General features: G+C 71.4%; 50 protein-coding genes and 1 pseudogene (2 of these 51 cut by a window edge). 20 read left to right on the forward strand and 31 right to left on the reverse strand.

From position 1 onward, the window contains the following. Nucleotides 1–1,304 carry the 5' portion of a protoporphyrinogen oxidase gene (gene hemG / locus IF89_RS0116905; protein WP_051807139.1) on the reverse strand. The gene continues 181 nt to the left of window position 1, outside the view, so only the first 1,304 of its 1,485 coding nucleotides appear in the window; the start codon lies at nt 1,302–1,304; the stop codon falls past the left edge of the window. A gap of 154 nt (nt 1,305–1,458) precedes the next feature. On the opposite strand from hemG, the gene IF89_RS0116910 reads away from it, so the two are divergent. After that, nucleotides 1,459–2,478 (forward strand): DUF4349 domain-containing protein, encoded by a 1,020-nt coding sequence (locus IF89_RS0116910; RefSeq protein WP_043194044.1) that lies wholly within the window; start codon nt 1,459–1,461, stop codon nt 2,476–2,478. A gap of 59 nt (nt 2,479–2,537) precedes the next feature. Then, entirely contained in the window at nt 2,538–3,920 is a 1,383-nt protein-coding gene (locus IF89_RS0116915) for an FAD-dependent oxidoreductase (RefSeq protein ID WP_030767957.1), read from the forward strand. Between the two features lie 103 nt (nt 3,921–4,023). Here the strand turns inward: IF89_RS0116915 and hemE are convergent, their stop codons facing one another. Further along, nucleotides 4,024–5,088, reverse strand: coding sequence for a uroporphyrinogen decarboxylase (gene hemE, locus IF89_RS0116920; protein ID WP_030767959.1), 1,065 nt, complete (start codon nt 5,086–5,088; stop codon nt 4,024–4,026). Between the two features lie 91 nt (nt 5,089–5,179). Between hemE and IF89_RS0116925 the strand changes: the two genes are divergently transcribed. From IF89_RS0116925 to IF89_RS0116935, 3 genes are all read left to right on the forward strand, one after another. Continuing rightward, nucleotides 5,180–5,836, forward strand: a complete 657-nt coding sequence (locus IF89_RS0116925; protein ID WP_030767963.1) for a DUF3000 domain-containing protein — start codon at nt 5,180–5,182, stop codon at nt 5,834–5,836. A gap of 264 nt (nt 5,837–6,100) precedes the next feature. After that, nucleotides 6,101–6,763 (forward strand): helix-turn-helix transcriptional regulator, encoded by a 663-nt coding sequence (locus IF89_RS0116930; RefSeq protein WP_007267191.1) that lies wholly within the window; start codon nt 6,101–6,103, stop codon nt 6,761–6,763. Between the two features lie 124 nt (nt 6,764–6,887). Then, complete coding sequence (locus tag IF89_RS0116935; protein ID WP_030767966.1) at nt 6,888–8,171, forward strand: ribonuclease D; 1,284 nt, start codon at nt 6,888–6,890, stop codon at nt 8,169–8,171. 54 nt (nt 8,172–8,225) lie between these two features. Here IF89_RS0116935 and IF89_RS0116940 read toward each other — a convergent pair whose 3' ends face one another. Further along, entirely contained in the window at nt 8,226–9,398 is a 1,173-nt protein-coding gene (locus IF89_RS0116940) for an alpha/beta fold hydrolase (protein ID WP_030767969.1), read from the reverse strand. A 346-nt stretch (nt 9,399–9,744) separates the two neighbouring features. Between IF89_RS0116940 and IF89_RS0116945 the strand changes: the two genes are divergently transcribed. From IF89_RS0116945 to IF89_RS0116955, 3 genes are all read left to right on the forward strand, one after another. After that, nucleotides 9,745–10,971 (forward strand): thiolase family protein, encoded by a 1,227-nt coding sequence (locus IF89_RS0116945; RefSeq protein WP_030767972.1) that lies wholly within the window; start codon nt 9,745–9,747, stop codon nt 10,969–10,971. After that, the gene (locus IF89_RS0116950) at nt 10,968–13,097 is read left to right on the forward strand and encodes a 3-hydroxyacyl-CoA dehydrogenase NAD-binding domain-containing protein (RefSeq protein ID WP_030767974.1); all 2,130 of its coding nucleotides are present in this window, start codon (nt 10,968–10,970) and stop codon (nt 13,095–13,097) included. Before IF89_RS0116945 ends, IF89_RS0116950 begins: the two co-directional genes overlap by 4 nt. A 91-nt stretch (nt 13,098–13,188) precedes the next feature. Then, complete coding sequence (locus IF89_RS0116955; protein ID WP_030767977.1) at nt 13,189–14,229, forward strand: LCP family protein; 1,041 nt, start codon at nt 13,189–13,191, stop codon at nt 14,227–14,229. A 73-nt stretch (nt 14,230–14,302) separates the two neighbouring features. Here IF89_RS0116955 and IF89_RS0116960 read toward each other — a convergent pair whose 3' ends face one another. From IF89_RS0116960 to IF89_RS0116985, 6 genes are all read right to left on the reverse strand, one after another. Then, nucleotides 14,303–15,790 carry an amino acid permease gene (locus IF89_RS0116960; RefSeq protein ID WP_030767979.1) on the reverse strand — a complete coding sequence of 496 codons (1,488 nt, stop codon included), beginning with the start codon at nt 15,788–15,790 and terminating at the stop codon, nt 14,303–14,305. 117 nt (nt 15,791–15,907) lie between these two features. Next, nucleotides 15,908–17,824, reverse strand: a complete 1,917-nt coding sequence (gene dxs, locus IF89_RS0116965; RefSeq protein ID WP_030767989.1) for a 1-deoxy-D-xylulose-5-phosphate synthase — start codon at nt 17,822–17,824, stop codon at nt 15,908–15,910. Nucleotides 17,825–18,086: 262 nt separating this feature from the next. Then, a complete protein-coding gene (locus IF89_RS0116970) occupies nt 18,087–19,367 on the reverse strand; it encodes an ABC transporter permease subunit (protein WP_030767992.1) in 1,281 nt (426 codons plus the stop codon). Nucleotides 19,368–19,390: 23 nt separating this feature from the next. Then, nucleotides 19,391–20,179, reverse strand: coding sequence for an ATP-binding cassette domain-containing protein (locus IF89_RS0116975; RefSeq protein ID WP_030767995.1), 789 nt, complete (start codon nt 20,177–20,179; stop codon nt 19,391–19,393). A gap of 156 nt (nt 20,180–20,335) precedes the next feature. Continuing rightward, nucleotides 20,336–21,448: a sugar ABC transporter substrate-binding protein gene (locus IF89_RS0116980; protein WP_030767997.1), complete on the reverse strand. Its 1,113-nt coding sequence runs from the start codon at nt 21,446–21,448 to the stop codon at nt 20,336–20,338. Nucleotides 21,449–21,565: 117 nt separating this feature from the next. Continuing rightward, the gene (locus tag IF89_RS0116985) at nt 21,566–22,780 is read right to left on the reverse strand and encodes an ROK family transcriptional regulator (RefSeq protein ID WP_030768000.1); all 1,215 of its coding nucleotides are present in this window, start codon (nt 22,778–22,780) and stop codon (nt 21,566–21,568) included. 409 nt (nt 22,781–23,189) lie between these two features. Here IF89_RS0116985 and IF89_RS40815 point away from each other — a divergent pair, with 409 nt between their 5' ends. Continuing rightward, nucleotides 23,190–24,065: a hypothetical protein gene (locus IF89_RS40815; RefSeq protein ID WP_051807131.1), complete on the forward strand. Its 876-nt coding sequence runs from the start codon at nt 23,190–23,192 to the stop codon at nt 24,063–24,065. A 10-nt stretch (nt 24,066–24,075) separates the two neighbouring features. On the opposite strand, the gene IF89_RS0116995 is transcribed toward IF89_RS40815, so the two are convergent. The 4 genes from IF89_RS0116995 to acnA all read right to left on the reverse strand — a co-directional run bounded on the left by IF89_RS0116995 (nt 24,076) and on the right by acnA (nt 30,466). Continuing rightward, nucleotides 24,076–25,002, reverse strand: coding sequence for a carbohydrate ABC transporter permease (locus IF89_RS0116995; RefSeq protein ID WP_030768006.1), 927 nt, complete (start codon nt 25,000–25,002; stop codon nt 24,076–24,078). Nucleotides 25,003–25,015: 13 nt separating this feature from the next. Further along, on the reverse strand, nt 25,016–25,960 hold the full coding sequence (locus tag IF89_RS0117000) for a carbohydrate ABC transporter permease (RefSeq protein ID WP_030768008.1): 945 nt from the start codon (nt 25,958–25,960) through the stop codon (nt 25,016–25,018). Nucleotides 25,961–26,000: 40 nt separating this feature from the next. Further along, complete coding sequence (gene ngcE, locus IF89_RS0117005) at nt 26,001–27,425, reverse strand: N-acetylglucosamine/diacetylchitobiose ABC transporter substrate-binding protein (RefSeq protein WP_030768010.1); 1,425 nt, start codon at nt 27,423–27,425, stop codon at nt 26,001–26,003. 323 nt (nt 27,426–27,748) lie between these two features. Continuing rightward, nucleotides 27,749–30,466, reverse strand: coding sequence for an aconitate hydratase AcnA (acnA, locus tag IF89_RS0117010; protein WP_030768012.1), 2,718 nt, complete (start codon nt 30,464–30,466; stop codon nt 27,749–27,751). Nucleotides 30,467–30,938: 472 nt separating this feature from the next. On the opposite strand from acnA, the gene IF89_RS0117015 reads away from it, so the two are divergent. Next, nucleotides 30,939–31,775 (forward strand): transglutaminase domain-containing protein, encoded by an 837-nt coding sequence (locus IF89_RS0117015; protein ID WP_030768017.1) that lies wholly within the window; start codon nt 30,939–30,941, stop codon nt 31,773–31,775. Nucleotides 31,776–31,802: 27 nt separating this feature from the next. Here IF89_RS0117015 and IF89_RS49345 read toward each other — a convergent pair whose 3' ends face one another. Both IF89_RS49345 and IF89_RS49350 read right to left on the reverse strand, forming a co-directional pair. Further along, entirely contained in the window at nt 31,803–32,003 is a 201-nt protein-coding gene (locus IF89_RS49345) for a hypothetical protein (protein WP_051807132.1), read from the reverse strand. Further along, nucleotides 31,985–32,323 (reverse strand): alpha/beta fold hydrolase, encoded by a 339-nt coding sequence (locus IF89_RS49350; protein WP_051807133.1) that lies wholly within the window; start codon nt 32,321–32,323, stop codon nt 31,985–31,987. Before IF89_RS49350 ends, IF89_RS49345 begins: the two co-directional genes overlap by 19 nt. Before the next feature lie 40 nt (nt 32,324–32,363). On the opposite strand from IF89_RS49350, the gene IF89_RS47680 reads away from it, so the two are divergent. Together IF89_RS47680 and IF89_RS0117025 are read left to right on the forward strand one after the other, a co-directional pair. Beyond that, on the forward strand, nt 32,364–32,537 hold the full coding sequence (locus IF89_RS47680; protein ID WP_234327787.1) for a hypothetical protein: 174 nt from the start codon (nt 32,364–32,366) through the stop codon (nt 32,535–32,537). Between the two features lie 102 nt (nt 32,538–32,639). Further along, on the forward strand, nt 32,640–34,169 hold the full coding sequence (locus IF89_RS0117025) for a helix-turn-helix domain-containing protein (RefSeq protein WP_030768021.1): 1,530 nt from the start codon (nt 32,640–32,642) through the stop codon (nt 34,167–34,169). A gap of 377 nt (nt 34,170–34,546) precedes the next feature. On the opposite strand, the gene IF89_RS40830 is transcribed toward IF89_RS0117025, so the two are convergent. Then, complete coding sequence (locus IF89_RS40830; RefSeq protein ID WP_234327784.1) at nt 34,547–35,116, reverse strand: ferredoxin; 570 nt, start codon at nt 35,114–35,116, stop codon at nt 34,547–34,549. 306 nt (nt 35,117–35,422) lie between these two features. On the opposite strand from IF89_RS40830, the gene IF89_RS40835 reads away from it, so the two are divergent. The 7 genes and pseudogenes from IF89_RS40835 to IF89_RS0117060 all read left to right on the forward strand — a co-directional run bounded on the left by IF89_RS40835 (nt 35,423) and on the right by IF89_RS0117060 (nt 40,286). Continuing rightward, nucleotides 35,423–35,938 carry a hypothetical protein gene (locus IF89_RS40835; RefSeq protein ID WP_051807135.1) on the forward strand — a complete coding sequence of 172 codons (516 nt, stop codon included), beginning with the start codon at nt 35,423–35,425 and terminating at the stop codon, nt 35,936–35,938. 25 nt (nt 35,939–35,963) lie between these two features. Further along, on the forward strand, nt 35,964–36,125 hold the full coding sequence (locus IF89_RS45990; RefSeq protein ID WP_158717873.1) for a hypothetical protein: 162 nt from the start codon (nt 35,964–35,966) through the stop codon (nt 36,123–36,125). A gap of 108 nt (nt 36,126–36,233) precedes the next feature. Further along, on the forward strand, nt 36,234–37,103 hold the full coding sequence (locus IF89_RS0117045; RefSeq protein ID WP_030768034.1) for an AraC family transcriptional regulator: 870 nt from the start codon (nt 36,234–36,236) through the stop codon (nt 37,101–37,103). A gap of 64 nt (nt 37,104–37,167) precedes the next feature. Further along, on the forward strand, nt 37,168–37,689 hold the full coding sequence (locus tag IF89_RS0117050; protein ID WP_030768036.1) for a GNAT family N-acetyltransferase: 522 nt from the start codon (nt 37,168–37,170) through the stop codon (nt 37,687–37,689). Beyond that, nucleotides 37,649–38,032, forward strand: a pseudogene (locus IF89_RS47685) (Imm7 family immunity protein); the annotation flags it as partial. The gene IF89_RS0117050 and the pseudogene IF89_RS47685, both read left to right, overlap by 41 nt. Nucleotides 38,033–38,284: 252 nt before the next feature. Further along, nucleotides 38,285–39,691, forward strand: coding sequence for a cytochrome P450 (locus IF89_RS0117055; RefSeq protein ID WP_030768038.1), 1,407 nt, complete (start codon nt 38,285–38,287; stop codon nt 39,689–39,691). A gap of 82 nt (nt 39,692–39,773) precedes the next feature. Beyond that, nucleotides 39,774–40,286, forward strand: coding sequence for an FBP domain-containing protein (locus IF89_RS0117060; protein ID WP_030768042.1), 513 nt, complete (start codon nt 39,774–39,776; stop codon nt 40,284–40,286). Nucleotides 40,287–40,290: 4 nt separating this feature from the next. Here the strand turns inward: IF89_RS0117060 and IF89_RS0117065 are convergent, their stop codons facing one another. Beyond that, entirely contained in the window at nt 40,291–41,853 is a 1,563-nt protein-coding gene (locus IF89_RS0117065; protein ID WP_030768045.1) for an MFS transporter, read from the reverse strand. An 83-nt stretch (nt 41,854–41,936) separates the two neighbouring features. Here IF89_RS0117065 and IF89_RS0117070 point away from each other — a divergent pair, with 83 nt between their 5' ends. Then, nucleotides 41,937–43,997, forward strand: a complete 2,061-nt coding sequence (locus IF89_RS0117070; RefSeq protein ID WP_030768048.1) for a S9 family peptidase — start codon at nt 41,937–41,939, stop codon at nt 43,995–43,997. A gap of 37 nt (nt 43,998–44,034) precedes the next feature. Here IF89_RS0117070 and IF89_RS0117075 read toward each other — a convergent pair whose 3' ends face one another. The 14 genes from IF89_RS0117075 to IF89_RS0117140 all read right to left on the reverse strand — a co-directional run. After that, nucleotides 44,035–44,316, reverse strand: coding sequence for a hypothetical protein (locus IF89_RS0117075; RefSeq protein ID WP_030768049.1), 282 nt, complete (start codon nt 44,314–44,316; stop codon nt 44,035–44,037). A 31-nt stretch (nt 44,317–44,347) separates the two neighbouring features. Beyond that, nucleotides 44,348–45,730, reverse strand: a complete 1,383-nt coding sequence (locus IF89_RS0117080; RefSeq protein WP_030768052.1) for a hypothetical protein — start codon at nt 45,728–45,730, stop codon at nt 44,348–44,350. A gap of 4 nt (nt 45,731–45,734) precedes the next feature. Further along, on the reverse strand, nt 45,735–46,076 hold the full coding sequence (locus tag IF89_RS0117085; RefSeq protein WP_030768055.1) for a hypothetical protein: 342 nt from the start codon (nt 46,074–46,076) through the stop codon (nt 45,735–45,737). 122 nt (nt 46,077–46,198) lie between these two features. Beyond that, on the reverse strand, nt 46,199–47,215 hold the full coding sequence (locus tag IF89_RS0117090; RefSeq protein ID WP_030768058.1) for an ABC transporter ATP-binding protein: 1,017 nt from the start codon (nt 47,213–47,215) through the stop codon (nt 46,199–46,201). Further along, nucleotides 47,212–48,219 carry an ABC transporter ATP-binding protein gene (locus IF89_RS0117095; RefSeq protein ID WP_030768060.1) on the reverse strand — a complete coding sequence of 336 codons (1,008 nt, stop codon included), beginning with the start codon at nt 48,217–48,219 and terminating at the stop codon, nt 47,212–47,214. The genes IF89_RS0117090 and IF89_RS0117095 overlap by 4 nt, the downstream gene beginning before the upstream one ends. After that, nucleotides 48,219–49,205 (reverse strand): ABC transporter permease, encoded by a 987-nt coding sequence (locus IF89_RS0117100; RefSeq protein ID WP_030768062.1) that lies wholly within the window; start codon nt 49,203–49,205, stop codon nt 48,219–48,221. The genes IF89_RS0117095 and IF89_RS0117100 overlap by 1 nt, the downstream gene beginning before the upstream one ends. Further along, nucleotides 49,202–50,188, reverse strand: a complete 987-nt coding sequence (locus IF89_RS0117105) for an ABC transporter permease (protein WP_030768065.1) — start codon at nt 50,186–50,188, stop codon at nt 49,202–49,204. Before IF89_RS0117105 ends, IF89_RS0117100 begins: the two co-directional genes overlap by 4 nt. Nucleotides 50,189–50,208: 20 nt before the next feature. Further along, complete coding sequence (locus tag IF89_RS0117110) at nt 50,209–51,951, reverse strand: ABC transporter substrate-binding protein (RefSeq protein WP_030768068.1); 1,743 nt, start codon at nt 51,949–51,951, stop codon at nt 50,209–50,211. A 249-nt stretch (nt 51,952–52,200) separates the two neighbouring features. After that, the gene (locus IF89_RS0117115) at nt 52,201–52,911 is read right to left on the reverse strand and encodes a GntR family transcriptional regulator (RefSeq protein WP_030768071.1); all 711 of its coding nucleotides are present in this window, start codon (nt 52,909–52,911) and stop codon (nt 52,201–52,203) included. 68 nt (nt 52,912–52,979) lie between these two features. Next, nucleotides 52,980–53,888: an NAD(P)-dependent oxidoreductase gene (locus tag IF89_RS0117120; protein ID WP_030768073.1), complete on the reverse strand. Its 909-nt coding sequence runs from the start codon at nt 53,886–53,888 to the stop codon at nt 52,980–52,982. A gap of 29 nt (nt 53,889–53,917) precedes the next feature. After that, nucleotides 53,918–54,937: a proline racemase family protein gene (locus tag IF89_RS0117125; RefSeq protein ID WP_030768075.1), complete on the reverse strand. Its 1,020-nt coding sequence runs from the start codon at nt 54,935–54,937 to the stop codon at nt 53,918–53,920. Beyond that, nucleotides 54,934–55,938, reverse strand: a complete 1,005-nt coding sequence (locus IF89_RS0117130) for a proline racemase family protein (protein WP_030768077.1) — start codon at nt 55,936–55,938, stop codon at nt 54,934–54,936. The genes IF89_RS0117125 and IF89_RS0117130 overlap by 4 nt, the downstream gene beginning before the upstream one ends. 20 nt (nt 55,939–55,958) lie before the next feature. Then, nucleotides 55,959–56,873, reverse strand: coding sequence for a dihydrodipicolinate synthase family protein (locus tag IF89_RS0117135; protein ID WP_030768079.1), 915 nt, complete (start codon nt 56,871–56,873; stop codon nt 55,959–55,961). A gap of 74 nt (nt 56,874–56,947) precedes the next feature. Next, on the reverse strand, nt 56,948–56,962 hold the 3' end of the coding sequence (locus IF89_RS0117140) for an FAD-dependent oxidoreductase (protein WP_030768082.1). Its footprint extends 1,446 nt past the window's final position; 15 of the gene's 1,461 nt are visible here — the last part of the coding sequence; the start codon falls outside the window, past its right edge — the gene reads right to left on this strand; the stop codon is at nt 56,948–56,950.

The following is a 56,962-nucleotide window of genomic DNA, read 5'->3' on the forward strand; positions in this document are numbered from 1 at the left end:
GCGACCCGGTCGAGGTGGCCGACCGGGTACTGGGGCAGACCGCCGTCCCAGCGGGTGACGGTGGAGGCGACCGGCCGGGCCGTCAGGCCCACGGCCTCGCCGAGGTCGGCGAGGGACACCTCGACGAGTTCGCGGTCCTCGCGCTCCAGATCGCGCTCGTCGCCGTAGCGGCCCACGGAGGTCCGCAGCAGGAAGAGGTCGGGATCGGTGCCGGCCCAGGCCCACTTGTTGCTGGAGAAGGTGGAGGCCTTGATGGTGCGGCCGTCGACGGGCGGTACGAGGAAACCGCTGGCGCCGCCGCCGGCGACGGCCTCGGGCAGCTCGCTGCGGCGGAAGGCCAGGGTGACCAGCGCCATGGAGGCGTATTCGACCCGGTGGAGTTCGGCCGCTGCGGCCGGTGCGAGGGTGTCCAGCAGCCGGCCGGCAGGCCCGGCCGGGACGGCCAGGACGACGCCGTCCGCGTCGAGGGTCTCCTCGGCGGCGACGACGCGCCAGCCGTCAGCCGTACGGAGGACCTCGCGGACGGGGGCGCCGGTGACGATGCGCGCGCCGGCGGCGCGGCAGGCGTCGGCCACGGCGAGCGGGAGGCGGCCGATGCCTCCGTCGATGCCGGCGAAGACCGGACCGGCCTGCTCGGGCCGGGCCTGGGCCCGGCGCTGGATCTCGCGGACGCCGTCGCCGAGCAGCGCGTGGGTGCGGGCGGCCTCGTAGAGCTGGGGCACGGCGGCGCGCATGGAGATGCGGTAGGCGTCGCCCGCGTACACCCCGCCGAGCAGCGGCTCCACGAGCCGGTCGACCACCTCGCGGCCGAGGCGGGCGGCCACGTACGCTCCGACCGCGACGTCCTCGCCGATCTCGGTGGGCGCCAGCGTCGGCTCGGCCTGGATGCGGGCCAGTCCCTCGGCGGAGAGCACCCCGGAGGCGGCGAGCGGTCCGAGGTCGCCGGGGACGCCCATGACGTGGCCGCGCGGCATCGGCCTCAGCGCACCCCGGGTCCACAGGTGGGCGGTGGCGGTGGCGGGCGGCTGGACGGCGTCGGCCAGGCCCACGGCCTCGGCGAGCGCGACGGCCTCGGGGCGGCGGGCGAGCATGGACTCCGCGCCGAGGTCGACGCGGGCGCCGGCCAGCTCGCCGGAGTACAGCTTGCCGCCGAGCCTCGGCCCGGCCTCCAGCAGCGTGACGCGGGCGCCCTCGGCGAGGAGGCGGTGGGTCGCCGCCAGGCCCGCGATGCCGCCGCCGACGACGACCACGTGGCCCGGGGCGCCACCGGGCCGGGTGGGGGCCGCCGGCCGGTCCGTACGCATGTCCGCTTCGTGCATGGACACATCGTCTCAGACCGATCACCGAGGCCGGACCGTGACCGCATCGGGACCGGCTCGGAACCGCACGTGCGAAACCCGCGACGGGACCCTGGACGTCGAAACGGCAACACACAGCCGATCATCGGGGGTTCACACCATGCGTGCTCATGCGGCGGCGGCCCTGGCGGCCCTCTCCCTGGCCGGGGCTCTGACGCTCACCGGCTGCGGCGCGAGCGACCAGGGATCCGGCAGCGACAAGGCGGCGGTCGCACCGCCTGCGGCGGCGGACGGGAAGGCCGAGGCGGGGGCGGCGGGCGCCGCGGCGGCCCCGGCCCCGGCGGGGTCGGCGGGGTCGCCCTCCGGCCGGACCGACACGGCGCCGGTCGCGGTCCGCCCGAACGTCATCCGGACGGCGACCCTCGGCATCGAGACGGCGGACGTCCCGAAGACGCTCGCCGCGGCGCGCACCGCGGCCGACGGCGCGGGCGGCCATGTCGGCAACGAGTCGACCAAGCGCGGCGAGAACGGCCGGATGACCTCGACGGTGACCCTGCGGGTGCCCGGCGAGCGCTACGACGCCGTGCTCGGCTCCCTGGAGGGCAGCGGGAAGCTGCTGCACCGCAAGGTCGACGCGCAGGACGTCACCGAGAAGGTCGCCGACATCGGCAGCCGCGTCTCCTCGCAGCAGGCCAGTGTGGCGCGGGTGCGGGAGATGATGGGCAAGGCCACCGCGCTGAGCGAAGTGGTGATGCTGGAGGGCGAACTGAGCCGGCGCCAGTCGGACCTGGAGTCGCTGCTGGCGCAGCAGACGGCGCTGAAGGACCGGACCTCCATGGGCACGATCACGCTGGAGGTGTCGGAACCGGCGTCGCCGGCGGCGGAGGGGAAGGAGAAGGAACCCACCTTCCTCGGCGCGCTGGGCGCAGGCTGGGAGGTGTTCACGAAGGCGTTGCGCTACCTGCTGGTGGCGTTGGGGGCGCTGCTGCCGTTCCTGGTGACGGCCGCGGTACTGGTGCTGCTGGGCCGGGCGTACCGGCGGTGGCGGCCGACGCGGCCCCGGACGGGCCCGACCGGGGAGCCGCTGCCGGTCCCCCCGGCCCGCACGCCGGCAACGGCTCCGGCTCCGTCCTCGCCCTCCGCCGCGGCTGCGGACGCCGGGTCCGGCGTGCAGGACTGAACGCGCGTTCGCCCGTAGCGTGTTCCCCAGTCGACAGTGGTGAAGGGGCGGTGCGGGCGATGGCGACGGAACGACTGGTGGTGGTCGGGGGCGACGCGGCGGGGATGTCCGCCGCCTCGCAGGCCCGCAGGCTGAAGGGGCCGCGGGAGCTGGAGATCGTCGCCTTCGAACGCGGCCGGTTCACCTCGTACTCGGCCTGCGGCATCCCGTACTGGGTCGGGGGGCTGGTCCCCCGGGCCGAGGACCTGGTCGCGCGCACGCCCGAGGAGCACCGCGCCCGGGGCATCGACCTGCGCACCCGCACGGAGGTCGTCGAACTCGATCTGCCCGGGTCCCGGGTCCGCGCCCGGGATCTGGACAGCGGGTCCGAGTCGTGGACGCACTACGACAAGCTCGTCCTGGCCACCGGTGCCCGGCCGGTCCGTCCTCGGCTGCCGGGCATCGGCGCGCACGGGGTGCACGGCATCCAGACCCTGGACGACGGTCGGCGGCTGATGGACACGCTGGAGCGCACGCCCGGCCGGCGGGCGGTCGTCGTCGGAGCGGGTTACATCGGCGTGGAGATGGCCGAGGCCCTGGTCCTGAGGGGCTACGAGGTGACCGTCCTGCACCGGGGCGAACAGCCGATGGCCACGCTGGACCCCGACATGGGCGGCCTGGTGCACACCGCGATGAACCGCATGGGGATCCGCACGGTCGCGGGCGCGGAGGTGACCGGGGTGCTCGCCGACGACGAGGGCCGGGCCCGCGCGGTGGCCACGGCGGCCGGCGAGGAGTACCCGGCGGACGTGGTCGTGCTCGGCATCGGCGTGGAGCCGCGCACCGCACTCGCCCGCGCGGCCGGTCTGCCGCTGGGGCCTTCGGGCGGCATCCTCACCGATCTCTCGATGCGGGTCCGGGGCCGTGCCGACGTCTGGGCGGGCGGGGACTGCGTGGAGGTGCTCGACCTGGTCGCGGGACGCACCCGGCACGTCCCGCTGGGCACCCACGCCAACAAGCACGGCCAGGTCATCGGCTCGGGAGTCGGCGGCGGCTACGCGACCTTCCCCGGGGTCGTCGGTACGGCCGTCAGCAAGGTCTGCGACCTGGAGATCGCCCGTACGGGGCTGCGCGAGCGGGACGCCCTGGAGGCGGGCCTGCGCTTCGTGACGGCCACCATCACCTCCACCAACACGGCGGGCTACTACCCCGGCGCGGCGGAGATGACGGTGAAGATGCTGGCGGAGCGGCGTACGGGCCGCCTGCTCGGTGTACAGATCGTCGGCGGTGCCGGATCCGCGAAGCGGGTGGACGTCGCGGCGGTGGCCCTGACGGCGGGCATGACGGTGGAGCAGATCGTGGCGCTCGACCTCGGCTACGCCCCGCCGTTCTCCCCGGTGTGGGACCCGGTCCTGGTCGCGGCCCGCAAGGCGGTCTCCGCGGTCCGCGCGGCGGGCGTCTGACCGTCCTGCGCACGGCGCCGCACGGCCGCCGGACGGAAGCGGCGCCGGCCCGCGTCCCGTCGTACGGGGCGCGGGCCGGCGTTCCGGTCGTGCGGGAGGGGCCTCAGCGGGCCGTCCTGGTGTGGACGTAGTCCACGAGCCGGGTCAGGGCGTCCGGGTCGGTCGTCGGGAGAACGCCGTGGCCGAGGTTGAAGACGTGGCCCTCCAGGCCGGCGGCGGCCGCGAGGACCTCGTCCGTCCTGGCCCGGACCGCCTCCGTGGTGGAGAAGAGCACGGCCGGGTCCAGGTTGCCCTGGAGGGCCTTGCCCGGACCGACCCGGCGGGCGGCCTCGTCGAGCGCGACCCGGTAGTCGACGCCCACGACGTCCGCTCCGGCCTCGCCCATCAGGCCGAGGAGCTCGCCCGTGCCGACGCCGAAGTGGATGCGGGGGACCCCGTAGGAGGCGACGGACTGCAGGACCTTCGCCGAGGCGGGCATGACCGAGCGGCGGTAGTCCGCCGGGGCGAGGGCGCCGACCCAGGAGTCGAAGAGCTGCACCGCGGAGGCGCCGGCCTCGATCTGGACCTTGAGGAAGGCCGAGGTGATCTCCGCGAGGCGGTCCAGCAGGTCGGCCCAGAGCTGCGGGTCCCCGTACATGAGGGCCTTGGTGTGCTCGTGGTTCTTCGAGGGGCCGCCCTCGACGAGGTAGCTCGCGAGGGTGAAAGGCGCGCCCGCGAAACCGATCAACGGCGTGGAGCCCAGTTCACCCGTGAGCATGCCGATCGCCTCGGTGACGTAGTGGACGTCCTCCGGGGTGAGGTCGCGCAACTGTGCGAGGTCCTCGCGGCGGCGGATCGGCTGGGCGACGACCGGGCCGACGCCCGGCTTGATGTCCAGGTCGACGCCGATGGCCTTGAGCGGGACCACGATGTCGGAGAAGAAGATCGCCGCGTCGACGTTGTGGCGCCGCACCGGCTGCATGGTGATCTCGGTGACCAGGTCGGGCCGCATGCAGGACTCCAGCATCGCGGTGCCCTCGCGGACCTTGCGGTACTCGGGGAGGGAGCGCCCGGCCTGCCGCATGAACCACACCGGCGTGTGCGGTACCGGCTCCCGTCGGCACGCCTTGAGGAAGGCGGAATCGTACGTCTGGCTCGGCTGGCCCTTGGGGCTGTCGTTGGCGCTCACGACCCAAATCTTCGCACGTATGAAGAAGTGCCCGCCTCGGCGCGGGTGTCCCTGCGCCGTACGGGCTCACATACCGCCTAGTCTTCCCCGCATGGCTGCGGCTCAGGGACGATTTTCAGATGGCGCCGACGGTACGGACAGCGCGAAGGAGGGCTCCGTCCCACTCCCGTTCCGCCGGGCGGTCGAAGGTTTGAAGAGGGCCCGGCTGCGTCCGGGGGTCGAGATCGAGCCGACGAAGCCGCCCCAGCGGCTGGCGCCGTACGCCTACGCGCTGGAGGCCGCGGTGGTGGACGGGGAGGACGACCTGGCCGACGGCCGGCTCATCCTGCTCCACGACCCGGCCGGGCACGACGCCTGGCACGGCACCTTCCGGCTGGTGACGCTCGTGCGGGCCGAGCTGGAGCCGGAGATGGCCGCCGACCCGCTGCTGCCGGAGGTGTGCTGGTCCTGGCTGACCGGGGCACTGGAGGCGCGCGGGCTGGCGTACGGGGAGGCGAGCGGGACGGTGACCATGGCCGGCTCGCACTACTTCGGCGGGCTCGCGGAGCGGCGGCCCGCCACGCAGATCGAGATCAGGGCCTCCTGGACGCCGCGCGAGGGCGTGGGCGGGGTCCCGGACACCCCGGCGCACCTGTCGGCGTGGTGCGAGCTGATCTGCCAGATCGCCGGGTTGCCGCCGGTGGGGCCGACGGACACGGCGACGGGCGTGGTCTCCCTGCCACAGCGCCGCGGTCCGCACCACCCGTAGGTGCGGGGCCGTACGGCGGCGCCGCGGGGGGAACGGCCGGTCGAAGTCCGCGCGCGCGTGTCGCAACCGTGCCTGGATTGCGGGCTTCTGATCACCCGATGATCGATCGTGCGTCCGAATTGCCCGAATTGTTACTCACCAAATCGTGATCATTCCCTAAAGCCGGGCGGGTGACGTGCCGAAGGAGTCAGTGACCATCCGCACGGTTCGCACCGGCTTCCTTCCCCTGAGCCGGCCGTCCCGCCACTCCCCCAGGAGGCCTAGGTGTCCGTTCTTCTCGAGCAGCCCGCAAGCCTGGTCGCCTACCGCCCGAACAAGCCGACCGCCATGGTCGTCGTGGCCGACCCGCGCGTCCGCTCCACCGTGACCCGCCATCTGTGGGCCCTCGGCGTGCGCGACGTGATCGAGGCGTCGTCCATCGCGGAGGCCCGCCCCCGCGTCGGCAGCCCGCGCGACATCTGCGTGGCCGACGTGCACCTGCCCGACGGTAGCGGGCTCACCCTCCTCTCCGAGACCCGTGCCGCGGGCTGGCCCAACGGCCTGGCCCTGTCCGCCGCCGACGACATCGGCGCCGTGCGCAACGCCCTCGCGGGCGGGGTGAAGGGCTACGTCGTCACCGGTACGCGGACCAACATCGGGCTCCCCACCCGCCCCGGCGCCGCCCCCATCGGCGCCGCAGCCGCCCGTATGCACCGCCGCCCCCCGGGTGCCCCGAGCCACCCGGGCGGCTACCGCGAGCTCTCCGGCCGCGAGGTCGAGGTCCTGCGCCTCGTCGCGGAGGGCCAGTCCAACAAGGCCATCGGCGTCTCGATGGGCCTGTCCGCCCTGACCGTCAAGTCCCACCTGGCCCGCATCGCCCGCAAGCTGGGCACCGGTGACCGCGCCGGCATGGTGGCCGTGGCACTGCGCACCGGGATCATCCACTGAACGCGGGCCGCGACCCCCGGATAGACATCCGGGAGACCCCCGGAAAACTTCCCGCGTATTGACCGCGCCCGTCGACGGAACGTTCCGGCGACGGGCGCCTCGTATCCACGGATACCCTTGAGCGGTGACCGACGCCCAAGAGACCGCAGCAGACCTGCGCACCACCACCGGGGGCGGCCCCCCGGACGATGTCGTTGTTCCGCCCGGTGGGGTGCCGATCCCTTTGCTGGAGCCCCGTGAGGGGATCCCTCCGGTGGTCGCCGACCCCGACGCCCTCGCCGAGGTGGTCGCCGCCTTCGCCGCCGGCACCGGCCCCGTGGCCGTGGACGCCGAGCGCGCCTCCGGATACCGCTACGGCCAGCGCGCCTACCTGGTGCAGCTGCGCCGCGAGGGGGCCGGTTCCGCGCTGATCGACCCGGTGGGCTGCCCCGACCTGTCCGCACTGGGCGAGGCCCTCTCCGGCGCCGAGTGGATCCTGCACGCCGCCACCCAGGACCTGCCGTGCCTGCGGGAAATAGGCATGGTCCCCACGTCGCTGTTCGACACCGAGCTGGCGGGCCGGCTCGCCGGCTTCCCGCGGGTCGGGCTCGGCGCGATGGTCGAGAGCGTTCTCGGCTACGCCTTGGAGAAGGGCCACTCCGCCGTCGACTGGTCCACCCGCCCGCTGCCGGAGCCGTGGCTGCGCTACGCCGCCCTGGACGTGGAACTCCTGGTCGACCTGCGGGACGCGCTGGAGAAGGAGCTGGACCGGCAGGGCAAGCTGGAGTGGGCCCGCCAGGAGTTCGAGGCGATCGCCTCCGCGCCCCCCGCCCCGCCGCGCAAGGACCCGTGGCGCCGTACGTCCGGCATGCACAAGGTGCGCCGCCGCCGGCAGATGGCGGTCGTACGGGAGCTGTGGGAGTCCCGGGACCGGATCGCGCAGCGGCGCGACGTCTCGCCGGGCAAGGTGCTGGGCGACGCCGCGATCGTCGAGGCGGCGCTGGCCCTGCCGGCGAACGTGCACACCCTGTCGGCCCTGCCCGGCTACGGGCAGCGGATGGGCCGGCGCCAGCTGGACCAGTGGATGGCCGCCGTGGACCGGGCGAAGGCGCTGCCCGAAAGCGAGCTGCCGCAGCCGGGGGCCACCCCGGTCGGGCCGCCCCCGCCGCGCTCCTGGGCCGACAAGGACCCGGCCGCCGCGGCCCGGCTGGCCGCGGCCCGCACGGCCGTCTCGGCGCTGGCGGAGCAGCTGAACCTGCCCCAGGAGAACCTGATCACCCCGGACACGGTCCGCCGGCTGTGCTGGGAGCCACCGCAGCGGCTGGACGCGGACGCGGTGGCTCAGGCTCTGGCCCTGCACGGCGCCCGGCCGTGGCAGATCGAGCAGGTGACCCCCATCCTCCTCGCGGCCCTGTCGCCCACGGCCTAGCTCCCTCGCCCCACGTGCCCCGGTCCGCGCCGTACGGACCGGGGCACGGCCGGTTCAGAGCGGCCGGGCGGTGTAGTCGCCGTCCGTGTCCATGAAGAAGGTGCCCTTGGTGTGGCCGTCGATCTCGGTGTGCTTGAGCCACTTCCGGGACAGGTGGTGGACGTGCTTCACCACACGCTCCCACGGGATCTGGTGGCCGGCGCAGGCCACCTCGAAGTGCATCTTCCTCGGCCCCGGAATGGCGTTGTAGAGCTCGGTCACGGAGAGGAAGGGGTTGGTGCCGGGGGCGCTGTTCACCGTCTTGTCGTGCTCGCCGACGACGATGAGCACCGGAACTGTGTGGCCGAGGACGTTGTCCACCTTGGCACCGGCCTTGTTCCAGCCCCACCAGAAGGCGTTGCGGAAGCGCAGCACCCCCGAGGGCACGCCGGACAGCGGCGGTCCCCAGTTGCGCCCCACGACGTCGTTCTCCATGATCGCCGACCACACGGTCTCGACCATGCCCTCTTCACGCTGTTCGTCGCCGCAGCCGAGCTCCCTGTCCCAGGCGTCCTTGAAGCCCTCCCTGCCCGCGATGTTCATCGGGAAGGTCCACAGGGAGGGCGGAGGGGGAAGGGCGTCCGGCCGCCCCCATTTGGTCCCGGGCTTGCTCGCGGGTCCGTCCGGGCGGAAGACCGGGGCGAGCAGGAACAGGCTGGAGACGTTGTCCGGGTACTGGATGGCATACGGTCCCAGCGCCACCGCGGCGGCGGACCAGCCGAAGAGGGCGACTTTGTCCACCCCGCGCTCGGTCTTGATGTACTCGACGACGGAGTGGACCTCGGCCCAGTCGCCCGCGGAGTCGCCAAGGTGCTTGGCGTACGAGGGGCTGCAGGCGGCCGCCAGCGGGTGGCCGTCGAGCAGGAGCTTGGCCTGCTGGGTGGCGTTGGTGTTGCACGGCTCGTTCATGACCGACGGGCGCGGTGAGCGGCCGTGGCCCTGGAGGTCCATGGCGAAGACGTCGAAGCCGGCCTTGGCGAGGAACAGCATCCAGTTGTACTCGCCGGTGCCCAGGTCCGCGCCGGGGAGTACCGGGACGCTGCGGCCGTGGAGCATCAGAACGGCCTTGCGCCGGGTGGGGTTCTTCGTGCCGTCACGCTCCCGGACGAAGAGTTTCACCACCTCGCCCTCGTTGATCGGCAGTGTGGAGGTGTGCTTCACCTCGTGGTCGATGGGCGGGAAGAGCATGGTTCTCCCTTCGGTCTGCCCGGGCGCCCGGGCGCCGGGTCCGGGCGGGATGCCCGCGAGGGGGCCAGAATCGGGAAGTGGGCGGGGCCGTGCCATTGACGTGACCGGGGCGAGGTGGTGGCCGACCCGATCGGGTAGCGCGCGCGCTCCGATCGGGCGGGCGTGAGGAGGGGGCGCGCGTGAACCCGGGGGCGGGGGCGGAGTGTGACCTTCGCCGCTCCTCGGGGAGGGGGTGTGCACATTGGTTACCCGCAAGTAGCATGATGAGGTGAGCGGGCGCTCAGGCAACGTGTGCCGAGTGCGCCCCCGCGCAGCAGTGCCATCCCGCACCTGGAGGAGAGCCAACGTGCCTCGTACCGTCAGGGACGTCGTCTTCGTCGACGGCGTCCGCACCCCGTTCGGCAAGGCGGGCCCGAAGGGCATCTACCACGAGACCCGCGCCGACGACCTCGTCGTGAAGGCGATCCGGGAGCTGCTGCGCCGCAACCCGGACCTGGACCCCAAGAAGATCGACGAGGTCGCCATCGCCGCGACCACGCAGATCGGCGACCAGGGCCTGACGCTGGGCCGTACGGCCGGCATCCTCGCGGGCCTCCCGCAGTCCGTCCCGGGCTACTCCATCGACCGCATGTGCGCCGGCGCCCTGACCGCCGTGACCGCCGTCGCGGGCGGTGTCGCCTTCGGTGCGTACGACGTCGCCCTCGCCGGCGGTGTCGAGCACATGGGCCGCCACCCCATGGGCGAGGGCGTGGACCCGAACCCGCGCTTCGTCTCCGAGAAGCTGGTCGACGAGTCCGCCCTGTTCATGGGCATGACCGCCGAGAACCTGCACGACCGGTACCCGACGATCACCAAGCTCCGCGCCGACGAGTACGCCGTGCGCTCGCAGGAGAAGGCCGCCAAGGCGTACGCCGACGGCAAGATCCAGCAGGACCTGGTCCCGATCTCGGTGCGCAACACCAACGCGGAGGTCGGTGAGACGGGCTGGGGCCTGGTCACCACCGACGAGCCGATGCGCCCGGGCACCACCCTGGAGAACCTGGCCGGCCTGAAGACCCCGTTCCGTACGCACGGCCGGGTCACCGCGGGCAACGCCGCCGGTCTCAACGACGGCGCCACCGCCGCGATCATCGCGTCCGAGGACTTCGCCCGGGAGAACAACCTCCCGGTCAAGATGCGCCTCGTCTCCTACGCCTTCGCCGGCGTCGAGCCGGAGGTCATGGGCTACGGCCCGATCCCGGCCACCGAGAAGGCACTGGCGCAGGCCGGACTGTCCATCGAGGACATCGGGCTGTTCGAGATCAACGAGGCCTTCGCCGTGCAGGTGCTGGCCTTCCTGGAGCACTACGGCATCGCCGACGACGACGCCCGCGTCAACCAGTACGGCGGCGCCATCGCCTTCGGCCACCCGCTGGCCTCCTCCGGCGTGCGCCTGATGACGCAGCTGGCCCGCCAGTTCGAGGAGCAGCCGCACGTCCGCTACGGCCTGACCACCATGTGCGTCGGCTTCGGCATGGGCGCCACGGTCATCTGGGAGAACCCGAACTTCAACGCCGAGGGAGACTCCAAGTGAGCACCACCGCTGAGCTCCTGAAGGGCGCGGCCGAGCTGTTCCCCGACGAGGTCGTCACGTCCGCGCACGTCCGCCACCTGGACCTGCCGTTCGGCGCCGGGCGCTTCGCGCTCATCACGCTGGACAACGGCTTCGACCACACCAAGCCGACCACCTTCGGCCCGCAGTCCCTCGCCAACCTGAACGCGGCGATCGACCAGGTCGAGCAGGAGGCCGCCGCCGGCACCATCGTCGGCGCAGGGCTGACCGGCAAGCCGTTCATCTTCGCGGTCGGCGCCGACCTCAAGGGCGTCGAGCTGCTGAAGAAGCACGACGAGGCGCTCGCCATCGGCAAGGGCGGCCACGACGTCTTCAAGCGCCTCTCCGCGCTGGCCGTCCCCACCTTCGCCTACTACAACGGCGCGGCGATGGGCGGCGGCGTCGAGGTCGGTCTGCACTGCACCTACCGCACCGTCTCGAAGGCCATCCCGGCCTTCTCGCTGCCCGAGGTCTTCCTCGGCCTGGTTCCGGGCTGGGGCGGCTGCGCCATCCTGCCGAACCTGATCGGCGCCGAGCGCGCGGTCTCGGTCATCATCGAGAACTCGCTGAACCAGAACCGCCAGCTCAAGGGCAAGCAGGTCTTCGAGCTCGGCATCGCCGACGCGATCTTCGAGGGCGCCGACTTCCTGGAGCAGTCGCTCCTGTGGACCGCGAACGTCCTGAACGGCACCACCGAGGTCGTCCGCGCCGAGGTCGACCGCGGCGAGGCCTGGGACGCGGCCGTCGCCAAGGGCCGCTTCATCGCGGACTCCAAGGTGCACGGCGCCGCTCCGGCCGCCTACCGGGCGCTGGACATCATCGCCGCGGCCAAGGACGGCGACCTCCAGGCGGGCTTCGACGCCGAGGACCAGGCCCTGGCCGACCTCATCATGGGCGGCGAACTGCGCTCCGGCATCTACGCCTTCAACCTGGTCCAGAAGCGCGCCAAGCGCCCGGCCGGCGCCCCGGACAAGTCCCTGGCCCGTCCGGTCACCAAGGTCGGCGTCGTCGGCGCGGGCCTGATGGCCTCGCAGCTGGCGCTGCTGTTCCTGCGCCGCCTGGAGGTGCCGGTGGTCCTCACCGACATCGACCAGGAGCGCGTGGACAAGGGCGTGGGCTACGTCCACGCCGAGATCCAGAAGCTGCTCGGCAAGGGCCGCATCAACCAGGACAAGGCCAACCGCCTGACGGCCCTGGTGAGCGGTGTCCTGGACAAGGCCGAGGGCTTCGCGGACGCGGACTTCATCATCGAGGCCGTGTTCGAGGAGATGTCCGTCAAGCAGAAGGTGTTCGCGGAGGTCGAGGCGGTCGCCCCGGCGCACGCGATCCTCGCCACCAACACCTCCTCGCTGTCGGTGTCGGAGATGGCCTCCAAGCTCCAGCACCCCGAGCGCGTGGTCGGCTTCCACTTCTTCAACCCGGTCGCGATCCTCCCGCTGTTGGAGATCGTCCGCGGTGAGCAGACCGACGACGCCTCGCTGGCCACGGCCTTCGGTGTCGCCAAGAAGCTGAAGAAGACCGCGGTCCTCACCAAGGACGCCCCGGCGTTCGTCGTGAACCGCATCCTCACCCGCTTCATGGGCGAGATCCAGAACGTCATCGACGAGGGCACCCCGGTCGCCACGGCGGAGAAGGCCATCGAGCCGCTCGGCCTGCCGATGTCCCCGCTGGTGCTGCTGGAGCTCGTGGGTCCGGCGATCGGCCTGCACGTCTCCGAGACCCTGAACCGCTCCTTCCCGGAGCGCTTCACCGTCTCCCCGAACCTCAAGCGGGTCGTCGAGGCCGGCAAGCGCGGCTTCTACGTCTACGACTCCGGCGCGCCGGAGCTGGACCCCGAGGTCGCCGCCCTCCTGGTACAGGGCGACTCCGTCCTGACGGAGGAGCAGGTCCGCGACCGCGTCCTCGACGCGGTGGCGCAGGAGATCGGCCTGATGCTGGAGGAGGGTGTCGTGGCCGAGGCCCAGGACATCGACCTCTGCCTCATCACCGGTGCCGGCTGGCCCTTCCACCTGGGCGGCATCACGCCGTACCTGGACCGTGAGGGCGTCTCGGAGCGCGTGAACGGCAAGAAGTTCCTCGCCCCCGGTATCGCGAGCGTCCCGGCCTAGTCCGGGTCGCGGACCGCTGTTCGACGCCGAGGCCCGTCTCCCCCGGGGGGCGGGCCTCGGCCGTTCGAATACCTGTCTAAGATTCACCCCCATGACGGAAACGCACGCGCGGCCCAGGCGCCGCCGACGCCGCATTCTGCGGATCACCCTGCTGCTGGTCGCCGTGCTGATCCTGGGCGCGGCGGGGGCGGGCTGGTGGACGTACAGCCACCTCAACGACAACATCGACAGCGTCGACCTGGACCAGGCCATCGGGGACAACCGGCCCGCCAAGGTCGCCGCGAACGCGCAGAACATCCTGGTGCTCGGCTCCGACTCGCGGGCCGGCGCCAACGGGGACCTCGACCACGGTGCCGTCAGCGGGGCCCGTTCGGACACCGCGATGCTGGTGCACATACCCGAGGGCCGGGCGAAGGCCACCGCGGTGAGCATCCCCCGCGACACCCTGATCACCCGGCCCGAGTGCAAGGACCGCAGCGGCAAGTCCGTGCCGTCCGCGAAGCGGGTGATGTTCAACTCCGTCTACTCGCTGGCCGGTCCGGCCTGTGTGGTCAACACCGTCGAGCAGATGTCCGGTGTCCGCGTGGACCACTTCGTCGAGGTGGACTTCGCCGGCTTCAAGGGGCTGGTGGACGCGCTCGGCGGGGTCACCGTGACCCTGGACAAGCCGATGAGCGGCGCCAAGGGCGGCCTGAAGCTCGACGCGGGCACGCACCGGCTGAACGGCGCCGACTCGCTCAAGTTCGTCCGTACCCGGTACGGCTACGGCGACGGCAGCGACCTCGGACGCATAGGCCTGCAGCAGCAGTTCATGCTGGCGATGCTGGCGGAAATCAAGAAGCAGGACGCGTTCGGCAACCCGGCCCGGCTGTACAAGCTCGCGGACGCCGGCACCAAGTCGCTGACCACGGACTCCGATCTCGCCTCGCTGACGGCGCTGTCCGACTTCGCGCAGAGCATGAAGGGCGTGAACCCGGAGACGATGGAGACCATCATGCTCCCGGTCGCCTACGACAAGGTCGACCCCAACCGCGTGGTCGCCGCCGAGCCGCAGGCCACCCAGTTGTGGGACGCCCTGCGCAAGGACGAGAAGGTCCCCGCCTCGGCCAAGGTGTCCCCGGCCAAGGGCTGAGGCGCCCGCGTACACGGAGCCGGCCGTACGGGTGACCGTACGGCCGGCTCCGGCGTTCGTGCGCGGCGCGCTCTCAGTACTTTGCGTCCGCGCCGACCTTGCCGAGTCGGCTGTTGCGGCGGCCGTAGACGAAGTAGACGACGATGCCGACGGCCATCCAGATGCCGAAGCGCAGCCAGGTCTCGGCGGGCAGGTTGAGCATCAGCCAGAGCGAGGCGAGGATCGACAGGATCGGGACGAACGGCACCCACGGGGTGCGGAAGGCCCGGTGCAGGTCGGGGCGGGTCCGGCGCAGGATGATCACGCCGAGCGCGACGACCACGAAGGCGAACAGGGTGCCGATGTTCACCAGTTCCGCCAGCTTCTCCAGGCTGGTGAAGCCGGCGACGATCGCGATGGCCACACCGAGCAGGACGGTCGCCCGGTACGGGGTGCGGTACTTGGGGTGGGTGACGGAGAAGGTGCGCGGCAGGAGTCCGTCACGGCTCATCGCGAAGAACACGCGCGTCTGGCCGAGCAGCAGGATCATGCACACGGTGATCAGGCCGACCGACGCACCCAGGCTGATCGCACCCGAGAAGAAGGGTTGGTCCACCGATTTGAAGGCCTCGGCGAGTGGCGCGGACGGCGACATCTCCGAGTACTTCTGCATGCCGGTCACGACCAGCGTGACGGCGACGTAGAGGACCGTGCAGATCAGCAGCGAGCCGAGGATGCCGCGCGGCATGTCCCGTTGCGGGTTCCTCGTCTCCTCCGCCGCGGTGGCCACGACGTCGAAGCCGATGAAGGCGAAGAAGATGAGCGAGGCCGCCGTGAAGATGCCCATGACGCCGAAGTTGGTGGGTTCGTAGCCGAAGAGCAGCTGCACCAGCGGCGAGTGCCAGCCGCTGGTGCCCTCGGCCTGGGGCTGGGCCGGCGGGATGAACGGCGAGTAGTTGTCGGCCTTGATGAAGAACAGGCCCGCGATGATGACCAGCAGGACGACGGTCACCTTGATGGCGACGACGACGGCGGTGATACGGGCCGACAGCTTCGTCCCGACGACCAGGATCCACGTCAGTACGAGGACCAGCAGGAAGGCCAGCAGGTCGAAATGACCGCCGGCGTCGGGTCCGGACAGGGAGGTCGGCAGGGTCCAGCCCAGGTTGGTGTCCATGAGGTGGCGCACGTAGCCGGACCAGCCGACCGCGACCACCGCGGTGCCCAGTGCGAACTCCAGCACCAGGTCCCAGCCGATGATCCAGGCGGGCAGCTCTCCGATGGAGGCGTAGCTGAAGGTGTACGCCGACCCGGCCACCGGGACGGTGGACGCGAACTCGGCGTAGCAGAGCGCCGCGAGAGCGCAGACGATGCCCGCTGCCACGAAGGCGAGGGCCGTTGCGGGTCCGGCGTTGTTCCGGGCCGCGATGCCCGTGAGGACGAAGATGCCGGTGCCGATGATGACACCCACACCGAACACCGTCAGGTCCCAGGCGGAGAGCGACTTGCGGAGCGCGTGTTCCGGCTCCTCCGTGTCGCGGATGGACTGCTCCACCGTCTTGGTGCGGAAGGGGCTGTTCATATCCCTACTCACCGACGCACCTCCGAACAGGTGTCGACGCACGCGAACGGGCCGGGAGGCCCACTCCTCAAGAGTGATCTCCCGGCCCGTGACGTGCAACCGCGCGGCGACCCGGCGTCAGTCGACGGTGGCGGCCGGCTCGCTGTCGTAGCGGCCGTCCAGCTTGGCCACCAGGCCGGTGACCTGCCGGGCGATGTCCGGGGCGGTCAGGCCGATCTCGGCCAGGATCTCCTTGCGCAGGGCGTGGTCGAGGAAGCGCTGGGGGATGCCGAAGTCCCGCAGGGGCACGTCGACGCCCGCGTCCCGCAGGGCCTGCGAGACGGCGGAGCCGACACCGCCGGCGCGGCCGTTGTCCTCGACGGTGACGACCACGCGGTGCCGGTCCGCGAGCGGGGCCAGGGCCTCGTCCACGGGCTTGACCCAGCGCGGGTCCACGACGGTCGTGGAGATGCCCTGCTTGTCGAGCAGGTCCGCGATCTCCAGGCACATCGGGGCCAGTGCGCCGACCGAGACGAGCAGTACGTCCGGCCGGGTGACCTCGGAGCGCGGGGCGCGGAGCACGTCCATGCCGCCGATCCGGCCGACGGCCGGGACGGCCGGGCCGACGACGCCCTTGGAGAAGCGCACCACGGTCGGGGCGTCCTTCACCTCGACGGCCTCGCGGAGCTGGGCGCGCAGCTGCTCGGCGTCGCGCGGTGCGGCCAGGCGCAGGCCGGGGACGACCTGGAGGATGGACATGTCCCACATGCCGTTGTGGGAGGCGCCGTCGTCGCCCGTGACACCGGCACGGTCCAGGACGAAGGTGACGCCGCACTTGTGGAGGGCGACGTCCATCAGGACCTGGTCGAAGGCGCGGTTGAGGAAGGTCGCGTACACCGCGAAGACGGGGTGGACGCCACCGGTGGCGAGGCCGGCAGCGGAGGTCGCGCCGTGCTGCTCGGCGATGCCGACGTCGTAGATGCGGTCGGGGAAGGCCTCGGCGAACTTGTTGAGGCCGACCGGGTGGAGCATCGCCGCGGTGATGCCGACGATGTCCGGGCGCTCGTGCCCGATCTTGACCATCTCGTCGGCGAAGACGGAGGTCCAGCTGGCGGCGGCGGTCTTGACGGGCAGACCGGTGTCGGGGTGGATGACGCCGACGGCGTGGAAACGGTCCGCCTCGTGCTCCAGGGCCGGGGTGTAGCCGCGGCCCTTCTGGGTGAGGCAGTGCACGATGACCGGGCCGCTGAAGCGCTTGGCGCGCTGGAGCGCGGACTCCAGGGCCTCGATGTCGTGGCCGTCGATGGGGCCGATGTACTTCAGGCCCAGGTCCTCGAACATGCCCTGCGGGGCGATGAAGTCCTTGAGGCCCTTCTTGGCGCCGTGCAGGGTCTCGAAGAGCGGCTTGCCCACGACCGGGGTGCGCTCCAGGAGTTCCTTGCCGCGGGCGAGGAAGCGCTCGTAGCCGTCGGTGGTGCGCAGGGTGGCCAGGTGGTTGGCGAGGCCGCCGATGGTGGGCCCGTAGGAGCGCTCGTTGTCGTTGACGACGATGACGAGCGGGCGGTCCTTGGCGGCGGCGATGTTGTTCAGCGCCTCCCAGGCCATACCGCCGGTCAGGGCGCCGTCGCCGATGACGGCGGCGACGTGGTGGTCCTGGCGGCCCAGCACCTCGTTGGCCTTGGCCAGGCCGTCGGCCCAGCCGAGGACGGTGGAGGCGTGCGAGTTCTCGATCACGTCGTGCTCGGACTCGGCGCGCGAAGGGTAGCCGGACAGGCCGTTCTTGGTGCGCAGGCCGGCGAAGTCCTGGCGGCCCGTGAGCAGCTTGTGGACATAGGCCTGGTGGCCCGTGTCGAAGAGGACCTTGTCCTTGGGCGATTCGAAGACCCGGTGCAGGGCGATCGTCAGTTCGACCACGCCGAGGTTGGGGCCGAGGTGCCCGCCGGTCTTGGAGACGGCGTCGACGAGGAAGGACCTGATCTCGGCCGCGAGCTGGGTCAGCTCCTCCTGGCTGAGCCGGTCCAGATCGCGCGGTCCCTTGATGCGGGTCAGCAGCACCCGTGCCTCCTTGCAGTTGCTTGCTGGTCTGTCGAGTCTAATGTTCCGTTCGCGGGCGCGGTCATCGGGCCGTCCCGGCGGGGTAACACCTTTGTCATACATGTACGGACAACCGGACGGCCACACCGCGCATACGGGCGTATACCCGCACAGGAGTGCCCGTGTTCGCACGCACGGATGCCCGGCGCCACACGAGGTGGCGCCGGGCACTGTGACCGTTCTTACCGCCGCGGACGGCTTCCGCGGGCGGTCGGGCGCGCGGTCAGGCGCGTCCGGCCGTCTTCTGGGTCTTGCGGGTGACCGAGTCGATCACCACGGTGGCCAGCAGGACCGCGCCGGTGATCATGTACTGGATCGGCGTCGCGATGCCCTCCAGTGCCAGACCGTACTGGATCGAGACGATGACCATGACGCCGAGGAGGGCGTTCCAGGTCCGGCCCCGGCCGCCGAAGAGGCTGGTGCCGCCGATGACGGCCGCCGCGATCACGTTCATCAGCAGGTCGCCGGCGCCGGCGCTCTGGTTGGCCGCCGCGATCTTGGAGGCCCAGAAGAGACCGCCGATGGCGGCGAAGGTGCTGGAGATCGCGAAGACGGTGATCCGGATCCGGGTGACGTCGATGCCCGCGCGGCGGGAGGCCTCGACGCTGCCACCCAGTGCGAAAACGTTTCGCCCGAAGGTCGTGCGGCGCAGCACGAAGTCCGTGACGATCAGGGCGAGCAGGAAGACCACCACTGCGAGCGGCAGGCCCTTGTACTGGTTGAACAGTACGGCGGGGCCGAAGGCGAACACCGCGAGCAGGCCGGTGCGCAGCAGGATCTCGGCGAGCGGGCGGCTGGGCATGCCCGCGGCGCCGCGGCGCCGTGCGTCGAGGAAGCCGGCGAGGAAGTAGCCCACCACCGCGAGTGCGGCCAGCCCGTAGGCGACGGCCACGTCCGAGAAGAAGTACGTGGTCAGCTGGCCGACCACGCCGTCGGAGTCGAGGTTGATCGTGCCGTTGCTGCCGAGGATCTGCAGCATGGCGCCCAGCCAGAAGAGCAGGCCGGAGAGGGTGACGGCGAAGGCCGGGGCGCCGATCTTGGCGAAGAAGAAGCCGTGGATGCAGCCGATCAGGGCGCCGCCGGCGACGGCCGCCAGGATCGCGAGCCATTCGTTCATGCCGTGGGTGACGGCGAGGACGGCGACGATGGCGCCCGAGACGCCGCTGACGGAGCCGACCGAGAGGTCGATCTCACCGAGCAGCAGCACGAAGATGATGCCGATGGCGATCATGCCCGTGCCGGTCATCGTGATCGCGATGTTGGTGAGGTTCTCGGGGGAGAGGAAGTTCTCGTTCAGTCCCTGGAAGATGGACCAGATGACGATCAGACCGATCACGACCGGCACGGAGCCGAGGTCGCCGGCCTTCATCTTGCGCTTGAACTCGCCCCAGTAGCCGGCGAGCCCCTCCTCCCTGACCAGCAGGCGGGGGTCCACGGCCGGGATCGCGTCGTGAGCGGCCGCCGGGTTGACCGGGTCGATGTGGCCGGCCGAGTCCTTGTTCAGCGGATCCGTGGGGTTCTGGGTGCTCACTTGCCGGCCTCCCCGGTGCGGGCCGCCCGGCGGGTCACGGCGTTGTCCGTGGCACCGGTGATGGCGGAGATGATCTCTTCCTGCGAGGTGTCGGCGACGTTGAAGACACCGTTGTTGCGGCCCAGCCGCAGGACCGCCACCTTGTCGGCGACGGCCTTCACATCGGCCATGTTGTGGCTGATGAGGATGACGGCGTGGCCGCGCTCGCGCAGCCGCTCCACCAGGTCGAGCACCTGAGCGGTCTGCTCGACGCCGAGGGCGGCGGTGGGCTCGTCGAGGATGACGAGCTTGGGGTCGCCCAGCATGGAACGGGCGATCGCCACGGTCTGGCGCTGACCGCCGGACAGCGAAGCGATGGGGATGCGGACACTGGGGATCCGGATGGACAGGGTGGTCAGGAGCTCGCGGGCGCGGCGCTCCATCTCCACCTCGTCGAGGACGCCGAAGCTCTTGAGCTCCCGGCCGAGGAAGAGGTTGCCGACGACATCGATGTTGTCGCACAGCGCCAGGTCCTGGTAGACCGTGGCGATGCCCAGGTTCTGGGCGTCGTGGGGCTTGCCGATGGAGACCGGGCGCCCCTCCCACTCGATGACGCCGTCATCGATGGGGTGCACGCCGGCGATCGTCTTGACCAGCGTGGACTTGCCGGCACCGTTGTCGCCCACCAGGGCGACCACTTCACCGGAGTGGATCTCGAGTTCTACGTCGGTCAGGGCCTGGACGGCGCCGAACCGCTTCGAGACCCCTCGCAACGCCAGCACGGGCGCAGCGGACACATGAACCATCTCCTTCGCCGCCTGACCGGCGGGGATGTCGTGCAGAAGAGCAGGAGCGGGGCGAATGGGGGAACGTTTCTGCCCGGCGCCCCGCCGGGTGGCGGGGTAAGGAGGGGCGGGGCGCCGGTCAGGCACGGGGGGCGCCTCGTGGGAGGCGCGGGGGCCTTACTTCAGGCCGATGGCGGCGCAGGCGGCCGCGTACTTGTCGGTGCAGATCTCGTCGACCGTGTAGACGCCGTCCTTGACGACGGTGTCCTTGATGTTGTTCTTGGTCAGCGAGATCACCGGGATCAGCACGGAGGGAACGCCCTTGGTGGTGGGGCTGTCGACCGTGGAGGTGGTGCCTTCGGGCTTCTCGCCCTTGGCGAGGGAGACGGCCATCTTCGCGGCGGCCTCGGCCTCGGGGGCGTACGGCTTGTAGACGCTCATGAACTGCTCGCCCGCGACGATGCGCTGCACACCGGCGAGTTCGGCGTCCTGGCCGGTGACGGGGGGCAGCGGGGAGACTCCGGCGGCCTTGAGGGCGGTGATGATGCCGCCGGCCATGCCGTCGTTGGCGGAGTAGACGCCGATGACCTTGTCCTTGCCGAGCGCGGAGAGCGCGGCCGCCATGTTGGTGTTGGCGTTCTCCGGCTTCCACTCGACGGTGTCGTACTCCTTGCCGACGTTGACCTTGCCGTCGAGCTCGGAGTGGGCACCGGACTTGAAGAGCTTGGCGTTGGGGTCGGTGACCGAGCCGTTCATCATGACGATCTGGCCGTCCTTGGCCTTGTCGCCCAGCGCCTCCAGCAGGGCCTTGCCCTGGACCTTGCCGACCTCTTCGTTGTCGAAGGAGGTGTAGGCGTCGATCGGGCCCTCGGCCAGGCGGTCGTAGGAGACCACCGGGATGCCGGCGTCCTTGGCCTTCTTGACCGAGCCGGCGATGGCCTTGGAGTCCACCGCGTCGAGGATCAGGACGTCCACCTTGTTGGTGATCATCGTGTCGACCTGGGAGTTCTGCGTGGTCGCGTCCTGCTTGGCGTTGGCGTAGACGACCTCGCCCTTGCCGCCGGTGAGCTCGGCGACCTTCTTCTCGATGAGCGGCTTGTCGAACTTCTCGTAACGCGCGGTCTGGTTCTCGGGCAGGAGCAGGCCGACCTTGATCGCGTCGCCCTTGGCGGCGCCGGAGGACTCCTTCTTGGTGTCTCCGGCCTCCTTGGCGCTGCCACAGGCGGCGAGGGAAACGGCCATGGCGCCGGCGGCAACGGCTACGGCGGCTCTGCGCATACGCGTGTTCATTACTTGAACCTCCCTGACGAGGCCGCTACGCCGCGGCCGAGGTGGATGTGAGTCAACCCCGGCCGCGTTTTGCCGTCAAGGAGTGAATTCTTAACGAGATGACAACGGTGCCATTCGTTATCTACCTGAAGGCAAGACGACTGGAGCACGCACTCCACTTCCATGGTCTGACAAAAGTGTCGAATCGCCCATCTCGCTCAGCACGAGCGCCAGTGCTCCCAGCACCTCGGCCCGCCCGCCCAAAGAGCCCGTGAGCACCGACAATTGCCGGGCCGCACTGGGGATCGCGTACCTCCCCACTGATTCACGTATGGGGGCCAGAACCAGTTCACCCGCCTCCGCCAGGGAGCCGCCCAGGACCACCCGGCTGGGGTTCAGGAGGTTGCACAGGCTGGCCACTCCGCTGCCGATGTGCCGGCCGACGTCCGTGATCACCCGACGGCAGCCGGGATCCCCGTCGCGGGCCAGTTCGACGACGCGCTCCATCGTCAACTCGGGGCCGTGCGTGCCCTGGAGCAGGGGCAGGACGTACCGGGCCGCGGCGAAGGTCTCCAGGCAGCCGCGGTTGCCGCAGCGGCAGACCGGGCCCGATTCGTCGAGCGTGATGTGGCCGATCTCGCCGGCCGTGCCGCCGGGTCCGCGGTAGATCTGGCCGCTGATGACCAGGCCGGCGCCGACGCCGCTCGCCACCTTGATGTAGGCCAGGTCCTTCACTCCGCGGCCGCTCCCCCAAACGAGTTCACCGAGGGCTCCGAGGTTCGCGTCGTTGTCCACGTAGACGGGCACACCGAGGCGCTGCGAGAGCTCCTGGCGGGGGTTGATCCCCGCCCAGCCCGGCAGGATCGCGGTCGAGCCCAGGGTCCCGGACTCCACGTCGATGGGGCCGGGGACGCCGAGGCCGACGCCGATGACCTTGTCCAGCCCGACCCCTATGCCCTCGATCAGCCTCCCGACCAGGGCTTCCGCCCGGTCGAAGCCGTCGGCCCAGGAGGCGTCGACGTCCAGCGGCTCGGACTCCTCCGCCAGCACCTGGTGGGCGAGGTTGCCGACGGCCACCCGCAGGTGGGTGTGACCGAAGTCGACGCCGATCACGATGCCCGCGTCACCGCTCAGCGACACGCTCCGCGCCCGCCGGCCCCCGGCCGAGGTGTCGGTGACCTCGACGGTGCCGCCGTCCTTCAGCTCCCGGACGATGTTGGAGACCGTGGCCGCCGACAGTCCGGTGGTACGGGCGATCTCCGCCTGGGTCAGCGACCCCGCGAGCCGCACCGCCCGTACGACCCGTTCGAGATTCGCGCGGTGCAGCGACGACTGCGATCCGGGAGTCTGCACGACTCATCCACTCCTGCCCATTAGCGACGGCCTGCCGTCGCCCCCCGGCCGGGACACGACGCGGCATCGCGCTCCGAGACCCCGGCGTCTCTCCAACTTGTGAACCTTAAGTCGAGCCTTTACGCATCCGCACGTCAAGAGGCTGACGCGATACGAATCGGGCTTACCGGCTGAAAGGGGGAGCGAGCGACTCTCCTGATCGTGTCACGGTCGCTGAGGTGCCGGCTCCCTCTGCGGCCCTTCCGGCCGGACCGCGCAGCGCCCGGGGCGGCGCACCGCCACCCCGGGCGCTGCGCGGCGGCCGCCGCCTCCGATGAATTGAACACGTTCAGCACGGCTGGCATCATGGGTGCGTGACATCGGCGGCCGGGCGGATGTTTCTCCTCGCCCCGCCACGAGGGGGGTTCGCATGGGCCGGAAGCGGTCGTTCACCCGGGTGCTGGCGGTCTCGACGCTGGTGGGCTGTCTGGAGGTGGCGCTCGCCGCCGTGGTGGTCCTGCTGTACGTACGGACGCAGCCGCCGCCGGACACACCCCCCGATGGGGCCGCCACCGCGGCGGCCCTCGTCTCCCTCGTGCCGCTCGTCGGCTTCGCCTCGTTCCTGCTGTCGCTGGTCTTCGTCCTGCCGGCGGTCGCGCTGACCGACCTCATCGCCCGCGGGCCCGGCAGGGGTGCGGCCTGGTGGTGGGCGCCGCCGGCGGTGGCGGCCCTGCTGTCGGTGCCCGTCGTGATCGTCGCGACGTACAACGACGCCGACACCGGGAACACGCTGCTCTTCTGGGCGGCGGCCACGGTGTCGCTGTCCCTGGGGGCGGTCGCCGCCCTCCCCCGCCGCGACGGCCTGCTGCGGCGGATCGCGCTGTGGGGAACGGCGGTGGTGGCGGGGACGGGCCTCTTCGGCGCCCTCGGGCTCGCCGTCGGCCTGCTGCCCGCCTACGAACCGCCGAGGATCGGGGCGGGGACCATGACGGGAAGCTGGGTGGACCGCACGGGCAACTCCCTGGTCTTCACCCCGGACGGCCGCGTCACCGCCTCCGGCGTGGGCGGGCGCAGCCCCGTCGACCACCCGCTGGACCCGGCGCCGAGCTGCTCGGGTTCGGGGACCTGGGTCTACGAGGGCGGCAGGGACGTCCGGGCACAGAAGGTCCGCATCGCCGTGCCGGGGTGCGCATGGCCCGCCTGGAGCGTCGGCGGCACCGCCCGGGAGCCCCGGATCCGGCAGGAGATCGGCGGTCCCGGCTCCGGGCGGCACTACGAGCTGCGCAAGGTCCCGGACCGCACGTGAGTGGGGGCCGCTACTTCAGCGTCGTCGAGGTCAGGCCCGCCTGGATCTGGCGCTGGAAGGAGAGGTAGACCACCAGCATCGGGATCATCGCGATGGTGACGCCGGCGAAGAGCACGGGCAGGTCGGTCTCGTAGCCCTGCTGCTGCTGGAGCTGGATCAGCCCCTGCGTGAGCAGGTAGCGCTCCGGGTCCGATCCGGTCTGGGGCTGCATGAGCACCGACGGCAGGATGTACTGGTTCCACTGGCCCAGGACGTTGAAGATCCCGACGCTGATCAGGCCGGGCTTGGCCATCGGCACCATCACCTGGAAGAAGATCCGGGTGTCGGAGGCGCCGTCGATCACCGCCGCCTCGTGCACGGCCGTCGGCAGGGTGCGGAAGAACGAGTGCATGAAGAAGACGGTGAACGGCATCGAGTACGCCACGTACACGAGGATCAGACCCTGGTACGTGTTCAGCATGTCGAACCGCTTGACCATGAAGAACAGCGGGACGAGCGCGAGGAAGACGGGGAACATGGCCCCGCTGACGAAGAAGAAGTAGAGGAACCGGTTGCCCGGGAAGGGGTAGCGGGCCAGGACGTACGCCGCCATCGAGCCGAGCAGCATCGTCAGCGGGACGGAGAAGACCATCACGATGAGGGTGTTCGCGAAGTAGGCGCCGATTCCCTTGTCCCAGGCCCGGCCGAACGCGTCGAAGTTCCAGTTGGCCGGCCAGCTGAGGGCGGAGCCGCCGATCTGTGCGTCGGTCTTGAAGGAGCCGAGGGCGAGCCAGATCAGCGGCAGCACGATGAGGACGGCCCAGAGGACGAGGAAGCCGTGGGAGAAGACGTTGAGGACCATCCCCTCGGACCGTCCCCCGCTGCGCTCCCCGCCCGGGCCCGCTCCGCCGGACCGCTCCGCCGCGGATTCGCCCGGAGCCTTGATCACTGTGGTCATGACGGTCTCCCGCTCAGAACTCGATGCGCTCGCGGCGGGTGGCGCGCAGCGTGATGACGGAAAGGATCATGGTGAGGAGGAGCATGACCACGCCCATGGCGCAGGCGTACCCGCTCTTGCCGAAGTAGAGGAAGTTCCTCATCAGCACCGTGGCCATGACCTCGCTGTGGTGGTCGGGGCCGCCGCCGAACTGGCCGGAGGTCATGGTCGACACCAGGACGAACATGTCCATCGCGGCGATGCCGAGGTAGACCGCGGAGGTCTGCACCGCGTCCCACAGCAGCGGGAGGGTGACCCGGAAGAAGGTCTGGGCACGGCCCGCCCCGTCGAGGAGCGCCGCCTCGTAGATGTCCTTGGGCACGGACTGCATGGCGGCGGAGAACAGGACGAGGTAGAAGCCCACGCCGTGCCAGACCACCACGAGGAGCAGGCACCACAGGACGAGGCGGGGCTCGTTGAGCCATTCGACGGGATGGAGCGGGTCGACGAGGCCGACGCGGATGAGGAGGCCGTTGAGCAGGCCGCCCTCGTCGGTGCGGTACACGGCGCCGAAGAGCACCGCGAGGATGGCGAGGGAGAGGACCTGGGGGAAGAAGTAGACGACCTTGTAGAGGCGCGAGCCGGCCACGCCCTGTACGCCGCCGGCCCCGCCCCTCCCGCCCGCGTTCACCATGAAGGCGAAGAAGAGGGCGAGGAGGATGGTGACGACGGGGACGAACACCAGGAGCAGCAGGTTGTTCCAGAGGGCGCCGCGGAAGACCTCGTCCTTCATCAGGGCGGAGTAGTTCTCGACGCCGACGAACTCGAAGGTCGGCGACTGGCCCGTCCAGTTGGTGAAGGAGTAGCCGAACGTCTGTACGTACGGCCAGATGACGAAGGTCAGGTACAGCGCGAGGGGTGCGAGGAGGAAGCCGGCGATGAAGCCGGCCCGTCCCCTGCCCTGGACTACTTGGCTCATGGTGTCCGTCCCTGGTGTGCCGGTGACCGGTGGGCTGCTGTCAGCTGCGACGGTTGTTCTTGGCGCCCGGATCCTGCGCCGCCTTGTTCACCGCCGCCTGGGCCCGCTTGATCCACTCCTTCGGCTGAATGCGCTTGGCCATCAGCTCGTTGGACGCGTCCTGGATCGCCGTGTCCATCTCGCTGTACCAGTCGGGGTAAAGGTAATTGAAGGTGTTCGTTCCCGCCGCCTTGAGCGCGGTCACCGCCGACTGGGTGCCGGGCCGCAGCTTCACCCCCGGGTCCACGCCGTCCTTGACCACCGTGAGCGAGTTGGCCTGCTGCGCGAAGATGGTCGACCACTCGCGCGACAGCATCGAACGGATGAACTCCAGGCCGCCGGCCTTGTTGGCGGCCTTCTCCGGGACGATGAAGGGCTCACCGGCGCCCGCCCGGATGGCCTCGAAGGGCAGTTTGCTGTCGGCGAGCAGCGGGACCGGCAGGAACTGCATGTCGAAGTCGTCGGGCGTCTGCTTGAGCTGCTCGTTCTCCAGCCAGGAGCCGGAGGGGATGAAGGCGGCCTTGTACTGGTTCCAGGCGGTCTGGGACTCGGTGTGGGTGAGGCCGTTCGTGCCCGGCAGGAGCAGGTCCTTCTCGACCACCTCGTAGACCGCCTCGACGGCGGCGAGGGCTGCCGGGTTGCCTTCGAAGGCGTTCGGCTCCAGGTTGTCGATGGCCTTCATGGCCTCCAGACCGCCCTTCTTGGCGATCAGGTCCATGATGACGACGTTGATGTAGTACGGGTACTTCCCCTGGTGGGCGAGGCCGCCGAGGCCGGCCTCCTTCGCCCGGGCGCAGACCGCGAGGAATTCGTCCCAGGTCTTGGGCGGCGTCCAGCCCTTCTCCTTGAAGAGCTTCCCGGAGTACCAGAAGCCGTAGACCGTGTAGACGTAGTTCAGCGAGACGAACTTGCCGCCCTGCGTGCCCTGTTCGACGGTGCCCGCGATGAGCGTGTCGCGGACCTTCTTCGTCGGGTCGTCGAGGGAGGGGGCGTCCAGTACGGGGGTGAGGTCGGCGAGCTGGTTGCTCTTGAAGAGCACGTCGAGCTTGATCCTCTGGGCGCCGGAGTTGTCGACGACGTCCGGCGGGTTGCCGCCGTTGAAACGGGTCTGGAGCTTCCCGGTGATCTCCTGGGTACCGAGGTGGGAGCTGGTGGTGCCCCACTTCTTGTCGAAGGCGGCCTCCCAGGCCTTCGCGTAGTCGTCACCGAAGCCGCCTTTGAAGACGACGACGTCCATCTTGCTGCCCTTCGGGACGCCGAAGGGGTTCTCCTTGGACACGGCCCCCTTGTCGGGGCCCTTCGTGGTGTCCCCCCCGCCGGAGGCGCAGGCGGACAGGAAGCTCATCGTCGGCACGCTGATCAGGCCGAGCGCTGCGGAACGCTTGATCAGATCACGGCGGCCGAGGCCCTCACCAGTGGATCCCATGCTCATGTCCTCGCCTTCGTCAGGAGTGTGAAGGAGGCCGGAAATCGCGGCAGTTGCCGTGCGTGCGGGCATCGCCGCAGGTCCCTCGGCATCCCCCGGCCCGGGCCCGCTCCTCGCGCAGCAGCCCCGGACGCGCACAGGTATAGTCCACTCCCGCTCGACTGAGCAAGATCGTGCACAAGGATCGTTCCCGGCTTTTCCGAGTTGAGACCTGTCCGTCACCTGGGACCGCCGCCGCGAAGAACGACAAGGGCCGCACCCCCTCGTCGGGGGTACGGCCCTATGGTGCCGACAGTCGGCGGATCGCTCCGCCTGGCGCGCCCTTAGCCGCGGATGAGGTTCCGCAGGACGTACTGCATGATGCCGCCGTTGCGGTAGTAGTCGGCCTCACCCGGCGTGTCGATGCGGACGACCGCGTCGAACTCCACACCGGTGTCGGTGGTCACCTTGACGGTGCGCGGGGTGGTGCCGTTGTTCAGCTCCTCCACACCGGTGAAGGAGAAGGTCTCCTCGCCGGTGAGGCCGAGGGAGGCCGCGCTCGCACCCTCGGGGAACTGCAGGGGCAGGACGCCCATGCCGATCAGGTTGGAGCGGTGGATGCGCTCGTAGGACTCGGCGATGACGGCCTTGACGCCGAGCAGCGCGGTGCCCTTGGCCGCCCAGTCGCGGGACGATCCGGAGCCGTACTCCTTGCCGGCCAGGATGACCAGCGGGATGCCGGCGGCCTGGTAGTTCTGCGAGGCGTCGTAGATGAAGGAGACCGGGCCGCCCTCGACGGTGAAGTCGCGGGTGAAGCCGCCCTCGGTGCCCGGCGCGATCTGGTTGCGCAGGCGGATGTTGGCGAAGGTACCGCGGATCATGACCTCGTGGTTGCCGCGGCGGGAACCGTACGAGTTGAAGTCGCGGCGCTCGACGCCGTGCTCGGTGAGGTACTTGCCGGCCGGGGTGTCGGCCTTGATCGCACCGGCCGGGGAGATGTGGTCGGTGGTGACCGAGTCGCCCAGCTTCGCCAGCACGCGGGCGCCGGCGATGTCGGAGACCGGGGTGGTCTCCATCGTCATGCCCTCGAAGTAGGGGGGCTTGCGGACGTAGGTGGACTGCGGGTCCCACTCGAAGGTGTTGCCGGTCGGGATCGACAGCGCCTGCCACTGGGCGTCGCCCGCGAAGACGTCGCTGTAGGACTTGCTGAACATGTCCTCGCCGATGGCGTTCGCCACGACGTCGTTCACCTCGGCCTCGGAGGGCCAGATGTCCTTGAGGTAGACCGGGTTGCCCTCGGTGTCGATGCCGATGGCCTCGGTGGTGATGTCCACCTTCATGGAGCCCGCGATGGCGTACGCGACGACCAGCGGCGGGGAGGCCAGGTAGTTCATCTTGACGTCGGGGTTGATCCGGCCCTCGAAGTTGCGGTTGCCGGAGAGCACCGAGGTGACCGCGAGGTCGTGCTCGTTGATCGCCTTCGAGATCTCCTCGTCCAGCGGACCGGAGTTGCCGATGCAGGTGGTGCAGCCGTACCCGACGAGGTTGAAGCCCATCTTGTCGAGGTACGGGGTCAGGCCGGCCTTGTCGAAGTAGTCGGTGACGACCTTCGAGCCCGGGGCCAGGGTGGTCTTGACCCACGGCTTGCGGGTCAGGCCCTTCTCGACCGCCTTCTTCGCCACGAGCGCCGCGGCGACCATGACGTAGGGGTTCGAGGTGTTGGTGCAGGAGGTGATCGCGGCGACGGTGACGGCGCCGTGGTCGATCTCGAAGGAGGAGCCGTCGGCCAGGGTGACGAGGGTGGGCTTCGAGGGGCTGCCGTTCGGGTGGTTCGCCGGGGCGTCGGAGGCCGGGAAGGACTCCTTGCCCGCCTCGTCCACGTCGTCGACGTAGTTGCGCACGTCCACGGCGAACTGCTGGGCGGCGTTCGCGAGGACGATGCGGTCCTGCGGGCGCTTCGGGCCGGCGATGGAGGGGACGACCGTGGAGAGGTCGAGCTCCAGCTTCTCGGAGAAGTCCGGCTCGGCGGCCGGGTCCAGCCACAGGCCCTGCTCCTTGGCGTACGCCTCGACGAGCGCGACCTGCTGCTCGGAGCGGCCGGTGAGCTTGAGGTACTTCAGGGTCTCGCCGTCGATCGGGAAGATCGCGGCGGTGGAGCCGAACTCCGGCGACATGTTGCCGATGGTGGCGCGGTTGGCCAGCGAGGTGGCGGCGACGCCCTCGCCGTAGAACTCGACGAACTTGCCGACGACGCCGTGCTTGCGCAGCATCTCGGTGATGGTGAGCACCAGGTCGGTGGCGGTGGTGCCGGTGGGCAGCTCGCCGGTCAGCTTGAAGCCGACGACGCGCGGGATCAGCATGGAGACCGGCTGGCCGAGCATCGCGGCCTCGGCCTCGATGCCGCCGACGCCCCAGCCCAGCACGCCGAGGCCGTTGACCATGGTGGTGTGCGAGTCGGTGCCGACGAGGGTGTCGGGGTAGGCCTGGCCGTTTCGGACCATGACCGTGCGGGCCAGGTGCTCGATGTTGACCTGGTGGACGATGCCGGTGCCCGGGGGGACGACCTTGAAGTCGTCGAAGGCGGTCTGGCCCCAGCGCAGGAACTGGTAGCGCTCCTTGTTGCGGCCGTACTCCAGCTCGACGTTCTGCGCGAAGGCGTCCTTCGTGCCGAACTTGTCGGCGATGACCGAGTGGTCGATGACCATCTCGGCGGGCGAGAGCGGGTTGATCTTCGCCGGGTCGCCGCCGAGGGCCTTCACGGCCTCACGCATGGTGGCGAGGTCCACGACGCAGGGGACGCCGGTGAAGTCCTGCATGATCACGCGGGCCGGCGTGAACTGGATCTCCTGGCTGGGCTGGGCCTGGGAGTCCCAGCCGCCGAGCGCCCGGATGTGGTCGGCGGTGATGTTCGCGCCGTCCTCGGTGCGGAGCAGGTTCTCCAGCAGCACCTTCAGGCTGTAGGGCAGGCGGGCGGAGCCCTCGACCTTGTCCAGCCGGAAGATCTCGTACGACTCGTCGCCCACCTGCAGCGTGCTGCGGGCGTCGAAGCTGTTCGCCGACACGACAGTCTCCTTCATGCATGAATTCGCGCGTTTACCGCATCCTGCCGCCACGCCCCTTGGCCAATCCGCTAAGGTCAGGCTAAGTTAGGTAGCCCTTACCAGCGGGGGCGGCTGCGGTACGCCTTCGGCAGATATCTCGATGTCGAGATAACTCTAGTACATGTCCGCGCGCGACGACGAGGCGCGCACCCGCACCCGGCGGCACGGAGGGCCGGGAGGGTGCTCCGCCACGCCCCCTGCGGGCCTTCCCGTGCACCGTCCGGACCCCCTCACCGGGCCTTCTCGCATGCCCCGACGCGCCCCCGCGGAGACGTGGGGCGACACACCACCCCCTCCCCCACTGAACGCGTTCAGCGTGCGGCATTGAACACGTTCAGAATTTCTGTCACGATGCGTCCAGCCCGACGGGAGCCCCCCCTGGGGGCGGCGCCGGGAGCGCCCGGAGGAACGCCTGACGAAAGGACGTCGTCCCGTGACGAGCTCACTGCTCAGGCCGAAGGGCCGGGCCCGTACGGCGGCACGCGCCGGGGAGGCGTCCCGCGCAGGGGTGGCCGAGGGGAGCACCGCCCCGACCCCGATCCTGGACTGGCGCGACCCCCGGGTCGCCGCACTCCTGCGGCAGCTGGGACCGGGCCCGGCCGCCCCGGCGGATCCGGGCGGCCAGGTCGAGTTCCTGCACCGAGCCCACACATGGATCTCCCGCACGGTCCGGCCGGTGTACTCCGTACAGGACGAGCGGCCCGTGTCGGAGGTACTGCGCCTGGGGCGGGGGTCGTGCAGCCAGCGGCTGGCCGTACTGGAGGCGGCGGCGCGCGCGTACGGGGTCCCGACGCGGGTGCGCGGACTGCTGGTGGACGGCTCGTTCTGGTACCCGCGCTTCCCGCGGCTGCGCCGGATCGTCCCGGACCAGGTGCTGCTGGCCTGGCCGGAGTTCCGACCGGGGGCCCCGGCGGGCCGGGCCGGAGATCGCGCGTCCTGGCTGACGGTGTCGGAACTCCTCGGAGGGCTGCGCCCCGTGGCGGCGGCGCAGGGCGGGGGCTTCACCAACGCCGGGTCCGAGACCCTCTTCGAGGCGCTGGCGCGGACGGCGATCGACTGGGACGCGCCGCCGGCGGCCTGCCCGAGCACGGGCGCGGGCGGGGAGGTGGGCGCGGGTGCGGGTGCCGGGTGCGACCTGTCGGCGTACGTGCTGGCCGACCTCGGCCACTACGACGCCCGCGACGAGCTCTTCGCGCGGTACGGCCAGACCCTGTGCGGCCTCGCCCGGCTGGTGGCGGAGCCGGTCCTGGGCCGGCGCGGCGCGGCGTAGCCCCGACCGCGGGGGCCGCCCCGCCGGTCACGTCGCGAGGGCGTGGCGGGCGGCCCAGGCGTCGACCGCCGCGGCGATCTCCTCGGGCCGGCCCTCCGGGCAGAGGTGGGCCGCCGGGCCGCAGTACCGGCTCTCCAGCGCCGAGATGTTCCGCTCGCACCAGGCGGCCGTCTCGGCGTCGACCATCAGGGCGGGCGAGCCGTCGAAGGTCAGCAGCAGCTCGGGCACCTAGGGGCTGTCGGCCAGCGGGTACGTATCGCCTCGAACCTGGCGCGTGCGGCGGGCGGGTACTCGTCCCACCGCATCGGGCGCACGATCGTCTCCATGAAGGCGATCCCGCGGATCCGGCCGGGGCGGCGGGCCGCCCGGTCGAAGGCGAGCGCGCCGCCACGGTCCTGACCGACCAGCACCGCCCCGTCCAGCCCGAGGGCGTCGCACCACGCGTCGAGGTAGCGGGCGTGATCGGCGAAGCGGTACTCCCCTCCGGGCTTGCCCGAGCGGCCCATGCCGATGAGGTCGGGCGCGAGGACGCGGACCGCGCCCTCCATGCGGGGCAGCACACCGCGCCAGAGGTGGGAGGAGGTCGGGTTGCCGCCCGGCCGTCGCCGGCTGCGGAAGCGGGAGCAGATCCTCGACGCCGCCCAGGCCGAACTCCTGTCCCCGCTGTCCGCGGCGGAGCGCGAGCAGCTCGTACGCCTGCTGGGCCGGGTCGTCGAGCACCACGCATACGGCGGGTCCGCCATGGAGCCTGACGGTCAGTAACATACGGAAGTGGGCCTTCCGCCCGCGGCGACACGCCGTACGACACACCCATCCGCCCCACTCGACGCAGGAGTCATCTCATATCTGAGATACGGTGCCCCCATGGCAGACGACTACCTCGTACGCATCGGCAAGCTCATCCGTGACGCCCGTCAGCACCGGGGCTGGACACAGAGTCAGCTCGCCGACGCCCTCGGCACCAGCCAGAGCGCAGTGAATCGCATCGAGCGCGGCAACCAGAACATCAGCCTTGAGATGATCGCCCGAATCGGTGAAGCTCTGGACAGCGAGATCGTCTCCCTGGGCTACGCCGGCCCCATGCACCTGCGCGTAGTCGGCGGCCGACGCCTGTCGGGTGCCATCGACGTCAAGACGAGCAAGAACGCGTGCGTCGCCCTGCTCTGCGCCTCGCTGCTCAACAAGGGCCGTACGGTCCTGCGTCGGGTGGCGCGCATCGAGGAGGTCTACCGCCTCCTGGAGGTCCTGAACTCCATCGGCGTCCGCAGCCGCTGGATCAACGACGGCGTGGACCTGGAGCTGGTCCCGCCGGCCCGCCTCGACATGGAGGCCATGGACGCGGACGCGGCCCGCCGCACCCGCAGCATCATCATGTTCCTGGGCCCGCTGCTGCACCGGATGGAGACCTTCCGCCTGCCCTACGCGGGCGGCTGCGACCTCGGCACCCGCACCATCGAGCCGCACATGATCGCCCTGCGCCGCTTCGGCCTCGACATCACCGCGACCGAGGGCATCTACCACGCGAAGGTCGCGACCGGAGTCTCCCCCGACCGCCCGATCGTGCTGACCGAGCGCGGGGACACGGTCACCGAGAACGCGCTGCTGGCGGCCGCCCGGCACGACGGCGTCACCGTCATCCGCAACGCCTCCTCCAACTACATGGTCCAGGACCTGTGCTTCTTCCTGGAGGCGCTGGGCGTCAAGGTCGAGGGGGTCGGCACGACCACGCTCACCGTCCACGGCGTCCCGAACATCGACGTGGACGTGGACTACTCCCCCTCCGAGGACCCGGTCGAGGCGATGAGCCTGCTGGCCGCGGCGGTCGTCACGGAGTCGGAGCTGACGATCCGGCGGGTGCCGATCGAGTTCATGGAGATCGAGCTCGCGGTCCTGGAAGAGATGGGCCTCGACCACGACCGCTCGGCGGAGTACACGGCGGACAACGGCCGCACCCGACTCGTCGACCTCACGGTCCGCCCCTCGAAACTGGAGGCGCCGATCGACAAGATCCACCCGATGCCCTTCCCCGGCCTGAACATCGACAACGTCCCCTTCTTCGCGGCCATCGCGGCCGTCGCCCAGGGCCAGACCCTGATCCACGACTGGGTGTACGACAACCGCGCCATCTACCTGACGGACCTCAACCGCCTCGGCGGCCGCCTCCAACTCCTCGACCCCCACCGCGTCCTGGTCGAGGGCCCCACCCGCTGGCGCGCGGCGGAGATGATGTGCCCGCCGGCCCTGCGCCCGGCGGTGGTCGTCCTCCTGGCGATGATGGCGGCCGAGGGCACCTCGGTCCTGCGCAACGTCTACGTCATCAACCGCGGCTACGAGGAACTGGCCGAACGCCTCAACTCGGTCGGCGCCCAGATCGAGATCTTCCGCGACATCTAAGTACGCCGCAGGTCAGGACGCCTTCTCGTCCTCCTGGGCCGTCTGTGGGCCGTCGCCGGTGTCTCCGCCCCCGCGGAAGACCCCGTCGACGGCCTTTCGCGCTCGCGCCTGGCTGTTGGGCATGACGTGCGTGTAGGTCCGTTCAGATTCGTCCCCTCCACCCTCGCTCAGGCACTCGGCAAGTCGTCCGTTGCCCATGTGCCGGCGCGTCGGCGAGGGCACTGCACTGACCCGACCTCGGCAACTGGTAGGACTGCCCGCCGCCCGCGAAGGCTGCCTTAATTCGCAAGGAGCATGGCACCAACCGCCACAACCACCGACCCGGTGAACCCATGTGGTCACAGCACTGGACGAGTGTCTCCGAATGCCTACGAGGCCTACAGGTCGGGCAGAGTCTCGGAGCCGGTCGGAGGGCGTCCCTCTTCCAACCAGAAGAGATAGCCGCGGAGGTGGGCCTGGAGGTCACCATCGAGGTAGGACAGCAGGTCGGCCAGCCCGTATGGGAAGCGGTGGGAGCCGGATGGGGCGGTGGCGAAGTGCTCGGCCCACTCCCGGAGTCGTGCGCGCTCCTGCCACCAGGACCGAACGGACTGTGTGGTCCACCACTGGTCGCCATCCATGCCGTACTGACCGCAGGGATCGTTCCAGGCTGCGAAGAGCACCCTGTTGACCTCGGCAGGTTGCCGGGGCTGACGGAAGACGAACTCCTGACCGTTCTCGTCGCACATGACGTGCCGTGGTGCGACCTCGGGGCCCATCTCGCAGGTATCTGTCTCCGCGCCGTAGAACGGTCCCGGCACATTGCGCCAGTTCCGCTCGGCCCAACGGCCCATCAGGTAAGTCTCTGCAGGAGCAAGGACGGTGACCGTCTCCTCCCAGGGCAGGGTCGTTCCGGCTGACGTACGCACAGCCGGGAGCGGATCCCAGTAGCCCGGACGTTCGCTCACGCCCACCCCTTTCACGATTCCCCGCCCAGACCCGGCGAGGGTGTCCAGGATCGGCGTTGCCGAGCAACGATGACCTGGAGGCCACGTGCACGCTGATCGGGATACACCCTCGTGACCGCACATTACGTCAGGGTCGACCACGAGATCGGGATACCCGAAGCCTCGGCCGGCCCCCGTTGCTGAGCGGTTGGTCGGACGTTCGTTTCGTCGTGCCGCGGCGCGAGTTTCCGTAAATGACCGTACAAGCTTCAACTTGCCGAGTAGCTTGCTCGCCATCCCACGTGCCCCGTTCTACAGGAGCCTCAGATGGCCATGCGCCTGCCCGGCAGCGAGAACCACCGCGAGAAGCGCGAGCGGCGATACGGGGGCGTGCTCGCCGTCGTCGCCACCGTGCTGATGCTCGCCGCCTGCGATCCGAGTGCCGGCGGCGCCGTCGCCCCGAGCGCGAGCACGAGTACGGCCCTCACCGCCAGTGCCACGCCCCCGGCGGCGTCCGTCACGCCGACCCCGAGCGCCAGTGCGACGCCGAGTGCCCCCACTACCGCTCCGCCGACGACCGCCCGGCCCACGGCGCCGCCACCCGCCGCCACCGAGCCGGCCGCCGCACCTCCCGCTCCTGCGCGCACCCGCACCACGGCTCCGGCTCCCCAGCCCACCCAGGCGAAGAACACCGACTGCTACCCGCTCTCCAACGCCGGGAACTGCTACAAAGCTGGTCAGATATGCAGAAAGGCCGACATCGGGACCTCCGGGCGCGACGCCGGCGGGCGCGCCATCCACTGCCGTCAGGACAGCGGCGTCGGCCAGCGCTGGGGCTACTGAAAAGCGCTGCGGTTAGAGTCGGGGCATGGGGGATTTCGCGAGCCGAGGCCGCACGGTGCTGTGCAAGTGGTGCAACCAGCCGATTCCGCAGGAACGGCGTTGGTTCCCGCGCCAGTACTGCAACCGCCGGCACAAGTGGAGGCACCGGATCACGGAGACGGTCGGCAGCATCCTCGACAGTGCCTAGTCCGGCGGTCTGCGCCCGCCCCGCACCCACCGCCTGACCGGATCGGTTCGCAGCGGTCGGGTGGGGGCGCGGGGTGGGCTGCCAGGGTGGGAGGCGAAAGGAGGCCTCGTGATCTCGGCACTCAACCGGCTCGTCGACCTCGTCGAGGAGCACCTCGCTCAGGATCCCGACGTGAACGCGCTGGCGCGGGGGCTCGGCACCACCGAGTACCACCTGCGCCGGATGTTCTCGTCCCTGGCCGGCATGCCGCTGTCGGAGTACGTACGGCGGCGGCGCATGACCGTCGCCGCCGCCGACGTCGTCCGCGGTGAGGGGGACCTGCTGGGCATCGCGGTCCGGCACGGGTACGGGTCGGCCGAAGCGTTCGGGCGGGCGTTCCGCTCGGTGCACGGCGCCGGCCCCGGTGACGTGCGCCGCGACGGAGGCCCCCTGCGTACGCAGCCGCAGCTCAGGTTCCGCCTGACCGTCGAAGGGAGCGTCCCCATGGACACCCGCCTCGTCAACCGCCCCGCGTTCCGGCTGGTCGGACACGCCGCCCGGGTCCCGCTCATCCACCAGGGCGTCAACCCGCACATCCAGGAGCACATCGCGGCCCTGCCGGCGGAGGAGCACCTGCGGCTGAAGGCCTTGAGCGACACCGAACCGCGAGGCCTGCTCCAGGTCTCCGACGACGTCGATCCGGACGCGCCGGAGGGCAGCGAACTGACCTACCTGCACGGAGTCGCCCTCGGCGGGGACACGCCGGCCCCGGACGGCCTCGACACCATCGAGGTACCGGCCGGGATGTGGGCGGTCTTCCGTACCAGTGGACCGCATCCGCAGGCCCTGCAGACGACGTGGGCGGCGACAGCGACCGACTGGTTCCCCTCCAACCCGTGGCGCCTGCGCCCCGGCCCCTCGATCGTCGCCACCCTCGACCGCGCGGCGGACTTCAGCACCGCGACCTGCGAGCTGTGGCTGCCCGTCGAACCGGCGTAGCCCACCTCGACCCCCGGGCGGTAACCGGTGGTTCGGCGCAGCGCTCGTGGCTTACCTTGGCGCGATGGTGCGTGTGCGCGTGCGTGAGATGGACGAGGCCGACATCGAGGCCGTCTCGGCGATCCGGGTCCGGGGCTGGCAGGCGGCGTACGCCGGCATCGTTCCCCAGTCCTACCTGGACGCGATGACGGTCGAGGAGGACACCGACCGGCGGAGGCAGTGGTTCAACCACACCGGGCGCGAGTCCAGGGACCTCGTGGCGGTCGGCGACCGCGGCCCGGTGGGGTGGGTCTGCTTCGGGCCGCCCCGGGGCGGGATCCCCGGCGCCGGGCGGGTGGGTGAGGTCTACGCCCTGTACGTGGCGCCGGACCGCATCGGCACGGGCATCGGCCGCGGACTTCTCGACGCGGCCCACGCCGCGATGAAGGGCCAGGGCGTGGAGACGTCGGCCCTGTGGGTCCTCCGGGACAACCTGCGGGCCCGGCGCTTCTACGAGCGGGCCGGCTACGGGGCCGACGGCGGGACGCAGGACGACGTCTACGACGATGTCACCCTCGCCGAACTCCGCTACCGGCGGGTGCTCTGACGACGTGTTCGAGTACCACGGCTGGATCAACGTCCAGGAGAGCGCCGACGCCCACGACGAAGACGGGGGAAGCGGCCTCGGCAACGACCGCCTCCGGCGGATCGCCGGGGTCGTCACCGCCCGGATCGGGGAGATCGCCGGTCCCGGTCTGCTCGACCTGCGGTGGTTGAACGGAGAGCTGTTCCTCCACCTCGGCGGCTTCCACAACCACCGCGACCCGGAGGTCCTGGCGTTCTTCCGCGAAGTCGGCCGCCTGGCGCCCGGTTCGTACGGGGTGATGCACGTGCGCGACGACGAGGACCCCGGCCGCGAGAACGAGATCCGTGTCCTGCACATGGTCCGCGGGCGGGTCACCGAGGACACGGAGAGGGCCCTGTCGCCCTGCATTCCGGTACTGGAGGACCCCTGCCTCGAACAGGAGACCCCCGCCTCGGACGGGACGGTCCGCCGTCGTCAGCACGGCCACGCCCGCCCTTCGCCGTGCGGAACGGCTGCGCCCCGGCGGTTCGGTCCGGTGGGGCGGAGGTCTCGCCAGGGGGTGGGGGCGGGCGGCAGAATCGGGCTCCGTGGCAGGAACGAGGGGACGGGCATCGGCATGGCAATCGGCAGGAACGCAGGCGTCGTCGACACGGACGAGGAGGTTCCCCTGTTTCCCGGGGCGCCGCTCCTGGGGTCACTCCAGGACCTGAAGTCGGACTCGCTCGGCACCTATCTGCGGGCGCAGCAGCAGCGCGGTGACGTCGTACGGGTCTCGGCCGGGCCACCCGGGATGCGGGCCGAGCTGTACTGCGTGTTCTCCCCCGAGGGCGCACAGCAGGTGCTCGCCTCCGAGGCGGCCAACTTCCGCAAGGACAACGCCTTCTACCAGGAGGTCCGGGAGTCCTTCGGCAACGGTCTGCTGACCAGCCAGGACGAGGACTACCTGCGCCAGCGCCGCCTCGTGCAGCCGCTGTTCACGCGGCGCCGGGTGGACGGGTACGCCGGGGCCGTCGCCGCCGAGACCGCGTCGGTGGTCACCGCCTGGGAGGAGGCCCCGGACGGCATCGTCGACGTGGCCGACGAGATGGCCCACCTCGCCCTGCGTGCGGTCGCCCGGATCCTCTTCGGCACCGACGTGGAAGCCACCGCCGACGTGGTGGCCCGCTGCTTCCCGGTCATCACCGACTACGTCCTGCGCCGCGGGTACTCCCCCGCCAACATCCCGCGCAGCTGGCCCACCCCGGGCAACAGGCGGGCGGCCGCCGCGATGGCCGAGCTGTACGGGGTCTGCGACCGGATCATCGGGCAGCGGCGCCGGACAGGCGCCGGCGCGTCCCCTGACGGCGCCACCGGTGAGGACCTGCTGACGCTGCTGGCCGCCGCCCGGAGCGCGGACGACAAGGAGTTCGACGCCGCCGAACTCCGCGACCAGGTGCTGATCTTCCTGCTCGCCGGGCACGAGACGACCGCCACCTCCCTCTGCTTCGCTCTGCACCTGCTGGCCCGCCACCCCGAGCAGCAGGACCGGGCCCGCGAGGAGATTACCCGCGTCCTGGGCGGACGCCGGCCGGAGGCCTCCGACCTGGAGCGGCTCCCGTACCTCTCGCAGGTGATCAAGGAGGCCATGCGGCTGTACCCGGCCGCGCCGGTCATCGGCCGCAAGGCCGTCGCCGCCACCCGGATCGGCGGGTACGCCATCCCCGCGGGCGCGGACGTGATACTCGCGCCCTGGGTGACGCACCGCCGCCCTGAGCACTGGCCCGACCCGGAGCGCTTCGACCCGGACCGCTTCACCCCGGAGGCGGAGGCCGGGCGGCCGCGGTACGCGTGGCTCCCGTTCGGCGGCGGGCCGCGGGCCTGCATCGGGCAGCACTTCTCGATGCTGGAGTCGGTGATCGCATTGGCGATGATCCTGCGGGCGTACTCGTTCGAGGCGGTGGACGCCGAGATCCCGGTCGGCGCGGGGATCACCCTGCGGACCGAGGGCCCCGTGCGCTGCCGGGTCCGCCGCCTGGACGGCTGACGGCCCGCAGCAGGGGGGAGGCCACGGGCGCCCCCGGATATTGGGGTGCGGGCCGGCCCGGTGCGCCATAGGGTCGACGCCCGTGGAACCACTCACCGAGAAACAGATCCGCGCATCCTTCGTGAACTGCACCAAGGGCGAGGCGGCGCGCATGCGCCTGCCCCTCGACTTCGCCGAACTGCCCTGGGAGGACCTGGACTTCCTGGGATGGGTCGATCCGGGCGCGCCGCTGCGGGCCCATCTGGTGCTGCCGCGGGACGGGAGCCCGCTGGGGATCTCCCTGCGGGTGCCGTCCGTGGGCCGGACCAGTGCGGTGAAGTCCAGCCTGTGCCAGATCTGCCTGACGGGCCACGCCTCCTCCGGGGTGACCCTGCTCGCCGCGCCGCTGGCGGGCGCCCGCGGCCGCGAGGGCAATACGGTCGGCACGTACATCTGCGCGGACCTGGCCTGCTCCCTCTACGTACGGGGCAAGCGGCAGCCGAAGCTGCGCGCCGGCCGGCAGGAGGAGTCGCTGACGCTGGAGGAGCGCATCGCGCGCATGGAGGGCAACCTGGACGGCTTCGTGTCCCGCGTCACGGGCGTCGCGGTCGCCTGACGCCTCAGATGCGGTCGGCCGCCGCTTCGTGGTTGCCCTTCAGGCGTTCGAGGTCGGAGGGGCGGACCTGGATGACGAACAGCGCGATCACCGCGCCGACCAGGGTGAAGAGGGCCGCCACGACGAAGGCGGCGCTGATGCCCGAGGTCAGCACCTGGTCGCCCCAGGGCTTCGGGAGCTGTCCCGTGCGTTCGAAAAGGGCCTGCTGCACGGGGCCGGCCGTGGCGAGGAAGTCGGGTACCTGCTCCTTGGCCTCGTTGCGGCTGGCGGTGCCGTAGACGGTGACCAGGATCGACAGGCCGAGCGAGCCGCCGACCTGCTGCATCGAGTTCAGCAGTCCGGACGCCGCCCCGGACTCGCGGTCGGAGACGTTGGAGAGGGCCATCAGCGTCAGGGAGACGAACTGCAGGCCCATGCCCAGGGCGAAGAACAGCATCGGGCCCAGGACGCTGCCCAGGTAGGTGGAGTGGACGTCGATCTGCGTCAGCCAGGCCAGTCCGACCGCCGAGGACAGCGCACCGCAGACCATGAACGGTTTGGGGCCGAACGAGGGCAGGAGCTTCGCGGTGAGGGCCGCGCCCACCGCGATCACCGCGCTGACCGGCAGGAAGGCGAGGCCGGCCTGGATCGGGCTGAAGCCGAGGACGATCTGCACGAACAGCGTCAGGAAGAAGAACATGCCGAAGATCGCGCAGGCGAGCATGAGCATGATTCCGTAGGTCCCGGCGCGGTTGCGGTCGGCGAACATGTGCAGCGGGGTGATCGGCTGCGGCGAGCGCCGCTCGTTGAGGACGAACAGGGTCAGCAGGACCACGGCGGCGCCGAACGAGCCGAGCGTCACCGGGTCGCGCCATCCCTCCTGGGAGGCCCGGATGAAGCCGTAGACCAGGGCGACCATGCCCAGGGTGGACAGCAGTGCGCCCGCGAGGTCGAAGTGCCCGGGGTGGCGTTCGGACTCGCGCAGGACCCTGGTGGCCAGCACGGCGATCGCCAGCGCGATGGGGACGTTGACGAAGAGGATCCAGCGCCAGTCGAGCCATTCGACGAGGATGCCGCCCGCGAGGAGCCCGATCGCGCCGCCGGCCGCCGAGACTCCGGCGAACACGCCGAACGCCCGGTTGCGGGCGGGGCCTTCGCGGAAGGTGGTGGTGATCAGGGCGAGGGAGGTCGGCGAGGCGATGGCGCCGCCGACGCCCTGGAGGGCCCGTGCCGCCAGCAGCTGGCCTTCGTTCTGGGCGAGCCCGCCCAGGAGCGAGGCCAGGCCGAAGAGCAGGACGCCGAAGATGAAGACGCGTTTGCGGCCGAGGATGTCGCCGGTGCGGCCGCCGAGGAGCAGCAGGCCGCCGAACGCGAGGGTGTAGGCGTTGACGACCCAGGAGAGGCTCTCGGTGGAGAAGTCCAGGTCGCTCTGGATGTGCGGGAGCGCGATGTTCACGATGGTGATGTCGAGCACCACCATGAGTTGACAGGACGCGATGACGACCAGGGCGAGTCCGTTGCCGCTGCCTCGGCCCGCGCCGTCCTTGCCGCCGGTCCCGCTGCTGCTCGGTGTTGCGTTCGGGTCCACCCTCTCGACGCTAAGCCCGCGCCCCGGGGGTCACCACTCGAACGGCCTAGTGCCGGTGACATTGCACATGTCACACTACGATCATGGATGACTTCCTCAGGCTCTCCGCGAGCACGGCCCGATTCGCCCACGGCGCCCCGCGTGCGCTGTCCTTCGGGGACGGGGGCAGGCTGTTGTGGTTCCTCCGCTCGACCGGACCGACCGACGCCTTCGACAGCCTCTGGGTGCTCGACACCGCCACCGGCGCGGAGCGCCGCCTTGCAGATCCGCGCGAGCTGTGCCCGGAGCCCGGCCCGCTCCCCACCGCCGAGCGCCGGCTGCGCGAGCGCACCCGGCTCGTCGCCGCCGGGATCGGCTCCTACGCCCTGTCCGGCGACGGGCGCCACGCCGCCTTCGCCCTGTACGGACGGCTCTACGAGGTCGGCGCGGACGGCGCCGGCGCCCCCGGGGCGGTCCCCGCCGCCGGACCCGCGCTGGACCCGCGGCCCAACACCGACGGCTCACGCATCGCCTACGTCGCGGACGACGCCCTGTACGTTGCCCCGGGCGGCCGGGTCAGCCCCGACGACGGGGCCCGCTGGGGCCTGGCCGAATTCGTCGCCGCCGAGGAACTGGGCCGCTCACGGGGCCACTGGTGGTCCCCCGACGGGGTCACCCTGCTCGCCGCCCGCGTCGACGAATCCGCCCTGCAGCGGCGGTGGTTCACCGACCCCGCCCGTCCCGAACTGCCGCCCGAGGACTTCGCCTACCCGGAGGCGGGCGGGCCCAACGCCGATGTCCAGCTGTGGGTGCTCGGGGAGAACGGGAGCCGGACCCGGATCGAGTGGGACGCCGCGGCCTACCCGTACGTCTCCGACGCCGGCTGGGAGTCGGCCGAGGAGATCCTCCTCACCGTCCAGGACCGGCTCCAGCAGAACGTCGTCCTGCTCTCCGCCGACCCGGCCACCGGCCGCACCCGGGAACTCTCGCGCACCGTACACCCCCTGTGGGTGGACCCCGTCGCCGGCACCCCGACCCGCCTCCCCGACGGCCGCGTGCTCACCGCCGTCGACACCCCGGGCGGCGCCGCGCGCGGCCTGGCCGTGGACGGCGTACCCCTCACCGGGGACGACGTGCAGGTGCGCGCCGTGGCCGGACTGCACGAGGGGCGGCTGCTGGTCGAAGCGGCCCTGCGCGACCCGGCGGAGCAGCAGGTGCTGCTCCTCGACACCGCCACCGGGGAGGCCACCGCACTCGCGGACGGGCCCGGCGTGCACGCCGTGACCGCCTCGGCCGGGTATCTGCTGCTGACCTCCGCCGACACCGACGGCGTGCGGCGCGTCGTACGCACCCCCGACGGGCGGGAGTTCACCCCCGCGGACCTGTCGCAGCCACTGCCGTACCGGGTGGCACCCCTGCTGGAACGGGTCACCGAGCACGCGGTCCCCACGGCGCTCGTCCTGCCCCGCGGGCACGTCACCGGGCGCAGACTGCCCGTCCTGATGGACAGCTACGGCGGGCCCGGCGCCCAGGACATCACCGCGGATCCTCGCCGCTGGCAGCACCGCCAGTGGTGGGCCGACCAGGGTTTCGCGGTGGTGACCGTCGACAACCGCGGCACCGCCCATGTCTCCCCCTCCCACACGCACGCCATGTACCGCGGCTTCTCCGAGGTGACCCTGGACGACCAGGTCGCGGCGCTGCACGCGCTGGCCGCCCGCCACGGCGACCTCGACCTCGGCCGGGTCGGCATCCGCGGCTGGTCGTACGGCGGCTACCTGTCGGCGATGGCCGTACTGCGCCGCCCCGACGTCTTCCACGCCGCGGCCGCCGGGGCGGCACCGACCGACTTCCGGCACTACGACACCGCGTACACCGAGCGGTACCTGGGCCTGCCGCAGGAGCATCCGGAGGTCTACGAGCGGGACTCGCTCCTGCCCGACGCCCCGAAGCTGTCCCGCCCGCTCCTGCTGGTGACCGGCCTGGCCGACGACAACGTCCACCCCTCCCACACCCTGCGGCTGTCCCGGGCTCTCACGGACGCGGGCCGCCCCCACCGGCTCCTGGCCCTCCCGGGCGTCACCCACATGACCCCGGGCGGCACCCGCGAGAAGATCATGGCCCTGGAGGTGGACTTCTTCCGCCGCGAGCTCGGCCGGAGCTAGACCGTACCCGAGGCCCCGACCACCCCGCCGGCGGTGGTCAGGGCCGCGGTGCGAACACCATGCGCACCAGGGCCACGACCACCAGCGCCGCCGCCGGTGCGTACCACCAGCGCCGCAGCCGGCCCGTGTTGACACCGGCCGCCGTCACCGCGAGGGCGATCAGCTCCACCGTCAGCCCGAGCCCGGCCATCAGCCGCGCGGTGCCCGTCACCGTACGGTCCCAGGGCCCTTCGGACGCGGTGAGCACCGCGTTCAGCACGAAGAACCCCGCCACCGCGTGCAGCCCCACCAGCACGGTCGCCCACACGGCCGTGACCACGTGAGCGAGCGTGGCTCCCGCTGTCCGCCGCTCAGTCATTCAGGGCCCGCCTCGCGTTGTCGATGTTCGCGCCGAAGCGGCGGCCGTAGGCCTGCGCCTCGTCCGTACGCCAGCCCGGTCCGCCGTTGTACCGGGCGGCGAGTTCCTGGTACTGGGCAGGGGTCATCTGCTCGGCGGGCACGTTCGCGAACGTACTCTCCGCCTTGAGCTGGGCGAGGTACTCGGCGGCGATGTAGATGTTCGTCGAAGGGTTCTGCGTCGCGGTCCGGATCTCGTCCCGCTGGTCCCGCGTGAGGTTCTCCGGGTCGTAGCCGAGCACTTCGGCGGAGCGGCGGAGCTGGATGGCGATCGGCCCCATGGACGTCTGGTCCGCCTCGCCCGACAGGCCGGCCTTGTCCGCCACCCACTGGAACTCCGGCCAGACCTCGTACTGGCTGCGCCGGTAGTTCACCGCGATGTTGTCGGCCCACTTCGGGTCGCCCTGCACCTCCTTCCAGGCGATTCCCGCGAGCATGTCGGCCGGCAGGCCCGTGTACGCGGCCGCGTCCCGGATGTGCGCGCGGTTGGCGCGGATCCACTCGCGGCGGTCCTCGTCCGAGTCCGACGGCAGCCACTCGTTCTGGTCCATGGCGGGCGGGAGTCCGGCCGGCCGGGACCGGATCTCCCGCAGCTTGGGGGACACGGTCTCGCCGCCGGGGTTCGCGGCGATGCCGTCGACGCGAGGGCCGCCGCCGGGCAGCACGGCGTTGGGGTCGTGCGCCGCCTCTCCCACCTCCTGCCGCAGGGCCGGCATCCCGGCGAGGAGCACCGACGGGTGGGGCAGGTCGCCACGGAAGTCGGGCAGGTCCTTGCGGGCCTTGCCCAGTGCGGTCACGCACGTGGTGCGTGCTGCGCTTTCGATGCGGTCGGCGTCGCCGAAGGCGTCCTTCGCACTGTTGTAGTGCTGCTCCGCCTCCTCGCGGATCTCGTCGACGTCGACGGTGATCTCCGCCAGCCAGTCGAGGACTCCGGTGCGCTTGCGGAGGTCCTCCCACTGCCGCATCGGCTCGGCCCGCTGGGCGGTCTCGGTCACGGGGCCGGCCACCCGCGCCATGACCCGGGAGAGGGCGCGCTCGCTCGCCAGACCGCTCTCGAAGCGCTCCTTCGCCCGGCCGACGGCCTCGGCGTAGTCGACGAGCGCCGCGTGGACGGTGCGGAAGGCTCCCGACAGGGCGGTGGCCAGCTTCTCCGCCTCGCCCAGCCGTTTGACGTAGAGTTCCTCGGCCTCGCTCACCCACTGGGTGCGCGTCGCCTTCAGAAAGGCGGGGTCCGCCGAGTCCAGGAGCAGGTGGAGCCTGCGGTACTCGTGGGCGGTGCGTTCGATCAGGGGAGGGCTGCACAGTTCGAGGAACTCGACCTCGGTGCGGTAGGTCATGACATCACCTGTCCTCGGCCGGTATGAAGCGGCCGTTGTCGAGCACCGAGCGGAAGGCGCCCTCCGTGGCGTGGTCGGTCTGCGCGTAGTCGCCGCCCGCCACCTTGAGCTTCGTGGCCAGCGCCGCCAGCAGCGAAATCGTGTCCAGGTACTGGTCGTTGCCGAACCGCGCGAAGGAGTCCAGGGCAGTGGACACCTCCTGGTGCGAACGGGGCACCCGGGCCATCACGGTCAGCTCGCCGTCCGGCCGCCCCGCATACAGCAGGCCCGCCAGTTCCACGAGGAGATGGGAACTGCCGTTGATGGAAGCCGCGTTCGCGGTAAAGCCACCACTACTCGATGTCATGTCCGCCCCTGGATCATTTGTGCTGCGTGAGGCTACGGCAGACCAGGGGGAACATCGGGTAACACAGGGACCCGGGGCCGATCGTGTCGGCCCCGGGTCCCCGCTTCTTCCCGTGATCCCCGTCAGTCACCCGGGAAGTGACACGCCACCTCGCGGGAGGCGGCAGGCCGCAGTGCGGGGCGCTCCGTGCGGCAGATCTCCTGGGCCTTGGGGCAGCGCGGGTGGAAGGTGCAGCCCGGAGGTGGGGCGGCCGGGCTCGGCGGGTCGCCGAGCAGCACGATCCGCTCCCGCCGCCGTTCCGCCGCCGGGTCGGGCAGCGGGACGGCGGACAGCAGCGCCCGGGTGTACGGGTGCTGGGGGTTCTCGTAGAGGGACGCCTTGTCCCCGATCTCGACGATCCGGCCGAGGTACATGACGGCGACCCGGTCGCTGACCCGTTTGACCACCGACAGGTCGTGCGCGATGAACACGTAGGCGAGGCCCAGTTCCGCGCGCAGCCGTTCCATGAGGTTGACGATCTGGGCCTGGACGGAGACGTCCAGCGCGGACACCGGTTCGTCGGCGACGATCAGCCGGGGGCTGGTGGCCAGCGAGCGGGCGATGCCGATGCGCTGGGCCTGTCCGCCGGAGAATTCGTGCGGGTACCGGTCGATGTGTTCGGGGATCAGGCCGACCAGTTCCATCAGCTCGGCGGCGCGGCGCCGGGCGTCGCCCGCGCTGCGGCCCTGCACCAGCAGCGGTTCGGAGATGATCCGGGCCACGGTCTGGCGGGGGTTCAGCGAGGAGTGCGGGTCCTGGAAGACCATCTGGAGGCTCCCCCGCAGCGGGCGCAGGGCCCGTTGGGAGAGCCGGCTGATGTCCTCGCCGTCGAGGACCACCCGGCCCGAGGTGGGCTCCAGCAGCCGTACGAGCATCCGGCCGGTGGTGGACTTGCCGCAGCCCGACTCGCCGACGAGGCCCAGGGTCCCCCCTGCCTCCAGGTCGAAGGAGACCCCGTCGACGGCGCGCACGGGCGCCCCCCGGCGCCCGGTCACGGATCGTCGGCCGGGGAAGGTCATGGTCAGGTCCCGTACGGACAGCAGTGGTGCGGGCGTGCCGGGCGCGGTCCCGGCGGTGGTCGCCACGGTGGTCTCGGTCATCGGGCCGCCTCCGGGGTGGTGCGGGATCCGGCGAAGTGGCAGGCCACCGTGCGGCCGGGGCCGTCCCCGTACGCCGCGAGCCCGGGCCGTACCTCGGCGCAGGGGTCGGCGGCCAGCGGGCAGCGTGGTGCGAAGGCGCAGCCGGCGGCCGGCGCCAGGAGGGACGGCGGGGAGCCGGGGATGAAGGGGAGCGGCGCGTCGTCGGCGGTGTCGAGGCGGGGCAGCGAGTCGAGCAGCCCGCGGGTGTAGGGGTGGGCGGGCTCGGCGAACAGGGCGTCGACCGGGGCCCGTTCGGCGGCGCGGCCGCCGTACATGACGAGGACCTCGTGGGCGACGCGGGCCACGACGCCCAGATCGTGGGTGATCATCACGACACCGAGCCCGCGGTCCTGCTGGAGTCGGGCGATCAGTTCCAGGATCTGCGCCTGCACGGTGACGTCCAGGGCGGTGGTCGGCTCGTCGGCGATGAGCAGGTCGGGCTCGCACGCCAGGGCCATGGCGATCATCGCGCGCTGGCGCATGCCGCCGGAGAACTGGTGCGGGTACTCCCCCGCGCGGCGGGCCGGTTCCGGGATGCCGACCTCGCCGAGCATGTCGACGGCGCGGCGGCGCGCGGCGGCCCGCCCGGCCTTGAAGTGCACCCGGAAGTGCTCGGCGATCTGCTCCCCGACGGTGTAGTAGGGGTGCAGGCTGGAGAGCGGGTCCTGGAAGATCATGGCCATCCGGCGGCCGCGGACCGTGCCCAGTTCACGTTCGCCCAGGCCGGTCAGCTCCCGTCCGGCGAGCCTGACGGACCCGGTGACTTCGACCGCGCCGCGGTGCAGGCCCATGACGGCGAGCGAGGTCACGGACTTGCCGGAGCCGGATTCGCCGACGATGCCGAGGGTGCGCCCGGCTTCGACGGTGAAGCCGACGGAGTCGACGGCCCGGACGGTCCCGCGCGGGGTGGTGAAGGTGACGCGCAGGTCGCGTACCGCGAGGAGCGGGACGGCGGTGGTCGTCATCAGTACCTCACTCTCGGGTCGATGACGGCGTACAGGAGGTCGACGACGAGGTTGGCGACGACGATGAAGAAGGCGGCGAGGAGGGTGACGCCGAGGACGACGGGCTGGTCGGAGCTGACGAGGGCGCCGTAGAAGAGCCGTCCGATACCGGGGAGTCCGAAGATCGACTCGGTGATGACGGCGCCGGCGAGCAGCCCGCCGAGGTCGATGCCGAAGAGGGTCAGGATCGGCGTCATCCCGGAGCGCAGCCCGTGTTTGACGACGACCGTCCGCTCGGGCATGCCCTTGGCGCGGGCGGTGCGGATGTACGGCTCGGCCATCGCCTCGATCATGGAGCCGCGGCTCTGGCGGGCGTACATGGCGGCGTACAGCAGCGCGAGCGCGGTCCACGGCAGGAGCAGGTTGGCGGCCCAGCCGAGCGGGTTGTCGCTGAAGGCCTGGTAGGTGGGATAGGGCAGCAGTCCGGCGATGCGGATGACGCCGTGGATGAGCACGACCGAGGTGAAGTACACCGGCAGTGAGGCGGCGGCGACGGCGCCGACCATCAGGGCCTTGTCGGTGGCGGTGTCCTTGCGCAGGGCGGCGGCGACGCCGGCGCCGAGTCCGAGGAGCAGCCAGAGCGCGGCGGCGCCGAGGGCCAGGGAGGCGGAGACCGGGAGCCGGTCCATGAGCAGGTCCCACACGGGCAGGGAGCTCTCGTACGAGTAGCCCAGGCAGGGGAAGTCGCAGACGACGGCGTACTGGCCGGTGCCGAGGGTGCGGCCGGTGAAGATTCCCGTCAGGAAGTCGGCGAACTGCTTCCACAGCGGCTGGTCGAGGCCGAGGTGGACGCGTACGTCGGCCAGCCGTTCCGCGCTGCACGTCTTGCCGCAGGCGGCCGCGGCGGGGTCGGAGGGCAGCACGTAGAAGATGACGAAGGTGACGGCGGCGATGGCGAGGAGCACGCCGGCGAGGGCGAGGAGTCGGCGGGCGAGGTAGACGATCACGTACGGCCTCCCCTCGGGTCGAGGATGTCGCGCAGCGCGTCGCCGAGCAGGGTGAAGGCGAGCACGGCGAGGAAGAGGAAGACGCTGGGGATGACGAAGTACATGGGGTTCGTCTCGTAGTGGGCGACGGACTCGGCGATCATCTGGCCCCAGGAGGGGGTGGGCGGGCGGACGCCGACGCCGAGGTAGCTGAGCGCGGCCTCGGTGCTGATCATTCCCGGGATGAGCAGGGTGGTGTAGGCGATGACCGGGCCCGCCACACCGGGGAGGATCTCCCGGGTCAGGATCCGCCAGGGTCCGGCGCCGCCCACGCGGGCGGCGTCGACGTACTCGCGGTGTTTGAGGGAGAGGGTCTGGCCGCGGACCACGCGGGCGACGCCGGGCCAGCCGAAGACGCCGATGACTGCGGTCATCAGGACGAGGCGGTTGACGTCCTTGGCCACGGACAGCATCGCGATCATGAAGATGAGGGACGGGAAGGACATCGTCAGGTCCATGAGCCGGGACAGGACCGTGTCCGTGCGGCCGCCGAAGTAGCCGGCGGCGATCCCGGCGGCGGTACCGGCCAGGACCACGATCGCGGTGGCCGCGAACGCGATCAGGAGGGAGACCTGGGCGCCGTGCACGACGCGGGCGAACAGGTCGCGGCCGGTGACCGGTTCCACCCCGAGCCAGTGCTCGGAACTGATCCCGCCGAGCGCGCCGAGGGGTTGGCCGCCGAGGTAGGGGTCGACGGCGGACTTGTCGAACTCGTGCGGGGACCAGCCGCCGAGCGCGCCCAGCCAGGGTGCGAAGGCGGCCATCAGAACGAAGAGGAGGACGATGGCGAGGCTGACCCGGACGGCGGGGCGGCGGCGCATCTCCCGACGGGCGAGCTGCCACGGGCTGCTGCCGGGCGGGGCCGCGCCGGCCCCGGGGAGTGGGGTCGGGGCGGCTGCGCCCAGGGGTGGGTGGTCCTCCGGGACCGGGGTCGTCGTGGTCATGGTGTGAGGGCTCCGGTTCCTCAGCCCTGGCTCTTCGACGGGTCCTTGAGGCCCACCGTCGCGTAGTCGATGGTGCCGGTCCACACCGGGTGGCCGAAGGCGCCGGCGATGTTGGTGCCGACGAGGAGCGGCTTGCGCTCCAGCAGGACGGGGACGTTCGGCGACTTCGCCATCAGCTTCGCGTCGAGGTCGATCCAGGCCTGGTTGGCCTCCTTGGCGTCGGTCATGGCGTTGATCTCGTCGATGCGCTTCATGACCTCCTCGTCGCGGAACTGGCTGTAGTTGCCCTGGTTGCCCTTGGGCTTGATGGTGCGTCCGTCGAAGACGAAGGGGATCCAGGTGGAGCCGGAGGGGTAGTCGGGGCACCAGCCGCTGAGGGTCATGTCGGGCGTGGTCGACAGGTCGCCGATGACGTCGTAGTACGCGCCCGGGTCGACGGTGTCGATGACGACTTCGATGCCGACGCGGGCCAGGCCCTGCTGGATGGCCTCGGCCTTGCCCTTGTCGCCGGTGGAGACGGCGAGGGAGACCTTCAGGGTCTCCTTGCCGGCGGCCTTGAGGAGTTCCTTGGCCTTGGCCGGGTCACCCGCCGGGGGGATCTTCAGGGTGTCGGCCTGCTTGCCGCCGGAGAGGGCGGGGGGCAGGTAGGCGGTGGCGACCTCGTTGAGGGCGGGTCCGCCGCCGGCGGTGACGACGGCCTCCTTGTCCACGGCGTACTGCATGGCCTGGCGGACCTTGGGGTCGTCGAACGGGGCGCGCGAGTTGTTGAGGTGGAGCATTTCCGTGCAGCCCTGGGACTCGGCGAGCAGCCGGGCCTTCACCTCGGGCTTGGGCAGGACCTTCGGGGCGCTCTCGGGGCGCATGTCGGCGTACTGCACGGTGGAGGCGTCGGCGCCCTCGCCGGCGATGATCCGGTCGTCGATCTGGCCGCCCTTGAGGCCCATGACGACCACGAAGCGGTCGGGGTACGCCTTGCGGACGGTGTCGGTCGCCGGGTCCCAGTGCTCGTTGCGGACGAGGACGAGCTTCTTGTCGCGGTCGTACGACTCGATCTTGTACGGGCCGGAGGAGAACGGGCGGGCGTCGTACTGGGTGCCCTTCTCCTGGGACTGCGGGACGGGGGCGAAGGTCGGCAGGGTGGCGGTGGCGGAGAACTCGGCCACGGGGCGCCCCAGTTCGAAGACGATCGTGCGGTCGTCGGGGGTCTTCACCGAGTCGAGGTGCTGCCCCTGGAGGGGGCCCTTGTAGCCCTCGGTGCCGGCGAGGTACTGGGCGGCGTAGTCGGGGCCGCCGGTGAGGTCGGGGGCGAAGGACCGCTCGACGTTGTACTTGATGTCCTGGGCCCTGACCGGGGTGCCGTCCTCGTACTTGACGCCCTCCTTGAGGGTGAAGGTCCAGGTGCGGCCGCCGTTGGAGGGGGTGCCGAGGTCGGTGGCGAGGTCCGGGACCAGTTCGCTGCCGGCCTTGCCGGGCTCCGCCTTGAAGGTGACGAGGGTGCGGTAGAGCAGGCGGGTGCCGAAGTCCATGGTCGGCATGACCCAGTTGCGGGCGGGGTCGAGGTGGGCGAAGTCCTGGTTGGACAGCACGGTGAGGGTGCCGCCCTTGACGGGGGTTCCGCCGAGGATCTTGCCGTCGTTGGCGGCGGCCGGGTTCGCCGCGCCGGCGCCCGTCGAGCCCTTCGTGGTGCCGGAGCAGCCCGAGGCGCCGAGTACGAGGGCGGCCACCAGGGCGGTGGCGAGGGCGAGTTGGGTGCGCTTCTTCATGGTCACTCCAGGGAGGGGCACGCTCTGCGGCTCTACAGCTCTGCGATGTGACCGGTAACATAGTAATGTGAAATTGCACTGCACAAGGGGTTGGACCTCCCGTTATCCAGCCGTGTCCAAATCGCCTGTCAGTAAGGGCACTTGGGGCTGGTCAGGGCGGCCGGCGCATGGCACGGGCGGGCGCCCGCGGCCTGGAAGGAAGGCTCGCGGGCGCCCGCCCGTGCGAAGAAGGTGGGGGGAGCGGCCCCCTCAGCGGACGGCGCCCAGGCCGCCCGGGGCGCGGCCGACCGGTTCGTCGCGGCCCTGGGCCCAGAGGGAGCGGACGTGGCCGAGGTGGCGCTGCATACAGGCCTCGGCCGCCTCGGCGTCCCCGCTGATCATCAGGTCGAGGAGCTCGATGTGCTCCTCGGCGGAGGAGACCAGCTTGCCCGCCTCGTCCAGGCCGGTCAGGCCGTACAGCCGGGACCGCTTGCGCAGGTCGCCGACCGTCTCGACGAGCCGTTCGTTGCCGGCGAGGCCCAGCAGTGTGAGGTGGAAGCGGCGGTCCGCCTCCAGGTAGCCGATGAGGTTGTGCTCGCGGGCGCTGGTGACGATCTCCTCGGCGATGGGGCGCAGCTCCTCCAGCTGTTCGGCCGTGGCCGTCCTCGTGATCCGGCCGATGGTCGGCACCTCGATCATGGTGCGCAGCTCGGTGTACTGGTCGAGGTCGCGCTCGCTGACCTCGGTGATCCGGAAGCCCTTGTTGCGGACCGGCTCGACCAGCCCCTCGCGCGCCAGGTCGAGCATGGCCTCGCGCACGGGGGTGGCCGAGACGCCCAGTTCGGCGGCGAGGCCGGGCGCCGAGTAGACGCTGCCGGGGCGCAGTTCGCCCGCTATCAGCGCCGCCCGCAGGGCGTGGCCGACCTGGTCGCGCAGTCGCTCCTGGGCCTTGATGAGACTGTGCTGCTTCAGGTCACCCATCGCGTTTCCTCCGAGACCGTTCACCTGCCGACGAGCAGAGCAACAGCGTACAATGTCACGTTGCGCCACTACACTTCGGCGGCCTCGTACAGCGCGACCGCCACGGCAAGATCTTCCCAGGCCATGCCCACACTCTTGAAGAGCTGTGGACAACCACGCTCGACACCACCGGGCAGCCGTCCGGCCACCAGGTCGGCGAGCGTGCCCGTGATGTGGCCCGGCCCGATGGCCCCCTCCGCCTCCGGGACGAGCAGGTCACCGGCCTCCCGCAGGGCCGCCGCCCGCGACTCCACGTACACCGCCGCGCGTCGCACGAGGGCGGTGTCCGTCTCCCGGGCGGTCGGCTCGTGCGAACCGACGGCCACCACCACCGCGCCGGGCCGCACCAGCCGCCCGTCGAACAGCGGCTCGCGGGCCGTGGTGCAGCAGACGACCAGATCGGCGCCGGCCACGTCCTGCGGGGTGCCGGTCCGGGCGGCCGACCCCAGGGTGCGGGCGTGCGCGGCGAGGCGTTCGGCCCTCTCCCGGTCGCGGGCGATCACGACGACCTCCGCCACCTCGTGTTCCGCGCACACCGCTTGCACGTGCCCGTACGCCTGCGGTCCGGAGCCGAAGAGCACCAGCCGCAGCGGCCGCCCGGCCGGGGCCAGGTACCGCAGCGCGAGGGCGGAGACCGCCGGGGTGCGCAGGGCGGTCAGGGCCGCCCCGTCGAGCAGGGCCAGCGGGCGCAGGGTCGGACCGTCCAGCAGGAAGTACGAGCCGGTGATGCGGAGCAGCCCCCGGGCCGGGTTCCCCGGGGCCACACCGGCGATCTTCACCCCGGCGTACGCGCCCGACGCGGCCGGCATCAGCAGCAGTTCACCGACGCCGGGCACGGCGATCGCGGAGCGCCGGGGGCAGCTCTCCGGGTCGACGCCGCCGCGCAGCGCGGCGGCCAGGGCGTCGGCGGCCGCGACCGGGCCGAGCGCCGCGGCCATGGCCGCGGCGCCGAGCCTGGGTGTCCCCGTCACAGCAGGAACCCGGCGCCGAGGGCGTCGTAGCGGTCCACGACGAAGACGTGCTCGCCGGTGCGGTAGGCGGCACCCGTGACCTCGGTGACCCCGCCCTCCAGCATCCGGCCGGTGAAGACGGTCCCGGTGACGGACTCGTTCAGCAGGTCCTCGCCCGGCCCGAGCCGACCGTCCTCCGCGAGCAGTGCGAGCCGCGTGGAGGTGCCGGAGCCGCAGGGCGAGCGGTCGACCTGCCCGTCGGCGAAGACGGTGACGTTGCGCTGGTGCGGCCCGAACGGCGTGTCCGGCAGCTCCTCGTACAGGATCACCCCGTAGACCCCGGACAGCAGCGGTCCGCCGGGGTGCCAGGCGGCGGGGTGGGTGGCGAGGGCGGCCCGCACCTCCTGCCCGGCGCGCACCAGTGAGGGCAGTGCGGCGGGCGTGACGTCCAGGCCGAGATCGCGTGCGCGGACGGAGGCGTAGCAGGCGCCCGCGTGCGCGATGTCCGCCTCGGTCAGCCCCAGCGAGGTGGCGACGGGGACCTTGCGGGCGCCCACCCGGGCGGGCACGTTGCGGAAGGTGACCCCGGTGGTGCGGCCCCCGCCGCGGTGGACGGTGGCGGTGACCCGGCCCGCCGGCACGTCGATGCGCACCGGGACGTCCCCGTCGTCCGGGGCGGCGACCCGACCGCTGTCCACGGCCCAGGCCCCGAGGGCCATGGTGCCGTGGCCGCAGGCCGTGGACCAGCCGTCCTTGTGCCAGAACAGCACGCCGAAGTGGGCGCCGTCGTCGTCGGGCGGCACCACGAACCCGCCGTACATGCCGGCGTGCCCGCGGGGCTCCTGCACGAGGAGGCGGCGTACGTCGTCCAGGGCGCCCCGGCGGGGAGCGGTCCCCGATCCGCCCGGGCCGATGGCCGTGGCGCAGCGCTCGGCGACGGTGTCGCCGGGCACGGGCGGCATGCCCGGGGCAGCGGTGTCGACGATCCGGAAGGGCTCACCGGCGGTGTGGTAGTCCACCGTGCGGACGGTCGTCACAGGAGGAAGCCTCCGGGGAAGGGGTCGGACGGGTCGAGGAAGTACTGGGCGGTGCCGGTGATCCAGGCCCGCCCGGTCACGGTGGGCACCACGGCGGGCAGGCCGGCGACGGTCGTCCGCCCGACCAGCCGGCCGGTGAACCCGGTCCCGATGAACGACTCGTTGACGAAGTCGGCGCCGAGGTCCAGGAGGCCGCGGGCGTGCAGCTGGGCCATCCGCGCGCTGGTGCCCGTACCGCAGGGCGAGCGGTCGAACCAGCCGGGGTGGATGGCCATCGCGTGCCGGGAGCGGCGGGCGTCGGAGCCGGGGGCGGCGAGGTAGACGTGCTTGACGCCGGCGATGGAGGGGTTCTCGGGGTGGACGGGGCGGTCGGGCCCGGCGTTGACGGCGTCCATCACCGCGAGTCCGGCGGCGAGCAGGTCGTCGCCCCGGGCCCGGTCGAAGGGCAGGCCGAGCGCTTCGAGCTCGACGAAGGCGTAGAAGTTGCCGCCGTAGGCGAGGTCGTAGGTGACGGCGCCGTGACCGGGGACGTCGGCCTTGAGGTCGAGGCCGACGCTGAAGGAGGGGACGTTGGTGAGGGTGACGGCGGTCGCCGCACCGTCGTCGACCCGCACGTCGACGCTCACCAGCCCCGCCGGGGTGTCGAGGCGTACGGTGGTGACCGGCTCGACCACGGGCACCATGCCGGTCTCGACCAGGACGGTGGCCACCCCGATGGTGCCGTGCCCGCACATGGGCAGCAGCCCCGACACCTCGATGTAGAGGACGCCGTAGTCCGCGTCGGGTCGGGTCGGAGGCTGCAGGATCGCGCCGCTCATCGCGGAGTGCCCGCGCGGCTCGTACATGAGCAGGGTCCGTACGTGGTCCATGTGCTCGATGAAGTGGAGCCGTTTCTCGGCCATGGTGGCGCCGGGGATCACCCCGACTCCCCCGGTGATGACCCGGGTCGGCATGCCCTCGGTGTGCGAGTCCACCGCGTGGTAGACGTGGCGCGTGCGCATCGGGCGTCCCCTCCAGCTGGTTAGTTGAGGCCCTCGGCGAGGGCCTTCTCGGTGGCGGCGCGGACGGCGGCCTCGGTGTCGCCGGTCAGCGGGGAGCGCGGCGGGCGCGTGGTCCCGCCGGGACGGCCCGCGAGGTCCATCGACAGCTTGATGGCCTGGACGAACTCGGTCTTGGAGTCCCAGCGCAGCAGGGAGTGCAGGGACTTGTAGAGCGGCAGGGCGGTGTCGAGGTCGCCGGCGACGGCGGCCCGGTAGAGGGTGGCGCAGGAGCGCGGCAGGGCGTTGGGGTAGCCGGCGATCCAGCCGACGGCGCCGGCCAGGGCGAGTTCGAGGAGGACGTCGTCGGCGCCGATGAGGAGGTCGAGGCCGGGGGCGAGCTCGGCGATCTCGTAAGCGCGGCGGACGTCGCCGCTGAACTCCTTGACGGCGACGATGGAACCGTCTGCGTGCAGCCGGGCGAGCAGGGCGGGGACCAGGTCCACCTTGGTGTCGATGGGGTTGTTGTACGCGACCACGGGCAGGCCGGCGCAGGCGACCTCGGCGTAGTGGGCGCGTACGGTCTCCTCGTCCGCGCGGAAGGCGTTGGGCGGCAGCAGGAGGACGGAGCCGGCGCCGGCCTCGGCGGCCTGGTCGGCCCAGCGGCGGGCCTCGGCGCTGCCGTAGGCCGCGACGCCGGGCATCACGCGGGCGCCGTCGCCGGCGGCCTCGACGGCGGTACGGACGACGCGCGCCCGCTCCTCGTCGGTGAGCGTCTGGTACTCCCCGAGGGAGCCGTTGGGGACCACGCCGTCGCAGCCGTTGGCGATGAGCCAGGCCACGTGGTCGGCGTAGGCGTCGTAGTCGACGGTGAGGTCCTCGCGCAGGGGGAGCGCGGTGGCGACCATGATGCCGTGCCAGGGACGGGTGCGGGGCGCGGGGGCGTGCGCTTCGGTCATGAGGGGCTCCCTAGTGTGGTGTGTGACATTTTACTAGCGGGTGCGGTGCGGCCACAAGGACCGGGCACCTCTGATCAGCGGTCGGTGGC

This window comes from Streptomyces sp. NRRL F-2664 (assembly GCF_000719345.1).
Lineage (GTDB): Bacteria > Actinomycetota > Actinomycetes > Streptomycetales > Streptomycetaceae > Streptomyces.

What these genes read in the sequence shown, in the direction of transcription:
- IF89_RS0116910 (WP_043194044.1), top strand. Translation starts at nt 1,459, where the DNA reads ATGCGTGCTCATGCGGCGGCGGCCCTGGCGGCCCTCTCCCTGGCCGGG.
- IF89_RS0116915 (WP_030767957.1), top strand. Translation starts at nt 2,538, where the DNA reads ATGGCGACGGAACGACTGGTGGTGGTCGGGGGCGACGCGGCGGGGATG.
- IF89_RS0116925 (WP_030767963.1), top strand. Translation starts at nt 5,180, where the DNA reads ATGGCTGCGGCTCAGGGACGATTTTCAGATGGCGCCGACGGTACGGAC.
- IF89_RS0116940 (WP_030767969.1), bottom strand. Translation starts at nt 9,398, where the DNA reads ATGCTCTTCCCGCCCATCGACCACGAGGTGAAGCACACCTCCACACTG.
- IF89_RS0116955 (WP_030767977.1), top strand. Translation starts at nt 13,189, where the DNA reads ATGACGGAAACGCACGCGCGGCCCAGGCGCCGCCGACGCCGCATTCTG.
- IF89_RS0116960 (WP_030767979.1), bottom strand. Translation starts at nt 15,790, where the DNA reads ATGAACAGCCCCTTCCGCACCAAGACGGTGGAGCAGTCCATCCGCGAC.
- IF89_RS0116975 (WP_030767995.1), bottom strand. Translation starts at nt 20,179, where the DNA reads ATGGTTCATGTGTCCGCTGCGCCCGTGCTGGCGTTGCGAGGGGTCTCG.
- IF89_RS0116980 (WP_030767997.1), bottom strand. Translation starts at nt 21,448, where the DNA reads ATGAACACGCGTATGCGCAGAGCCGCCGTAGCCGTTGCCGCCGGCGCC.
- IF89_RS40815 (WP_051807131.1), top strand. Translation starts at nt 23,190, where the DNA reads ATGGGCCGGAAGCGGTCGTTCACCCGGGTGCTGGCGGTCTCGACGCTG.
- IF89_RS0116995 (WP_030768006.1), bottom strand. Translation starts at nt 25,002, where the DNA reads ATGACCACAGTGATCAAGGCTCCGGGCGAATCCGCGGCGGAGCGGTCC.
- IF89_RS0117000 (WP_030768008.1), bottom strand. Translation starts at nt 25,960, where the DNA reads ATGAGCCAAGTAGTCCAGGGCAGGGGACGGGCCGGCTTCATCGCCGGC.
- ngcE (WP_030768010.1), bottom strand. Translation starts at nt 27,425, where the DNA reads ATGGGATCCACTGGTGAGGGCCTCGGCCGCCGTGATCTGATCAAGCGT.
- IF89_RS49350 (WP_051807133.1), bottom strand. Translation starts at nt 32,323, where the DNA reads ATGGAGGGCGCGGTCCGCGTCCTCGCGCCCGACCTCATCGGCATGGGC.
- IF89_RS0117025 (WP_030768021.1), top strand. Translation starts at nt 32,640, where the DNA reads ATGGCAGACGACTACCTCGTACGCATCGGCAAGCTCATCCGTGACGCC.
- IF89_RS40835 (WP_051807135.1), top strand. Translation starts at nt 35,423, where the DNA reads ATGGCCATGCGCCTGCCCGGCAGCGAGAACCACCGCGAGAAGCGCGAG.
- IF89_RS45990 (WP_158717873.1), top strand. Translation starts at nt 35,964, where the DNA reads ATGGGGGATTTCGCGAGCCGAGGCCGCACGGTGCTGTGCAAGTGGTGC.
- IF89_RS0117050 (WP_030768036.1), top strand. Translation starts at nt 37,168, where the DNA reads ATGGTGCGTGTGCGCGTGCGTGAGATGGACGAGGCCGACATCGAGGCC.
- IF89_RS0117055 (WP_030768038.1), top strand. Translation starts at nt 38,285, where the DNA reads ATGGCAATCGGCAGGAACGCAGGCGTCGTCGACACGGACGAGGAGGTT.
- IF89_RS0117070 (WP_030768048.1), top strand. Translation starts at nt 41,937, where the DNA reads ATGGATGACTTCCTCAGGCTCTCCGCGAGCACGGCCCGATTCGCCCAC.
- IF89_RS0117080 (WP_030768052.1), bottom strand. Translation starts at nt 45,730, where the DNA reads ATGACCTACCGCACCGAGGTCGAGTTCCTCGAACTGTGCAGCCCTCCC.
- IF89_RS0117085 (WP_030768055.1), bottom strand. Translation starts at nt 46,076, where the DNA reads ATGACATCGAGTAGTGGTGGCTTTACCGCGAACGCGGCTTCCATCAAC.
- IF89_RS0117090 (WP_030768058.1), bottom strand. Translation starts at nt 47,215, where the DNA reads ATGACCGAGACCACCGTGGCGACCACCGCCGGGACCGCGCCCGGCACG.
- IF89_RS0117095 (WP_030768060.1), bottom strand. Translation starts at nt 48,219, where the DNA reads ATGACGACCACCGCCGTCCCGCTCCTCGCGGTACGCGACCTGCGCGTC.
- IF89_RS0117105 (WP_030768065.1), bottom strand. Translation starts at nt 50,188, where the DNA reads ATGACCACGACGACCCCGGTCCCGGAGGACCACCCACCCCTGGGCGCA.
- IF89_RS0117110 (WP_030768068.1), bottom strand. Translation starts at nt 51,951, where the DNA reads ATGAAGAAGCGCACCCAACTCGCCCTCGCCACCGCCCTGGTGGCCGCC.
- IF89_RS0117115 (WP_030768071.1), bottom strand. Translation starts at nt 52,911, where the DNA reads ATGGGTGACCTGAAGCAGCACAGTCTCATCAAGGCCCAGGAGCGACTG.
- IF89_RS0117120 (WP_030768073.1), bottom strand. Translation starts at nt 53,888, where the DNA reads ATGGCCGCGGCGCTCGGCCCGGTCGCGGCCGCCGACGCCCTGGCCGCC.
- IF89_RS0117130 (WP_030768077.1), bottom strand. Translation starts at nt 55,938, where the DNA reads ATGCGCACGCGCCACGTCTACCACGCGGTGGACTCGCACACCGAGGGC.
- IF89_RS0117135 (WP_030768079.1), bottom strand. Translation starts at nt 56,873, where the DNA reads ATGACCGAAGCGCACGCCCCCGCGCCCCGCACCCGTCCCTGGCACGGC.